At 43.7% G+C, this 47,091-nt stretch carries 37 protein-coding genes, 1 rRNA gene and 3 pseudogenes; 21 read left to right on the forward strand and 20 right to left on the reverse strand.

The window, feature by feature from the left end; genetic code table 11:
• Positions 1 to 43: 43 nt before the first annotated feature.
• The 3 genes from sufD to sufB all read right to left on the reverse strand — a co-directional run bounded on the left by sufD (position 44) and on the right by sufB (position 3,888).
• Positions 44 to 1,378, reverse strand: a complete 1,335-nt coding sequence (gene sufD / locus QUA50_RS12370; RefSeq protein WP_333264611.1) for a Fe-S cluster assembly protein SufD — start codon at positions 1,376 to 1,378, stop codon at positions 44 to 46.
• A complete protein-coding gene (gene sufC / locus QUA50_RS12375) occupies positions 1,375 to 2,166 on the reverse strand; it encodes a Fe-S cluster assembly ATPase SufC (protein ID WP_333264610.1) in 792 nt (263 codons plus the stop codon). The genes sufD and sufC overlap by 4 nt, the downstream gene beginning before the upstream one ends.
• A 282-nt stretch (positions 2,167 to 2,448) precedes the next feature.
• Positions 2,449 to 3,888, reverse strand: coding sequence for a Fe-S cluster assembly protein SufB (gene sufB, locus QUA50_RS12380; RefSeq protein ID WP_333264609.1), 1,440 nt, complete (start codon positions 3,886 to 3,888; stop codon positions 2,449 to 2,451).
• A 187-nt stretch (positions 3,889 to 4,075) separates the two neighbouring features.
• Between sufB and sufR the strand changes: the two genes are divergently transcribed.
• From sufR to rrf, 3 genes are all read left to right on the forward strand, one after another.
• Positions 4,076 to 4,783: an iron-sulfur cluster biosynthesis transcriptional regulator SufR gene (sufR, locus tag QUA50_RS12385; protein ID WP_333264608.1), complete on the forward strand. Its 708-nt coding sequence runs from the start codon at positions 4,076 to 4,078 to the stop codon at positions 4,781 to 4,783.
• A gap of 107 nt (positions 4,784 to 4,890) precedes the next feature.
• Positions 4,891 to 5,298 (forward strand): hypothetical protein, encoded by a 408-nt coding sequence (locus tag QUA50_RS12390; protein WP_333264607.1) that lies wholly within the window; start codon positions 4,891 to 4,893, stop codon positions 5,296 to 5,298.
• 208 nt (positions 5,299 to 5,506) lie between these two features.
• Positions 5,507 to 5,623, forward strand: a 5S ribosomal RNA gene (rrf, locus tag QUA50_RS12395).
• Positions 5,624 to 5,804: 181 nt separating this feature from the next.
• Here rrf and QUA50_RS12400 read toward each other — a convergent pair.
• Positions 5,805 to 6,884: pseudogene (locus QUA50_RS12400) on the reverse strand (IS630 family transposase).
• Positions 6,885 to 7,563: 679 nt separating this feature from the next.
• Positions 7,564 to 8,598, reverse strand: coding sequence for a glycosyltransferase family 2 protein (locus QUA50_RS12405; RefSeq protein ID WP_333264606.1), 1,035 nt, complete (start codon positions 8,596 to 8,598; stop codon positions 7,564 to 7,566).
• Positions 8,599 to 10,785: 2,187 nt separating this feature from the next.
• Between QUA50_RS12405 and QUA50_RS12410 the strand changes: the two genes are divergently transcribed.
• Positions 10,786 to 11,931, forward strand: a complete 1,146-nt coding sequence (locus QUA50_RS12410) for a hypothetical protein (RefSeq protein WP_333264640.1) — start codon at positions 10,786 to 10,788, stop codon at positions 11,929 to 11,931.
• Between the two features lie 153 nt (positions 11,932 to 12,084).
• Here QUA50_RS12410 and QUA50_RS12415 read toward each other — a convergent pair whose 3' ends face one another.
• Positions 12,085 to 13,269, reverse strand: a complete 1,185-nt coding sequence (locus QUA50_RS12415) for an aspartate aminotransferase (RefSeq protein WP_333264605.1) — start codon at positions 13,267 to 13,269, stop codon at positions 12,085 to 12,087.
• Positions 13,270 to 13,368: 99 nt separating this feature from the next.
• Positions 13,369 to 14,514 (reverse strand): iron-containing alcohol dehydrogenase family protein, encoded by a 1,146-nt coding sequence (locus QUA50_RS12420; RefSeq protein ID WP_333264604.1) that lies wholly within the window; start codon positions 14,512 to 14,514, stop codon positions 13,369 to 13,371.
• A gap of 203 nt (positions 14,515 to 14,717) precedes the next feature.
• Between QUA50_RS12420 and QUA50_RS12425 the strand changes: the two genes are divergently transcribed.
• Positions 14,718 to 15,161, forward strand: coding sequence for a DUF29 domain-containing protein (locus QUA50_RS12425; RefSeq protein WP_333264603.1), 444 nt, complete (start codon positions 14,718 to 14,720; stop codon positions 15,159 to 15,161).
• On the opposite strand, the gene QUA50_RS12430 is transcribed toward QUA50_RS12425, so the two are convergent.
• Together QUA50_RS12430 and QUA50_RS12435 are read right to left on the reverse strand one after the other, a co-directional pair.
• Positions 15,098 to 15,496, reverse strand: a complete 399-nt coding sequence (locus tag QUA50_RS12430) for a hypothetical protein (protein ID WP_333264602.1) — start codon at positions 15,494 to 15,496, stop codon at positions 15,098 to 15,100. The genes QUA50_RS12425 and QUA50_RS12430 overlap by 64 nt on opposite strands.
• A 104-nt stretch (positions 15,497 to 15,600) precedes the next feature.
• A complete protein-coding gene (locus tag QUA50_RS12435) occupies positions 15,601 to 17,718 on the reverse strand; it encodes a serine/threonine protein kinase (protein ID WP_333264601.1) in 2,118 nt (705 codons plus the stop codon).
• 275 nt (positions 17,719 to 17,993) lie between these two features.
• Here QUA50_RS12435 and QUA50_RS12440 point away from each other — a divergent pair, with 275 nt between their 5' ends.
• Both QUA50_RS12440 and QUA50_RS12445 read left to right on the forward strand, forming a co-directional pair.
• Positions 17,994 to 19,418: an aspartate ammonia-lyase gene (locus QUA50_RS12440; RefSeq protein WP_333264600.1), complete on the forward strand. Its 1,425-nt coding sequence runs from the start codon at positions 17,994 to 17,996 to the stop codon at positions 19,416 to 19,418.
• A gap of 173 nt (positions 19,419 to 19,591) precedes the next feature.
• Complete coding sequence (locus tag QUA50_RS12445; protein ID WP_333264599.1) at positions 19,592 to 19,918, forward strand: hypothetical protein; 327 nt, start codon at positions 19,592 to 19,594, stop codon at positions 19,916 to 19,918.
• A gap of 574 nt (positions 19,919 to 20,492) precedes the next feature.
• Here QUA50_RS12445 and QUA50_RS12450 read toward each other — a convergent pair.
• The 3 genes and pseudogenes from QUA50_RS12450 to QUA50_RS12455 form a co-directional block, all read right to left on the reverse strand.
• Positions 20,493 to 20,687, reverse strand: a pseudogene (locus tag QUA50_RS12450) (transposase); the annotation flags it as partial.
• Between the two features lie 172 nt (positions 20,688 to 20,859).
• Positions 20,860 to 20,940 carry a transposase gene (locus tag QUA50_RS29270; protein WP_445243161.1) on the reverse strand — a complete coding sequence of 27 codons (81 nt, stop codon included), beginning with the start codon at positions 20,938 to 20,940 and terminating at the stop codon, positions 20,860 to 20,862.
• Positions 20,941 to 20,981: 41 nt separating this feature from the next.
• Complete coding sequence (locus QUA50_RS12455) at positions 20,982 to 21,170, reverse strand: hypothetical protein (RefSeq protein WP_333264598.1); 189 nt, start codon at positions 21,168 to 21,170, stop codon at positions 20,982 to 20,984.
• Positions 21,171 to 22,056: 886 nt separating this feature from the next.
• Here QUA50_RS12455 and QUA50_RS12460 point away from each other — a divergent pair.
• Positions 22,057 to 22,362: a glycosyltransferase gene (locus QUA50_RS12460; RefSeq protein ID WP_333298699.1), complete on the forward strand. Its 306-nt coding sequence runs from the start codon at positions 22,057 to 22,059 to the stop codon at positions 22,360 to 22,362.
• Positions 22,363 to 22,546: 184 nt separating this feature from the next.
• Positions 22,547 to 22,723 (forward strand): hypothetical protein, encoded by a 177-nt coding sequence (locus QUA50_RS12465; RefSeq protein WP_333264596.1) that lies wholly within the window; start codon positions 22,547 to 22,549, stop codon positions 22,721 to 22,723.
• Between the two features lie 170 nt (positions 22,724 to 22,893).
• Here QUA50_RS12465 and QUA50_RS12470 read toward each other — a convergent pair whose 3' ends face one another.
• The 3 genes from QUA50_RS12470 to QUA50_RS12480 form a co-directional block, all read right to left on the reverse strand.
• Positions 22,894 to 23,247, reverse strand: a complete 354-nt coding sequence (locus tag QUA50_RS12470; RefSeq protein WP_006635781.1) for a DUF1257 domain-containing protein — start codon at positions 23,245 to 23,247, stop codon at positions 22,894 to 22,896.
• 130 nt (positions 23,248 to 23,377) lie between these two features.
• Positions 23,378 to 24,898, reverse strand: coding sequence for a stress-responsive protein Ycf46 (gene ycf46, locus QUA50_RS12475; protein ID WP_333174564.1), 1,521 nt, complete (start codon positions 24,896 to 24,898; stop codon positions 23,378 to 23,380).
• A gap of 107 nt (positions 24,899 to 25,005) precedes the next feature.
• On the reverse strand, positions 25,006 to 25,356 hold the full coding sequence (locus QUA50_RS12480) for a hypothetical protein (RefSeq protein ID WP_333264595.1): 351 nt from the start codon (positions 25,354 to 25,356) through the stop codon (positions 25,006 to 25,008).
• Positions 25,357 to 26,426: 1,070 nt separating this feature from the next.
• Here QUA50_RS12480 and QUA50_RS12485 point away from each other — a divergent pair.
• Both QUA50_RS12485 and QUA50_RS12490 read left to right on the forward strand, forming a co-directional pair.
• The gene (locus QUA50_RS12485; RefSeq protein ID WP_333299376.1) at positions 26,427 to 26,714 is read left to right on the forward strand and encodes a helix-turn-helix domain-containing protein; all 288 of its coding nucleotides are present in this window, start codon (positions 26,427 to 26,429) and stop codon (positions 26,712 to 26,714) included.
• 771 nt (positions 26,715 to 27,485) lie between these two features.
• The gene (locus tag QUA50_RS12490; RefSeq protein WP_333264594.1) at positions 27,486 to 27,983 is read left to right on the forward strand and encodes a hypothetical protein; all 498 of its coding nucleotides are present in this window, start codon (positions 27,486 to 27,488) and stop codon (positions 27,981 to 27,983) included.
• 68 nt (positions 27,984 to 28,051) lie between these two features.
• On the opposite strand, the gene QUA50_RS12495 is transcribed toward QUA50_RS12490, so the two are convergent.
• The 3 genes from QUA50_RS12495 to QUA50_RS12505 all read right to left on the reverse strand — a co-directional run bounded on the left by QUA50_RS12495 (position 28,052) and on the right by QUA50_RS12505 (position 32,684).
• Positions 28,052 to 28,417 (reverse strand): response regulator transcription factor, encoded by a 366-nt coding sequence (locus QUA50_RS12495; RefSeq protein ID WP_039886668.1) that lies wholly within the window; start codon positions 28,415 to 28,417, stop codon positions 28,052 to 28,054.
• A gap of 322 nt (positions 28,418 to 28,739) precedes the next feature.
• Positions 28,740 to 31,076, reverse strand: coding sequence for a polysaccharide biosynthesis tyrosine autokinase (locus QUA50_RS12500; RefSeq protein WP_333264593.1), 2,337 nt, complete (start codon positions 31,074 to 31,076; stop codon positions 28,740 to 28,742).
• A 135-nt stretch (positions 31,077 to 31,211) separates the two neighbouring features.
• Positions 31,212 to 32,684 carry a polysaccharide biosynthesis/export family protein gene (locus QUA50_RS12505; RefSeq protein ID WP_333298697.1) on the reverse strand — a complete coding sequence of 491 codons (1,473 nt, stop codon included), beginning with the start codon at positions 32,682 to 32,684 and terminating at the stop codon, positions 31,212 to 31,214.
• 204 nt (positions 32,685 to 32,888) lie between these two features.
• On the opposite strand from QUA50_RS12505, the gene QUA50_RS12510 reads away from it, so the two are divergent.
• The 5 genes from QUA50_RS12510 to QUA50_RS12530 all read left to right on the forward strand — a co-directional run bounded on the left by QUA50_RS12510 (position 32,889) and on the right by QUA50_RS12530 (position 39,372).
• Positions 32,889 to 34,310: an O-antigen ligase family protein gene (locus tag QUA50_RS12510; protein WP_333264591.1), complete on the forward strand. Its 1,422-nt coding sequence runs from the start codon at positions 32,889 to 32,891 to the stop codon at positions 34,308 to 34,310.
• 253 nt (positions 34,311 to 34,563) lie between these two features.
• Positions 34,564 to 35,901: a flippase gene (locus QUA50_RS12515; protein WP_333264590.1), complete on the forward strand. Its 1,338-nt coding sequence runs from the start codon at positions 34,564 to 34,566 to the stop codon at positions 35,899 to 35,901.
• Positions 35,898 to 37,115 carry a hypothetical protein gene (locus QUA50_RS12520; RefSeq protein ID WP_333264589.1) on the forward strand — a complete coding sequence of 406 codons (1,218 nt, stop codon included), beginning with the start codon at positions 35,898 to 35,900 and terminating at the stop codon, positions 37,113 to 37,115. Before QUA50_RS12515 ends, QUA50_RS12520 begins: the two co-directional genes overlap by 4 nt.
• A 19-nt stretch (positions 37,116 to 37,134) precedes the next feature.
• A complete protein-coding gene (locus tag QUA50_RS12525; protein ID WP_333264588.1) occupies positions 37,135 to 38,076 on the forward strand; it encodes a glycosyltransferase family 2 protein in 942 nt (313 codons plus the stop codon).
• A gap of 24 nt (positions 38,077 to 38,100) precedes the next feature.
• Positions 38,101 to 39,372 carry a glycosyltransferase family 4 protein gene (locus QUA50_RS12530; RefSeq protein WP_333264587.1) on the forward strand — a complete coding sequence of 424 codons (1,272 nt, stop codon included), beginning with the start codon at positions 38,101 to 38,103 and terminating at the stop codon, positions 39,370 to 39,372.
• On the opposite strand, the gene QUA50_RS12535 is transcribed toward QUA50_RS12530, so the two are convergent.
• The gene (locus QUA50_RS12535) at positions 39,369 to 40,127 is read right to left on the reverse strand and encodes an FkbM family methyltransferase (RefSeq protein WP_333264586.1); all 759 of its coding nucleotides are present in this window, start codon (positions 40,125 to 40,127) and stop codon (positions 39,369 to 39,371) included. The two genes, QUA50_RS12530 and QUA50_RS12535, sit on opposite strands and share 4 nt — an antisense overlap.
• Before the next feature lie 44 nt (positions 40,128 to 40,171).
• Here QUA50_RS12535 and QUA50_RS12540 point away from each other — a divergent pair, with 44 nt between their 5' ends.
• The 5 genes from QUA50_RS12540 to QUA50_RS12560 all read left to right on the forward strand — a co-directional run bounded on the left by QUA50_RS12540 (position 40,172) and on the right by QUA50_RS12560 (position 45,687).
• Positions 40,172 to 41,053, forward strand: coding sequence for a glycosyltransferase family 2 protein (locus QUA50_RS12540; RefSeq protein WP_333264585.1), 882 nt, complete (start codon positions 40,172 to 40,174; stop codon positions 41,051 to 41,053).
• Between the two features lie 23 nt (positions 41,054 to 41,076).
• A complete protein-coding gene (locus QUA50_RS12545; RefSeq protein WP_333264584.1) occupies positions 41,077 to 42,312 on the forward strand; it encodes a glycosyltransferase family 4 protein in 1,236 nt (411 codons plus the stop codon).
• Positions 42,313 to 42,391: 79 nt separating this feature from the next.
• Positions 42,392 to 43,621 (forward strand): glycosyltransferase, encoded by a 1,230-nt coding sequence (locus QUA50_RS12550; RefSeq protein WP_333264583.1) that lies wholly within the window; start codon positions 42,392 to 42,394, stop codon positions 43,619 to 43,621.
• Positions 43,622 to 43,680: 59 nt separating this feature from the next.
• A complete protein-coding gene (locus QUA50_RS12555) occupies positions 43,681 to 44,763 on the forward strand; it encodes an NAD-dependent epimerase/dehydratase family protein (RefSeq protein WP_333264582.1) in 1,083 nt (360 codons plus the stop codon).
• Between the two features lie 78 nt (positions 44,764 to 44,841).
• Positions 44,842 to 45,687: a WecB/TagA/CpsF family glycosyltransferase gene (locus tag QUA50_RS12560; protein ID WP_333264581.1), complete on the forward strand. Its 846-nt coding sequence runs from the start codon at positions 44,842 to 44,844 to the stop codon at positions 45,685 to 45,687.
• A gap of 501 nt (positions 45,688 to 46,188) precedes the next feature.
• On the opposite strand, the pseudogene QUA50_RS12565 reads toward QUA50_RS12560, so the two are convergent.
• A pseudogene (locus tag QUA50_RS12565) lies at positions 46,189 to 47,016 on the reverse strand (transposase); the annotation flags it as partial.
• Positions 47,017 to 47,091 lie beyond the last annotated feature (75 nt).

Here is a 47,091-nt window from a genome sequence, read left to right on the forward strand (position 1 = left end):
ATTGATGTTTGTGGAACAGGCTTCTAGCCTGTTGCTGATTCCTTTATCCTTGAATAGCCACACAGGTAGAAAGCATTTTTGCCACACCTGCAATTGGCAACAGATTGAGCATTTCCGCCGCAAAAGCATCTATCAGTAAATAGCGGCTTCTTTCTAAATCCAAACCGCGACTTTGCAAGTAGAAAAGTTCATCATCTTCTAATTGGCTGACAGTTGCACCGTGGGAACATTTAACGTTGTCGGCGACAATTTCTAACTGCGGTTTGGTATCTACGCGAGCTCTCGGCGACAGCAACAAGTTTCGGCTCAACTGTCCGGCATCTGTCAATTGTGCGGCTTTGCGAACGAAAACTTTGCCGTTAAATACAGCACGTGCTTTGTTGCCAACAATGCACTTGTGAAGTTGGCGACTTGTACCGTGAGGGTGATTGAAATCGATTACACTGTGAGTGTCAGATAACTGTTCCCCAAAGGCTACGCTTAAACCATTTAGAGTTGTTTCAGTGGCTTCGCCGCGCTGAAATACTTCTAAATTGTGCCGCGATATTTTGCCTCCCAAGCTGATAGCATGACAAGTATAACGGCTATTGCGAGATTGTTCGATCGCACTTTTGCCGATATGAACAACCTCCCCACCTTCCCGCTGCAGCCGAACGTGATTCACAGTGGCATTTTCGCCGACAACAACATCCGTTACAGCATTCGTAAATGCAGCGACATTACCGATAGTTGCGTAATCCTCAACCACCGTGACATTGCTTCCAGGCTCAGCTATGACCGAGCAGTGCGGCTGGGACATCGTGCCAGATGCACCGGGCGCTGTCAGGAACAGCAAGTGAATCGGAAGTTCAAGAGACATATTGGCCGGCACGAACACCACCGCAGAATCGACCAAACCCGCCATATTCAGCGCGGTAAACACCTCGGTTTGCTGTCTGTGCTTGCTCAAAACATCGCTGATGCGCCCTTGATATTTTTCGGGTACATTAGATAGATTACCTGCGTAAAAGTCGATCGGCAAATTCGGCAAATTCACCGTTGATAAATGCGGCGCGTAAAAACCATTGACAAAGACCAATCTTAATGGTAAATCCGCCTTATCTTTCACCGGCATCGTAATATCAGACAGCTTAATTTCTGGCTGATTGCTTTCCGGTAAATGCGACGGAATTTGCAACAGCGGCGACAAATCAGTAAAACGCCATTCTTCATCCTTCACAGTCGGAAAATGAGAAGAAAGTACGTATTGAGCCGCAATGTCGCGCAAATCATCCAACCCGTAAACAGAACTTTTGAGATGAGCAGCGCCCAACTTTTCGCACTGATTCACCAAACCAGCCAAAAACATTTCTCTAGTAGCAACTTGCGTATTCATCATCGCGCGCCTACTCCTGCTGCTTCCTCTTCCACAACCCAGTCATAACCGCGCTCTTCCAATTCCAGGGCCAACTCTTTCGGGCCAGTCAAGATAATTCGGCCGGCTTCCATGACGTGAATAAAATCAGGAATAATGTAATTCAGCAACCGCTGATAGTGAGTAATCACCAACATCGAATTTTCAGCAGTTGACAACTGATTCACACCGCCGGCGACAATCTTGAGAGCATCGATATCCAAACCAGAATCAGTTTCGTCCAAAATAGCTAATTTCGGTTCCAACAGCGCCATTTGCAAAATTTCATTCCGCTTTTTCTCGCCACCGGAAAAACCCTCATTAACGCTGCGCCCTAAAAAAGAATCATTCATCTTGACAATATCCAGCTTGTCCTCGATTAAATCTTGGAAATCAAAAGCATCCAATTCTTCCAAGCCCCGATGTTTGCGGTGAGAATTGTAAGCCACGCGCAAAAAATCCAGATTGCTAACGCCGGGAATTTCTAAAGGATATTGGAAAGCTAGGAACACGCCAGCTAAAGAGCGTTCTTCCGGCGCTAATGCCAGCAAATTTTGACCCATAAAAGTAACTTCTCCGCCCGTTACCGTATAAGCAGGATGGCCGGCTAATATCTTGGATAAAGTGCTTTTTCCCGAACCGTTCGGGCCCATAATCGCGTGAATTTCACCCGATTTAATTTCTAGGTTCAAACCCTTCAGGATTTGGGTATCTTCCACATTTGCAGTTAAATCGCGGACGGATAGCACCACTTGACTATTTTCTACAATCATCTATTTTTGTCCTTTTCCTCAATGCACTTTACAGTTTTTTTTCTCGTTCCTAGCCTGTACCCATTGGTGACAATTTAACGTTAAACCGATAGTCCGCCAGGGAATGAATTCCCTGTCTCAGAGCTTAAGTCCTCGCTATGAGGACTGAGAAGAAAACTTTTAAACTCATTAGTCCTCTTGAGAGGACTTTAGCTATTAGCCAGGGAATTCATTCCCTGGCGGACGGTGGGATTAAGTTGTCCCCGATGAACTCGGCCTGGAAGGGTTTCTCGCCCACAAAAATTATCCGACACTTCCTTCCAGTTTCAGACTCAACAACTTGTCAGCTTCCGCCGCAAATTCCATCGGTAACTGATTGAAAACATCTTTACAGAAACCGCTAATCATCATCGAAATAGCATTTTCTGCGGAAATTCCCCGCTGTGCGAAGAAGAACAATTGCTCTTCCCCTATCTTAGAAGTAGAAGCTTCGTGTTCCACTTTAGCAGTGTGGTTCTGCACTTGAATGTAAGGGAAAGTATTGGCTTGAGCGTTGTCGCCAATCAGCATCGAATCGCACTGAGAGTAATTGCGAGAGCCTTTAGCGTTCGGCCCCATTTTCACCAAGCCGCGATAGCTGTTGGATGAATTTCCGGCAGAAATTCCCTTAGAAATAATCGTGCTGCGAGTATTTTTACCAATGTGGATCATTTTTGTGCCGGTGTCAGCTTGCTGTTTGTTATTTGTCAGCGCTACTGAGTAGAATTCGCCCACCGAGTTGTCGCCGACTAAGACGCAACTGGGATATTTCCAAGTAATCGCGGAACCGGTTTCTACTTGTGTCCAAGAAATCTTAGAATTGACTCCTTGACACAAACCCCGTTTCGTCACGAAGTTGTAAATGCCGCCTTTGCCGTTGGCGTCGCCGGCGTACCAGTTTTGCACTGTGGAGTATTTGATATCGGCATTGTCCATTGTTACCAATTCCACTACGGCGGCGTGCAGTTGATTGGTGTCAAACATCGGCGCGGTGCAGCCTTCTAGGTAAGACACAGAACTGTTTTCTTCTGCAACAATTAGGGTGCGCTCGAACTGGCCGGAATCTCCGTTGTTGATGCGGAAATAGGTGGACAATTCCATCGGGCATTTGACGCCTTTGGGAATGTAAACAAAGGAACCGTCGCTGAATACGGCGGAGTTGAGGGCTGCGAAAAAGTTGTCGCCGACTGGTACGACGCTGCCGAGATATTTTTCTATTAGTTCGGGATAATCTTTGACGGCTTCTGAGATGGAACAGAAAATAACGCCATCTTTGGCTAACTTTTCTCTAAATGTTGTGGCAATTGAAACGCTGTCGAAAACTGCATCGACGGCGACATTTCCGAGCCGTTTTTGTTCGGAGAGGGGAATGCCGAGTTTCTCGAAGGTTTCTAGGAGTGTCGGGTCTACTTCGTCCAAACTGTTGAGCTTTTTGGGCTTTTGTTTGGGCGCGGAATAGTAGATAATTTTTTGGTAGTCGATCGCGGGATAGTTGACGTGGGGCCAGGTGGGCTCGGTCATTGTCAGCCACTTGCGGTATGCTTTGAGGCGGAATTGCAGCATGAATTCCGGTTCGTTTTTCTTGGATGAAATCAGGCGGACTACATCTTCGCTTAAGCCGCGGGGGATGGTGTCTGACTCGATGTCGGTGACGAAACCGTATTTATACGGCTGGTTGACTAGGGTTGTGACTGTAGAGCTCATTAATTTTGCGCTTTCGAGTGTTCTGGATATGTCTCTCAAAGATGGCAGACGCGGAACTGTCGGGGGCCCGGCGAGTTCTGGGGGCTGCTGCAAGGAAGTTAAACAACAGATTTGTTGCTTTAGTATATTTTAAGCTACATTAACAACAGTGATATTGTCAAAGTCAAATTAATAATTTTTTGTGAAGATGATGGAGACTACTCAGCAGACTTCCACGAAACAAGACATCCTGCAATATTTGCTCAAGGGGGGGCAGGGGACGGCTATTGAGTTGGCGGAGTCTTTGGATATCAGTCCGCAGGCGATTCGCCGTCACTTGAAGGATTTGGAAGGGGAGGGGCTGATTCAGTATCAGTCGGTTCAGGCTGGGATGGGGCGGCCGCAGCACATTTATGAGCTTACCAGTTTGGGGCGCGATCGATTCCCGAATCGTTACGGTGATTTTGCTGTCTCTTTCTTGGATACTTTGGCGGAAACCGTCGGCCGCGAGCAAGTGATTACTATCCTGCGAAAACAGTGGCAGCGCAAGGCGACGGAGTATCGGCGGCTGGTGGGTGCGGGTTCGCTGCAAGAGAGGGTGACTAAGTTAATGGAACTCCGCAGGGCTGAAGGTTATATGGCTGAGTGTTATCCTGTAGAATCTGTAGAGGTTGGGATGTGCGATCGCGCCCGATCGGGCGATCGATTTGTGTTGATGGAACACAACTGCGCGATTTCTAATGTTGCTGAAACTTTTCCGAGTGTCTGCGGTAATGAGTTGGAAATGTTTGCGGCGGTTTTGCCGGATTGTATTGTGGAGCGAACTCACTGGATTATTGATGGGGAACACCGCTGCGGTTATTTGATTGCCAGAAGGAAGGAAGAAGTTCGGCAACAGGCAATGTACGGGATTTAAGGGATGTCACGCATGGAAGTTCGACAACGGATGAGTGTAAGGGATGTCGCGGATGTCAGGGATTACCAATTACCGATTACCGATTAGCAATTACCAATTTTTAATATATGGAACCGCTAGCAGATTTTTTAAAGCCCGAAGAGTGTGCCGAAGTTGATATGGCGCTGCTGTCGTCGAAGGAAAAGTTTTCGGCGCGGGTGGCAATTTATGCTTTGAGGGTGCTCAACCAAATTGCTGGGGAGACTGGGAAGCCGGTGGCCCAGGTGACAAATGGACAGGTGATGGATTGGATTAAGAATGATGAGAGTATTAAAGGGTCGATCGAACTTGATGCTAGTTTTGAAAACTTTTTTACGAATTTGGTAATTGCGTCTTTGCGGCCGTTGAGGCAAATTGCGACAGAAGCTGAAAGCCCGATCGAACAATTAACAGTTAAGCAGGTCGTGGCGTGGTTTGTGAAGGACGGGAAGATTCGCAGAGAACAGGGTGTCGATGCGGCGTTTTTGGATTTGTGAGCTAAAGGTCGATCGACCCCACTGGCAAATAATACGTCAAACTCGGCGATTGGGGGCAGTTTCGGGCGAGGGAAAAAAAGTTTTGACTTTGGGGTTGACAGACTAGGGAAAACTTGATAAGGTAATTAAGTCGAGCGAAAGAGATGCAGCGCATCAAGCTTAAGATAAAGCTAAACGCAGACACAGGATTAAAAGTTTTCAAAGCTTTCCTGGTGCTTATGATGTAATGGAACCACTCCGATCCATCCCGAACTCGGTTGTTAAACGTTGCTATGGCGAAGATACTCGGCGGGTCACTGCCCGGTAAAATAGCTCAGTGCCAGGTTAATCATAAATTAAAGCTCTTTTCCCGCAACAAAGGAAAAGGGCTTTAGTTTTTTGGTGAGTTATTAGTCATTCTCTTTATGGCTTGGCGCTTGAAACCGCTACTAAACAAACGAAGTCCGCCTCCGCGGACTAAAGAATAAAGAGGTTATTAAATCAGAACTTGGTAAGCTGTTGCACATTTAAACTGTGATACAAGCATTACCCTTATTTTTGATTTTGCGACCCCATTTAATTATTAATTGCCCTTCATTTAAGAGGCGGTGCAATAAATAATCTAGCTCTTCAATAGATGTAAAAAGTCGATTGGCAATATATTCTTTTGCCGAATGCCATACTAATTCAATTAAGTTATAGTCGGGGCTGTATTCGGGGAGGAATTCTGAATAAAGGTTAGGCATTTCTGTTTCAATTATTTTTAGGTACTCTTGTTTCTTGTGAAAACTAGCATTATCCAGAATAATCACTATTTTAGCTTTTTTTTCAGCAAATTATGAGGCTTGATTACCTGCTGATACCCATTCATTAATTAGCTATTCATAAAACAGTTTGAGCAATTGATTAAAATTATATGAATTGCCTTTCTTTAGGAACTCTATCCATATTTTTTTAGCAAATTTTCTCACTCCTCCCATTACATTAACTCTGCCTTTCATTCGGTCTCCTCTGACCTTTTTTCGGCTGCGTTTTTTACACCAGTTCTTTCTTCTGGTGACTTTTAAACTAAATCCACTCTCGTCCCAAAACCATACCTGTAATCGTTCTGGCGTTGATTTTTCTATTTTTAAATATTCGGCTATCTTTATTTTAAATGCTGTTTTTTTTTCAGGATTTCTCTTGGACTCTAGGCTATACTTAGCCCAGATGTAAACATACTTTTTTTTCTTTAATATCCTCCGAACTTGTCCTCCAATTAATTTTATTCCTGTGGATTGCTCTAAGTATGTTGCTAATCTCTGCGCTGTCCATTGTCCAAAATCATATCCTAATTCTTGAGGGTATTTTTTAATGATTTCTAATAATATCTCTATATATTTATCTGTGGCATTTTTATGATTTCCCTTCATTCTCTCATCTATTAGACTTTCTAAATTGTCGGGGTCTCCCTTCATACACCAATAAGATACTTTATTGACTGAACAACCCAAAAAATCAGCGATTTTAGATTGTATTTTTCCGTCATTGAGCAATAATAAAATCAGAATTATGTCTCTAATATTTGCTTTTTCTTCCTCTCTTAAGGCTTTTTGTAGTTTCTCTATTTGTTAGGGATTGAGATAGTTTTTAGCTGGCATTTTTGTATAAATTGACTAAACTCATTTTTTATTATACCCTATTTAAAGGCACAACAGCTTAGCAGCTTATCAAGGCTTCTTTTGCCTCGTTCGATAGTTGTTTTAAGTGGGAAAGTTTCTCTATTCCTTTATCTAATGTCTATCTCGTCTTCTTGTCAAGGGGGTTGAGCAACTACCTTTTAACTTTGAGAGGGGAGTTTTATTTCTTTCGTGGGTAACAAGAGTTACATCGGTCAGTTTGCTAATTGCTGGGAAAATTTTCTAAGCTGTTGCACATTTAAACTGTGAACTAAAATTTGATAAAGTTCTTGTGGGGAGTAGGGGTTGGGCTTATAGCCCGCACAAAAAATACGATTTAGATGCAGAACAGCTTACCCTAACAAAGGTACAGATTCCGCATCGGGGTTGTACTGCTCTACAATTAATAAAATTTTTAATTTTTGGTTGTTCATTGGTTGGATACCTTTGTTTATAAATCGATCTTTGTAAGTTTAGTTTTGAAGAAATTACTCGATCGGTTGCAGGTTTTTTGAGGTTCCGGTGTCGGGTGTAGAGGTTGGGGAGAAAACCCGCCTCTACACAGGACTCGGAATTACAGGGGAGAAGTACGTTCCAGAAAAAACCTGTTAAGTTGATGGTGGCTAACCTACTTAGTAGACTTAGCACTAATTCTAACTTGCTCCATTGATGGGCTTGATCTCTTGTATTCGATCAAGTTGCTGCGCTGTCCTAGCAAGCGACGCTGATGAAACTGAATCTGACCTTGCAATTGGGGAAATCTCCCGATCGCACAAGATATAGCATAAAGACCAGAATCCTTGGCTGACAAATTCCGCTGCAGCATCCGGCGGTAAATTCGGTAGGTAAGTATCGGGTAGCCGGCGAGCAACCACAGGCTCCACCCGTGGGTGAACCAGGCTGTGCCCAATGCTAGCACAGGCAGAACGAATCCCCAGAACCATATGCTGGTGGTCTCTTTGACCCAGTGGCGATCGGGGGTGTTTCCGTGCAGCCAGGAACCCTCGGCGTAGGCGTGACCGGCTCTTTGAGAACGTTTCCACCACTGGGTAAAACTTGTCATTTGGGCGTCGTGCAGGGTCATTTCTGCATCTAAGCGCTCGATTTTCCAGCCGTTTTGACGCAGCCGCACGCAGAGTTCCGGTTCTTCGCCAGCAATGAGTGCAGGGTTGAAACCGCCGACTTGCTCGAACGCCGCGACGCGCATCATTGAGTCGCCGCCGCAGGCTTTGGCTTCGCCGACAGGCGTGTCCCACTCGATGTCGCAGAGTCGGTTGTATGCTGTGGCGTTGGGAAATCTTTCGCGCCGGCGCCCGCACACCACGGCTACGTCGGGTTTGGCTGTGAGTTCTTGCTGGGCGAGTTCGATCCATCCGTCAACCAATTCGCAGTCGCCGTCTACAAATTGGACAAATTCGATGTCTGGTGATAGTTTCAGCAAGCGAGCAAAGCCTTCGTTTCTGGCGCGTGCTGCAGTAAACGGTATAGATAAGTTTAGTTCTACTGTATCGGCTCCGATCGATCGGGCTAACTCTAGGCTACCGTCTGTCGATCCGGAATCGACATACACGACGCGGGCAACTTTGTCTGTGACCGATACTAGGCACTGGCGCAGGCGCGGCCCTTCATTGCGTCCGATCGCCACTAATCCAACTTGTTTCAAGTCTTACCTCTTAAATTCCACTCGCGAGCTGTTATTTTAATATTTTAGCGACACTCAAGGTAAGTTCACAATATCTTTATATTGTAACTTCTATGGAGCTACGCTTTTCGGTGTTAGACTGCCTCTAGCTTATTCAATTCTTCTGGAGTCAACACCATCGGCAAAACTAATCAGAAAAGCAAGCTAATAGCCTCGCCAGAAAGTTATCAAAGTTGACTAATCCATAAGTTTGCCGCTTCATCAACTTGTTGATTCGGTTGTTAATTCCGGCTTTACAGAGCCTAGTATTTCAAACAATTCATAGTTTTTATAAAAATTAAATATAAAATCTAAAAATTAGAGGACGTAAAAGCAATTATATATTCACTTACAGGTATTGGTGTGATTATTGAATAAGTTTAAATTTTACACAAATCGTCATAAAAATTATACTTAAAATATGGTAAGTTCATCTAACTTTTTTACAAAAAAGTGAGCTTTTGCATTACTAAATAACTAAAAAAACATTCGGAAAATTATTAAATTCAACCCCTGTGAAGCAGATCAAATCAACACTTTAAGAGTTTATAAGTTTTAAAAATCCGAATAAATTTCACAAGAGATGGGTGTTATATTTTGAGCGTTAGCTGGCAAAGTTTAAAATTTGAAATCAATCATTATCCATTCCCGCTCGATAGCGTTTAATTTTTAAACTTTGTGCCACAAGTTTTTTCTTGTTGCAGTATATTTATGGCTAGACTCCGATTGAAGTGCAAAATTTTCGGGATAGTTCTGTTTCCGAATCCAGCTTTTATATTCACACAATGTAACATCAAGCGTCCAATATAAGCTATTTTTAATGCCCCAGTGACTGCGGATTGCCCCAGCAATTGTCTCAGCATTACTGCTGAAACTACTCGTAAAAACGAGCTTATGTGGTGGTTTTATTCTACAACTTTTGTTCACTAACTATCATGACAACTGTTTTTAATTTCGTCCATAATGCTTGATTGTGCAGGGCTGGTAACTCGGATACATCCACAGTATAGACTTGTTTTTTTCCACTCGATGATGTCCTGCTTCTACTTGTTCACGTTCATAATAATCATACTTTTTTCCTAAATAATCTGCTTATCGAGCTACTTCAAACCACTCTTTCACGGCTTGGTATAGAAGTTGTTGATAGCCTTTGAAAGCTAAAATAATATCTTTTTGTTTCTTAAAAATCAGAGATATTATATTTTTTTGATAACAGCAGACCATCTATAGTTATTACACTTCCGGCAATTTATAACCTTTCTATTAATTCCGGAATCGCTGTCATTCGCTTTTATATTTTAGATTTACTCACGGATAAATTCGCGGGCTTGAGGATTTGAAATTTTAGATATTGGATTGATTCCACGGATAAATCACGTGGCGGATACCATCAATAAATTATCGGTCATTTCCTTATATTTTTTATCTTTTTTTTTGTAAAACCAATTGATGAGATGAAGGCTAGGTTGTAAGTATATATATCGCTTTTTGCTGGTCATTTAGGTCATAATATTGTTTCATTGTTTCGCCATCAATGAAGGGCGATCGCGTTTAGTTCTAATTCCCCGACTCTGGCATTTACCCAAGTCAAAAAACATTCTTGAAACTATTGTGGTTCAATTCTGAAAAATAGCCCACTAAATGTGTCATGAGATGGTATGCCATTCGGTAATTATAGAAAGCTTTTTAAGCATTGATATTTGGCATTAGCTAGGCTTCTATTGCCACCCATCCGTCTGCACCGCGTCTGGACAGCTAGAATCGCAATCGTCGATCTAATATCTTTAAGTAAGTGTTCTTTACTTCTTTCTATTCTTGAATTTTTAGATTGGGAAAAATGCTATATAAAAAGGGTATTTAAAAGATTCATTGAAGGTGGCAATGAATCTGTTTGTTTTTGTTGGGAAGTTACAGCTTTACTAAAACCTCTTGCCATTGATAGCACCAATAAGCTACAATCAACTACATAAAAATTTAGTCGGATTTAATTGTAGCATATTTTGGGTGAAAGTTAAGATGCGTTTACCCTGTCTCAAAAACCCGCCCCGACGGGGATATTATGGTTAATCGATCGGACATGATATCATTGGCTGCGGACTGAAGACTGAAGACTAATAACTAAACCTGAAATCTAAAATCTAAAATCTAAAATTGAGTAGGTGGGCTGGCATGGCTGGAGGTATTTATCTGATTCAGGACGACGACAGGCTGGTAGAAATGATGGAACAGCCCTACGACTCGGAAGACCAGTTACAAGACTTGCTAGTAACTTATCCCAATTTGATCGCGGGAGACCAGATCGATCGGGCGACGGCGCGCAGGTGGCTGTTAATTTCGCGGGAAGCAGCAGTGGCCAGCGATGAGGAAACAGCGGTGCAGTGGTCGCTGGATCATTTGTTTCTCGACCAAAATGCCGTTCCTACTTTGGTGGATGTCCGGCGAACTCCTAATGCCGAACTGCGGCAAAAAGTTTTGGGTCAGTCGATCGACTATGCTGCTAATGCGTTGGTTTACTGGCCTGTCGATTCCATTATTGCTCTGTTTGAAGCTAATTGTCGCGATCGGGGTCGCGATCCCGAACAGATTTTTGAAGAGTTTCTCGGCGCAAATGCTAATGAAGAAAGATTTTGGCAAAAGGTTAAAACTAATTTGCAAGCGGGTAAAGTTCGCTTAGTGTTTGTAGCTGACGAAATTTCCGCTGAAATGCGCCGAGTTGTGGAATTTCTCAACGAACAAATGGACCCGGTTGAAGTTTTGGCCCTGGAAATTAAGCAGTATGTCAGTGAAGACGGTTTGAAAACGCTCGTTCCCAGAGTCATCGGTCAGACAGCGGAAGCACAGCAGAAAAAATCCAGCGCAACGCGCGAAAGAAGGCGCTGGGATGAATCTTCATTTTTTGCGGAAATCAAAGCTAGACGGGGCGCGGACGAGGCGCAAATGGCAAAAGCAATTTACCTTTGGGCAAAAAGTCAAGAACCCGAAGTTCAAATCCACTGGGGAACGGGGGACGCTTACGGCGGTTTCGCGGCTCAATTGCTTCAAAGGGGAAGAAAACCCTATCAGTTATTCACTGTAGATATTGCTGGCAGAATGGAGATTTCTGCTGATAATTACGGTTCTCAGCCGCCGTTTAATGCGGAACATAATTGGCTGGAATTGAGAAGTAAGCTGAGTGCGATCGGTCTGTCGCTACCTATAGAACCGGGCGAGAGAAGGTCGCCGAGTCTGGCTTTGTTTACTTTGCAAGATGAATCTGCACTGAAGCAAGTTATGGAAACTTTTGATTGGGCGATCGAGCAAATTCAAATGTTATAGTCAGCAGTCAGCAGTCAGCAGTCATTAGTCATTAGTCCTTGCTAGTTAATAATTGGTTGCGATCGCCAACAAATAACAAATAACCAATAACAACTAACAACCCACAAATAACCAATAACAACTAACAACTAACAACTGACTAATGACTAATGACTATTGATATCGAATGTTTGCTTGTTTCAAGCGCCGCAATGCTTCTCCCAGGCGATCGCAATCTGCAATTAAACTAATTCTCACATATCCTTCGCCGCCCGGCCCAAAAGCATTGCCGGGAGTCACCACAACACCCGTTTGCTGCAAAACATTCAGGGCAAAATCAGTCGAACTCATGCCCGGAGTGCAGGGAACCCAAAGATACATTGCAGCCAGAGGTTTAGGAATATTCCACCCTAATTCTGCCAATCCTTCCACCATGAAATCCCGGCGAGTCCTGTAACGATTCTGCACTTCGTCCAAGTAACTATCCGGCAATTGCAGTGCTGTTTCTGCTGCTGTTTGCAAAGCGGAAAATATACCGTAATCTAGGTTAGTTTTTAATGTCCGCAAACCCTGAATAATTTTGCTATTTCCTACTACAAAACCGACTCGCCAGCCGGCCATATTGTAGGTTTTGGACATCGTGTGAAATTCGACACCGATTTCTTTCCCGCCGGGAATTTCTAATAAACTTGTCGGTTGATAGCCGTCAAAGGCTAATTCCGCATAACACAAATCGTGAACCAGCAAAATTTGATGTTTGTGTGCGAAAGCAACAATATCTTTGTAAAATTCGCGGGGTGCAGTTGCTCCAGTCGGATTGCTGGGATAATTAAAGTAGAGTATTTTGGCTTGTTCGGCTACGCTGTCGGGAATGTCGGCTAAGTCAATTACCCAGTCGTTTTCTGGTTTGAGAATGATGTTGTGAACTTTTGCACCGGCGATTATTGGCCCGCGAAATAAGACGGGATAAGCAGGACTTGGTACTAATATTAAGTCGCCGGGATTTATGTAGGCGATCGCAAAATGTGCTAAACCTTCTTTAGAACCTAACAGAGGCAATGCTTCGCTTTCTGAATCGAGTTCAACGTTGTAGCGGCGGCTGTACCATTTAGTAATAGTACGGCGGAAACTGGCAGTTCCTTCAAAGGGTGGATAGCCGTGATTGGCAGTATTTTGGATGGCTGCGACAGCGGCTTCTACTACTGGTTGAGGAGTGGCACCGTCGGGGTTTCCCATTCCTAAGTCTATTAAATCGAGTCCTTGTTCGCGGGCGCGGGCTTTGAGTTCGTCGAGACGGGCAAATACGTAGGGCGGTAGTTTTTGCAACCTGTCAGCAGGGCTAATCCAATCCAAGGTCATTTATTTTGTGTCAGTTGTCAGTTTTCCTGGTTTGTAGTAAGGACTTTCGTCCTTGCTAGCACAGCCTTTTGGGGACTTTAGTCCTTACTACAAACTGTTTTAATTCTTAATCTTTAATTCTCCCACAGGTGCGGTGGTAGAAACCATCGCTGCCATTAATTGTTGGGGAACAACTTTAAAAGGCAGTCGGTGGATGTCGGAATTGGGATTGCAGGCTATGTCGGCGGCGCGCTGCAATTCTGCTATGGTAATGTCTCCGAGTCCCAGACTATCTAAAGTTTGGGGTAATCCTATCTCGGCGTAGAATTTTAGCAGTTGCTGTCTGGCGCTAGCGGCGAGTTGATTGTTTTGCAGCATTTCTTCCAGCCGCAGTTGCACTAAAATGCCGTAGGCGACTTTTTCGCCGTGCAATGTGCCGTGACTTGCTAATAGATGAGTTAGGCCGTTGTGGACGGCGTGGGCGGCGACGGTGCGGCATTGGGCGCCGCCAATTCCGCCGATTACTCCTGCTAGCAATACGGCTGCATCTGTGACTTCTTGCCAGGTTTCGCTACCGGGTTCTTTGAGGGCGGCGGCTGATTTTTGGAATAATATATCGCGCAGTATTCTAGCTTGTTGGACGGCGGAAATTATCAGGGTTTGTTCGGAGTGTCCGCTGCTGACTGATGCTTCGTACCATTTGGCGATCGCATCTCCAATTCCTGCTACTAATGTCCGCTGCGGTGCGGTTTGAATTAAGCCGTAGTCGAGTATTAATAAGTCGGGACATCTGGCTAATGTGACATCGTATTGGAATGCACCTTGTTCTGAATAAATGTTAGAAAGGGCTGTCCAAGCCGCACAGGTGGCTGCTGATGTCGGTATTGTGACGATCGCAATTTTGCACTGATGGGCGACGAGTTTGGCTGCGTCTAAGGCTTTGCCGCCGCCGACACCGATGATGAAATCGGCTTCATGGGTTTGGGCTGCTTCGCGCAGGGTTTCGAGGCTGGTTTCGCTGCAATCCTTGCCGTATGCTGTTTCGGCGGATTTTAACTGCTGCTGTTCGAGGATTGGTTGCAGGTAGGGTTGGGCGGCGGCGAGGGAGTTGCTGCCGCCGACGATTAGCGGCCGCTTTCCGAAACGGGCGATCGCATCTCCGGCTTGTGCGATCGCCGATCGACCTCGCAATACACAGGCGGGAGCAATTGTCAAGGAATAAATTGCAGTTGGGGTGGCGGTTTTAGTGCTTTGGGTTTGAGTCATCGAACCACTGGATAAGTGACGAGAAGGTTGACGCTTTGCAGGATTGCTGGATTTTCTAGGATAACTCTAACCCATGTTGGGCGACATGGTAACTTTTGTAAAGTTTTTATTAAGTATTGTGCGGGTTGGGGGATGGGAGAACCCAGTTGAGGGGCGATCGCTATGATAAATTTAGGAATATAGGCAATTTAAAGGATAGGGCAATGCTGACTAAACAAGATTGGGACTGGTTAGCAGTGTGTTCTCATTATCAAACGGCTGTCACAGTCCAGACACTTCTCAAAGAAGGAAAATCTATGGAAGCAACGGCAGGTTTAGAATCTTTAATTGAAGCAATGGGAAGAACCGAAAAACGAGCATTAAAAAGCCAGTTAATTCGTTTAATGCTTCATATTATTAAATGGAAAAATCAACCTGAAAAACGAACAGCTAGCTGGGCTATTAGCATTCGTTCGGCGCGGCGAGAGATTGAAGAAAGTCAAGAAGAAATGCCTAGTTTAAATCGTGATTTTATTGAGTCTATCTGGGATAAATGTTTTCAAGTTGCGCTGAAAGATGCCGAGGATGAAATGGGTAAAAAATGTCAATTAACCTCACTTGCTTGGTCTGAAGTTTTTGAGGATGAATATAGTTTTGAGAGTTTTTGAATTTTGTTATCCTCCCAGTCTTCGCCATCGAGTGCCGAAAACTCGGTTAATTCAGGATAATTAATAAAATCTTCGGCTGTAGCAGGTATAAATGGTGCTAGTATTTTATGGCGTTCTGCTATTGGCAAACTAGCAATCTCTCTAATTGATAGCTTGAGAGTAGGTTCGGTTATTGACGAACTCTTAGACTCAGAACTTTCGCTAGATAACTGCTTTTTCTGTTCCGCTTTTTGCACGAGAAATTGTGCAAACTCGAGCACTTCTTGTTGTTTCTCCGTTGGCAACAGTCGCAGATTTTCTAACACTGCTTGCTCAAAATTAATTGTTTCTGACATCTCAATTACCTTCCCTAAGTGTTTATCGGTTTATTCTCACGCCGTCAAGTTTTGTAGTTCCCTGTTTGCCAATCCCGCCATAATTTTCATCTTGCCCTCTTACTTCACCCATCACACCGCCAAATCTTGATACTCCCATCATTACTGCCACTAACCAAAGTGTTTCCATCCGGGCTAAAACTGACCGAATTAACCTTGTTTGAATGCCCTGTGAGAGTGCGATTTTCCTGTCCGGTTTTCAGATTCCAAAGCTTGATAGTATTGTCATTACTTCCACTTGCAATAATTGGTCCCTCCGGGCTGATGGCAAGGGAAAAAACCCCGTGTGAATGCCCTGTTAGAGTGCAAATTTCCTGTGTGGTCTTCAGATTCCAAAGTTTGATAGTCTTGTCTCCACTACCACTAGCAAGAATTTGTCCATCCGGGCTGAAGGCGACAGAATAAACTGACTCTGAATGCCCAGTAAAAGTGCAAATTTCCTGTCTGGTTTTCAGACTCCACAGTTTTATAGTTTTGTCCCAACTGCCACTAGCAATATTTTCTCCATCCGGGCTGATAGCGACAGACATAACCAGGTTTGAATGTCCAGTGAGAGTGCGGATTTCCTGTTTGGTTTTCAGATTCCACAGTCGGATAGTATGGTCACCACTGCCGCTAACAAGAGTTTCTCCGTCTGGACTAAAAGCAAGAGACCGAATTAAACCTGAGTGACCCTTGAGAGTGCTAATCTCTTGTCCAGTTTCCAGATTCCACAGCTTAATTTGTTGGTCAGAACTTCCACTAGCTAAAATTTTTCCATGAGGGCTAATGGCAACGCAATAAACCGCACCTGAATCCGCAGAAAAAGTACGAATCAGCTCTCCTGTATGGAGATTCCAAAGTTTGCTACAATTTCCACTGCTGTTACTAGCAAAAGTCTTGCCATCTGGACTAATAACTACGCAATCAACAGATGACATAGCTACGCCATTAAGAGTTTTTACACATTTGAAGGAGTAAGCTTTTCTAATGGTTTTTTCTTGTATTTGTTGTTGGCGTTGAGCTTCAGCTTTGGCAGCTTCTTCTATTTGTTGTTGGCGTTGAGCTTCAGCTTTGGCAGCGTCTTGAGATTGACGTTCAGTCTCTACTTGCTCCATCAGCTTTTTCAACTCCTGTTCATACAGTTCTCGCTGTCGCCCCTGAATATCCTGAAGAATATCAAAATAAGGTTTCACCCATTCTTCTGCCAACCCATTTTGAGCCAATTCATCCTTTAACTTAAATAATAAAGGTTCATAGCCAGGGTCAATATTGAGATAATACAAATCTGCTAAAAATCCCGCCAGCAATTTGTGAATCGCTACAATCAACTGCCGAATCATGCGGAGGGCTTTTTTCTCACTTACCCCAGATGCTAAAAGTCCATCTTTTGCCTCTTCCCAGTCAAAAACTTTGGTAGAAAACAGGGATACTTCCTGATTATTCAGGAATCCCCAAAAGCCGACTCGAAAAGTTACGGCATAGTCGCTGATATCGCTATATAAAATTGTAGTAGGAACCGGAGATAAAATTCGCTGCAAGCGTTCCACATCAATATCACCAATCGACTCAGTGAAATAGTCGCTATAAAACTTAACTGGGCGTAAGACATCCTGTTGAGGATAATGCTGTCTGAGAAAATCTCCCACACTTCTCATCTCAATTGGCAAATCTTCACAGAAGGTTTCCGGGCATCGCTTGCTAATTTTGGGCGGTGATAGTAAGATTAAGAGGCGATGTTGCTGCTGAAGTAAAATCTGTTTAGTTTCCTCTCGATTCAACTTAGAGAACCAAGTATCTTTATCCCAAATCGTTTGAATTTCAGCCAGCTTGACCTGAATATCTTTTGCTTGCAATTCCCGCATCAAATCCCGCTGCAAGGCTGCCAGCTTCACTCTATCCTGCTGTTCCTGTTCCTGCAACTCAATGCGACGCGCTGTTTGTGCTATTGTTAGCTTTAACAATTCCCGATCTCTGGTATCTTTCGCCTTCGCGTATTCCAGCATTTCTTGAGAATAACGCTGTTTTGCTCGCTCTATCTCAGTCGAATCAGATGAGTTATTGGAAGCGGGAATCAGAATATCTCGGTACTTTTGAGAGTTATTGCCGAAGGCTTCTCCTAGTTTGTAGCCGATATTTCTGGCGATGGGTGAAAGCACTGCTGAGATGTAGGGAGCGATAGCGGCGATGATTGTTGGAAGCATAAATCTGGGTGAGGATGCGGTTATTAATAGTGTAGCAGGATGTTAGGAGGTATAATTCGGATGGTTGCCAGATATTCTGCACTTGTTGCTTTTTAGATTTAATTTCATCATTGATAGTCCTAGAGGCAGAAACCGGGTTTTTACGGAAATACTGCATTTGACGCTTGAATACTCGTGAAAAACCCGGTTTCTTTGATATTTATCCGTCCCCGACTAATTAAACTACCTCTAAACGTGCGATAATCTAAAATCTAAAATCTAAAATCTAAAATCGAATGACTGAACAGCCAACCGCCACCTATCGCACCGAAAGCGACTCGATGGGAGACAAACAAATCCCATCTAATGTCTATTATGGCATCCAAACTCTAAGGGCTCTTGAAAATTTCCCGATTAGCGGCATTAAGCCTTTATCAACATACGTTGATGCTTGCATTTTAATTAAAAAAGCAACGGCGATCGCCAATGGCGAACTCGGCTGCATTCCCCAAGACATTAGTCAAGCAATTATCCAAGCAGCAGATGAAATCCTAGCTGGCAAATTGCGCGACCAATTTGTAGTTGATGTCTACCAAGCCGGGGCTGGAACTTCTCATCACATGAATGTTAATGAAGTTCTTTCAAATCGCGCTTTGGAAATTATGGGCGAGGAAAAAGGCAACTACAAGCGCGTCAGTCCTAACGATCATGTAAACTACGGTCAATCGACAAATGATGTGATTCCGACGGCGATTCGGCTCGGCGGATTGTTGGCATTAGAAAAAACTCTGTTTCCGGCTTTGTCGGAGGCCGTAGTCGCCCTAGAAAACAAAGCCGAAGAATTTAAAGATATTGTTAAATCCGGCCGCACTCACCTACAAGATGCCGTACCGGTTCGACTCGGCGACACCTTCGGCGCTTGGGCGCAAATTCTGAAAGAACATACCTTGAGAATTGACAGGGCATCCGATGATTTGACATCCCTGGGATTGGGGGGAAGTGCGGCAGGAACAGGGTTAAACACTCACCCTGAATACTGTCAAAAAGTTGCTGAAATTCTCTCCGAATTAATCGACCAACCCCTGAAACCAGCAAAGCATTTAATGGCTGCTATGCAGAGTATGGCACCATTTGTAAATGTCTCCGGTGCACTGCGAAATCTCGCTCAGGATTGCGTTAAAATATCCCATGACTTGCGTTTGATGGACTCAGGCCCGAAAACGGGTTTGAAAGAAATTCAACTGCCTCCTGTGCAACCTGGTTCGTCAATTATGCCGGGAAAATACAATCCTGTGATGGCAGAAATGACATCGATGGTTTGTTTTCAAGTTATGGGTTACGATAGCGCGATCGCCCTTGCCGCCCAAGCAGGACAATTAGAATTGAACGTGATGATGCCCCTGATTGCCTACAATCTCATTCACAGCATCGAAATTTTGGGCAATACCATCAGCGCTTTGACTGCACAATGCCTCGCCAAAATTGAAGCTAAGGGCGATCGGTGTCTCGCTTACGCAGAAGGCAGTCTTGCCCTCGTTACGGCCCTCAACACTCACATCGGCTATCTCAACGCCGCCGCCGTCGCCAAAGAATCTCTAGAAACGGGCAAATCTTTGCGGCAAATTGTGCTAGAACGGGGTTTAATGAATGCAGAAGACTTGGCAAAAGTTCTAGATTTAGAGAAAATGAGTGCGAGGCCAACATCTTCTGCTAACGTATAGGCGATCGCAGGAATCAGCTAGAAACTAGAAGGCTGAACTCGATTTAATTCTGCCTTCTGCCTTCTGAGTTCTGCTTAATTGCTGTCACAGGTTAAAGTTAAACTATTCAGAATTCATTTTTTTACATTTAATTCTGAATTTTTTTTATAGTCTAAAGTTGGGGAGAAAGATTTATGCGCGCTGGTTCTTTTGCCAAATTAACTCAAGATAAAGAGAACACAACTCAAGTGACATTTCATTATGTGGAAGGTCAGGCTGAAACTTTTACTATTCCGATGCCTGCACAAGAACTGCAAGAAGAACTGCTGAATTTGTTAAATCAACCTTGGTTGACTTTCCATTTAGCCGATCAAACGGTTTTTATCTGCACAGCCAGGGTGGTAAAAGTAGAAGTAAAACCTGCTATCCCTGAACTGCAAGGCCAAGGAATATTCTCTAACTCACTGCGAGTTAGTACCATGCAGCGGGCTGCTGTTGGTAGATTGCCGATGAATAGTTAGGGTTCATTGGTATTGAGATGATTCTTGATAACGCAGGCGCATATCACCCTGGTTAGGGTGTTCCGTGCCTGCGTTACCTTGAGATTAAGCCCAAGTGCATTTAAATTGTCTAGTCAAATTTAATAAAAGTCTGGTGGGGAGTAGGGGTTGGGCACTCTTAGCCCGCCAAAAAAATACAATTTAGATGCCCAACAGCTTAGACATATTGTCAAATAATTTTATGATATAATGAAACATTTTGCTTGAGTTGATTGAATCTCAAATCGTAACTTATTTTCACTCTTGTCTTGCCACAGACAGGATAAGATGCTAGAAAGTTCTGTTGTTATTACACAATAAGTAAATCACGAAAAATCAATCTTATATAAATTTGAAATCTTGTCAATTTCAACGTTGATTTGGTATCAACCTTCAAACTCTCAAAGCAATAGTTAACGCCAAGGGTGAACTTTGCTGTATAAAATAATAAAGACAGAAGAGGACTTCGCACCATCCTCATACCATTTCTCTAAAATCATGCAACAGTAGTTAGTGCTGATTCAATGTAATCCCATCGGGTTATAGATGCTATTGTTCAAAGTGAAAATTTTTCAATAAAAGCGCGGACTTTTTCTTTTATTTCGTCTAAATTGTCATAAATTTCCCAGCTAAATTCTTGTTTTATATGTTGCCATACTCTCTGGATAGGATTCAATTCTGGACTGTATGGTGGTTGAAAAATTAGTAAAATGTTGTCGGGATTTTTGAGGCTGCTAATATGATGAAACCTACCATTATCTAATTAAACAACATTTAATACCAATTAACTATGAAGTTGCACTTAATATAGCTTCAAGGATATAGTCCAAACCACATAGAGAGCAAACTTCTTCATTCGTGAGAGTTTTAATAATTGTATTTACCTGTTATTTGAGTTTATCTAAACTCGAATAATTTTCCCACTAGAGGTTTTTTTTGGTCTGCTCCCACAATCTTTCAATTGGATTTAATTCAGGACTATAGGCAGGTAAATATATTGGCATTACATGGTCAGTAGCGACGTTTATTTCGAGTTAACTTGCGTTTACTGTTCCACTTCATCAGAATATTGTTCGATATCGTTAACCCACTTTTCTCCATCTAAGGCAACACCAAATGTACTCCGTCTTCGATATCTTTTTTTATGTCCTTGACGCCGACATACATATTTTCCTACCTGCTTTTTCTGAAGTTCAGTACCTTTAAATATTGCCAAACTATAGGCTAGTGTCATGAGCAGAATTATGTTAATCAGTCGATTTTATTTTAAGCTAGTTCCTTCCAGATCGTAGCCTCCTGTTTTACAATCTCTAAACATTTCTTCAATGCCCATCCGTTGCTTGTAAGCATCGATAGCTGCCGATAAGGAACCTAAATCTGTGAGAATAAACCATGCTTCATCGACCTTCCATGCTCCCTAGTTTCTTTTCCACTTACAAGCAACATCAAATCCCGTGGGAGGCCCGTGTTTTTCTCACTCTTTTACCTTGAAAATATAAAGAGGTTCCACAGCATGATTCCTAATTCATCTAATCGCTGCCAAACTAAATGCTCTGTTTCGATACAATGATTCCTCTTCAGTCTTAAGCAAAAAGACACACCCTTTTCCTTGAGCCAGTTTCCCAAGTCAACCGAACTTGCATTCACGGTCTCCTAAAACCATAACTTTATATTCTGAAAATAACGGTAAAACTTGCTGTAGATTTGTAGTCTGTTCCTCGAAGTGGCTGCTCCCCAATTTGGGCAACAATGACCAGTCTAATGGAAGCGATCTTCGCTCCCAGATTAAGCTAACCATGAAAAGATTAATAGACCCCCATTGACCGATCTCGATGGCGATTGACAAGGTTTGACCGACAGAGCAATAAGTAGTCAACCAGTAAGTAATTAATGGAAACCAAATTAATTCGATTGTTAAATTCGGTAAATCCAAAAATCTTTGTAATTTCCGTCGCCAACTTTCGGCTGTAATTAGACAGGGAAATACTCGGGAGAGCCGCTCTAATCTCACTTGTTTTTCTGATTGCGTCAAGGATGGCAAAATTGTCATCACCAAAAACTGAGATGGCGTCAGGTATTTTTGTAAGTGAGTCTGGTAGAATCTTAGTATCATTATTTTTTTGGATAGGCAAGCGTGTCACAACTCTGCTGCCTATCTTTTTTTACCACAAGTAGGTTTAATCCTGACTAGCTATGGGTTTGGGGTGGGTTGTCACCCCCCGATAGCTCAAACAGCTCGCTTAGGCATCGACAGCAGCGTTGTATTTAGTGGCTGGCTGTCTCAGGGGGAGTGCGCCCTCAAAATGCAACAAGCTCATGCAATGGTTTTCCCCAGTGTGCGGGAATGCGGCCCGGCAGTGGTGATGGAGGCAATGGCAGTGGGCTGGCCCGTCATAGCAACGAACTGGGGCGGCCCGGCAGATTAGGAATGAGAATTAAATAACTTACAATGCGTGATGGTTCTTGTGGGATGGGCGTCCCGCCCGTCCAGAAAGGGCGGGCTATAAGCCCAACCCCTACTCCCCACTTTCAAGAGTGTAAATTATTTAATTCGCGATCCTTATCTGAATTCCACTTGCGGTATTTTAGTAGAACCCGCTTCCAGAGAAGGTGTTTGTCAAGGGACTGACAGATGCGATGCTAAAGCTGGCTCATTCACCAGAATTGCCGCTGAGTATGGGTTGTGCGGGACGGGAACGAGTCCGGCAGCATTTTGATTGGGAACGCAAAGTCGATAGAATACTTGAAATTTATCAACAAAAGATCGACGATTGTCCGAAGCATTAGGAAGCAGACCATTAAAGCATAAAGCAGCAGCTTTCAACCTGAAAGCTGCTGCTTGGGGGTGCTAAAAAAGTATGTGGCAGTCTAAAGACCCCCCTCTACATCCTAGCGATCTAAAAACGGGTTAACCCGTTTGTTTGGTTAACCCGCGAGCTTGGAAACATGCAGATCAATTAGTTTTGCACTACCAGCTTAACGTTGGCATTTTGCAAACCGCGCTGCTTGACTGCGGCCAAGGTCTTGTTGACTGCGTACTTCTGGTTGATGGAGTTGATTAACTCAGTTTGATTGTGCTTTTTGGCGACGCCCCAGAGGTCGGCAATCAGGTCAAAAGAACCGTCGCTATTGCGAGACCAACCCAGGTCATATTCGCCTTCGAGAATCGCCACGATGTCGGAGCGAACGCGCTGACCGTTATAGCCACGAACATCAGCTTCTGACTTGACTGAAATGCCCAAGTCGCGCAGCGAAGCTTTCAGGATTTCGGCATCGGTGATTTTGGTACGCAGTGTGCTAAAGTGAGACATTGGATTTCCTCCTAATACAACTGAGAGAGAAACAACAACGGTCTGGATTTAACGGTGCCGCTTGGCGGCTCTTGAATCGAACTGCTAGCTGTTGCTAGCCTTTGCTCCTGTTTGGACCAGGAGAAAGCTTTTAGAATTCCATTCGCTGGTATTCAGCGACGGAAGACGCAGCGGGCCGTGCACGCTGTCTAGCCCAATCTCGCAGGGCGGTGACCTGTTCGGTCATTGTTTTAGACAGTGGCATTGTGGATTTAATGGCCGCGATGATGTCTAGCTGCGTAAACTCTCGATCTTGAGCGAAGGCTTCGTACATGGCTGCTACTAGCGCTTGCTCAATCTCTGCACCTGAAAAGCCGTCGGAAACATTGGAAAGTTGCTCTAAATCGAAGCGAGTAATTTCCCGACGCCGCTTTGACAGGTGAATCTTAAATATATCTTGGCGTTCTTCTTTGGTAGGCAGATCGACAAAGAAGAGTTCGTCGAATCGGCCTTTCCTCAAGAATTCTCCCGGCAACCGCTCGATTCGGTTGGCTGTTGCCATTACGAAGACTGGGGAAGTCTTTTCTTGCATCCAAGTGAGGAAGGAACCGAAAATCCGGCTGGAGGTGCCTCCGTCTGAGTCAGCCGAACCAGTGCCTCCTGCAAAGGCTTTGTCTAGTTCGTCGATGAAGAGGATGGCTGGAGAGATGGATTCTGCGGTTTTGAGGGCATTGCGGAGGTTGGCTTCCGATCGACCCACCATCGAGCCGTCGTAGACTCTACCCATATCTAGCCTCAGCAGGGGCAGTCCCCAGAGGCGGGAGGTGGTCTTGGCAATCAGCGATTTTCCGCATCCCGGTACGCCGAGAATTAACATCCCTTTCGGTTGGGGCAGGCCGTATTCTCTCGCCCTTTCTGTAAAGGCGTTGGAACGCTGTCTCAGCCACCGCTTCAGCTCTTCTAAACCGCCGACTGCATCCAGGGTTTCGTCTTCTTCAATGAACTCTAGAATGCCGTTGCGCCGAATTAATTGCTTTTTCTCCGAAAGAACTATGTCTACTTCTTCTTCTGTGAGGCGCCCAGTCGAAACTTGGGCTTTGCGATAAACTTTTTCAGCTTCGTCCTTAGTCAATCCCAAGGCTGCTTTTAAAAGTTTTTCTCGCCCTTCTGTGGTAATGCGTCGCGATTTCGTTTGCTCCAACTGACCAGACAATACTTGGTTTAGTTCTTTCATGTCTGGCAACGCGAAGTCTAATACCACTACTTCCTTTTCTAGCTCGATCGGAATTTGCTGCAAAGGAGACATCAGTATAATTGTCTTTTGCGTTCCTTTGAAGTTGGCGATCGCATCTCGCAACCACCTCGTTACCGGAGGAGAATCTATAAAAGGATGCAAATCTTTGAAAATGTAGATGCTAGCGTTACTGTTGGGTTCTCGCTGCCTGATCACCCATTCAATTGCTGCCTCTGGCGAGACGGTGTTGTGTTGGGTGGTGGTGCGGGGTTGACCGTACTCCACAATGCCGTGAGTTACAGTCCAGATAAATACTCGTCGCTGTGGTTTGGCTTGAGCTATTGTCGAAATTGCTTGCTCACACCGCTCTTCCTCGGATGTCACGAGGTAGATCAGAGGATATTGAGCTTGGATTAGAATACTGATCTCTTCTTGCATAGTCCTCGACCCACTAGAGACGGTGCTATCTTTGCTGAATCTCCATGCTGCCCTTGGCCCTCTTACTGAAAATTTCAGTTTTAGCTTTTTGGGGAAGCAAGGCATTCTTAGCAGGGAACCAATTCTTCCTCTCCCGGTTTGGCCGTGCTGGCGCTGACGCCCGACACCTGCTTGACTGGAAGATCCTGCTCAGCCAATACGCTCGGCTGACTTGTTACGGATGCCAGTTCTCCATCTCGCATTACTAACGAACCCGTGCATTCTGGACAGTTGTATACCCGATGGGTTTGTCCGTAGGAGGCTTCTACTTCGTCAACCAGTTCGGGATTTCCTAGGTAGAAGACAATTGCCCTTTCTGCAATTGATGACATCGGTTCAGTTTCGACTGCGGCTCGGATTTTGAGCTGGCGATGCAGTTCTGGTGGAAGATACAATGTAACTTTTTGCTTTTCTTGCATAGGACAGTGAATTGACTTACCCGGGTATGTATATCAGATTAGTCGCTTAATTCTTTGCTGTCAAGCCTCTATGCTGCTTTAGCGTCATTTTTTAATATTTCGTTACATTTTCGATAAATCTGGGGCCGTTAACAACGAAAAAACTAGGGATGTAGCTGATGAGGCCGAGGTGCAGCGGCAGGTATGGGTAGCGTCAAGGACGATCGACCAACTATAAATATGAAGAATATATATATAGGAGTAGGGCCAACAAATTCTTTGAGTCGCCATCTGGCGTAAGGTGCGCCATCAGCGCCCAGCCCGCTCATGAGTGCGCCGTCATTACTGACAAGTTAAGCTAAAACCCACATTCCGCAGATGTGATGATCTTACTGGTATTTTTCAAAAATCAAAACCATCAAACTTTTTTTAGTCTAACTGTTTTTACTTGAATTTATATTTTTTATGAAAATTAGTAGACAATACCTAAAGTTGAATACCATTTTTTTTTAATAAATTGCGGTTCTTCCTTACTTGGTATGCCAAACTAACAATTAAAGTGCCAAGTAAGCAAACATATATTTTTGTAATTTTTAAAATTACTCAAGCCATAGGCAGAACGTTTTCTTCAATTAAGGTTGTTGTTAATACCTTAAACAATACCACTTTTTGTCCTATTATCAAAGTAAGTAATTATCTCGTCAAACCAATTAGTGATAGTCTTAACAGTATCTGAAAAATATTGTTTAGTTCTTTTCTGGCAGATACCAAATTTCAACAATGCCATCAACCAATTTGTTTTTAGATTTCAAATATTTGTGGAATTTCTTTTTGTAATTTAAACATTTCTGCAAGAGCGGGACACAGTTTTTTAACATCCATTAATTAGATCCTTTGCTTTTTCTTAAAATTCTGTTCCTTCTTTAATAAGAAATATTTACTCTAGCAATTCTCAATCATTATCAAGACTATGATACAATTAATTATATGCAATACTTCATTGTGACAACAAAAACATGAATAACTTACAACTGCCACAAAAAGATAGGAAAAAAGAAATATATTCTTTATAATCTTTCATTAAAAGTGATATCGATGTCAGAGAACTCAAACGAGCAATAGCTGCAAGGATGGCTATCTCAGGTAATATCTACCATGAAATTAGTAAAATTTTGGGTGTAAGTAAGTTTTTTATTGGTTATTGGAAAAAGCAATTTAAAACTAAAGGCATCGACGGACTCAAACTAGGACAGAAAGGGTCAAAAGGGTATTTAACGGCTCGACCAAATACTGAAGTAATCGAGTGGCTAAAGAATAAAGAATCTGGTAATTTAGATGAACTGGTTACTTATTTAGAGCTAAAATTTGGTGTGATATAAATCCAAACAGAGTTACTATGAAGTTTTCGCTATGGCGAAAATTAGTTGAAAAAAAACTCAAAAAACTCATCCTAAATTTGAGTTGTAAAGCTTTTTCATTATTCATAATAGACGTTATCATCGGCTTCTATTGCTACCCATTTTTCTGTACCGGGTCTGGACATTTATAATCGCTATCAATCTAATATATTTGAGCAAAATTTATTTACTTTTTTCTATTCTTGGGTCGTTCAAGTTGGCAAATTTTTCTAAAAGACTGGCATTTAAAATATTCCTTGAAGGCAATGAATATGTTGTTTTTTGGTGGCAGGGCCTTAACCCTGGGGTAAACCCAGGGTTAAGGCTGTAAATTTCCCTCAATTTTTTGTTGCTTGAAAATCTTTTGAAAAGAGCTTTTACGGCTGACAAATATTTGTGCTTTTTTTCTGCTCTGCAGCTTATGCTCGCTTATTAGCTGGTACTATGAAAGGATCGCAAATTTAGTGAGTATGCTTTCATTGGTATATTATTTTTAGTCGAGTCTATTGTACCTCATAACATCTGGAAGTGGTGTAATGCTGATTTTACCGGACACGACTTGATTAACTGGACTTGATATGGACGGAAATCGCTCAACTCAGAAATAGAAAAAATTTTCTATTTCAAAGTCTTTAAATTCTGCTTGTGGGGTTTTGTTTCTAGCTCGCCTAAAATATGCAACTTATATGGCGATTAGGTAATTGGTTTGTGTTAATATGCTAAAATATCAAACAACCACGCGGTAATAATTAGGTGGACAAACTTCAGACAGATATAGAAGCAATTTACTCTAAAATTGAGGAATTGCGCCTGGAACGCCAGCAGCTTAGTATTGCCAATGTTGTCCCATCGGGTAATTCGCCCCAAGCGATCGCCGATGCTTATCGGCGTCACGCCCTGGAAACAGCACAAGTGTCGGCAGAAGTCAAGGGTATAGATGACGCGATCGCGGCTCTGTCTGCTCAACTGAGTCAGAAACAACAGCAGTCGGTAAAGTTGCAAAGAATCACTCCGATCGAGGAGCAAGTTGAAGAAGGAAGATTACTAGCTCAGGGACACGCGGAACGGATTAATGAACTGGCGGCGGAACTGGCGGCGGAAGTGAAGGGACTCAAAGCCATCGCCGACCAAATTAGTCCCAGCTACTGGCAAGTTTATTACAAGCCTTTTATTACTGGTTTTAAGAGTATTTCTGTTCCCTACGTGCGATCGGACGGGGATGTTTGGACTATTGTCAATCGAGTAGTTTAGAGAGGCTGCGGGAGCAGAAATAATCAGCGCTGAAGACAATTTTTTTTTCCTGTCCCTACTCCTCCACGTCAACCTCGGAGCAGTTGCTTAATAGTCCCGACCAATTCTTGAGGGTGAAATGGCTTGGCGATGTAAGCGTCGGCTCCTTGTTTCATTCCCCAATAGCGATCGAACTCTTCGCTTTTGCTCGAACACATTACGACCGGCAAATTTTGGGTTTTAGGGTCGCTTTTGAGCCGGCGACAGACTTCGTAGCCGTTCATCCGGGGCATCACGATATCCAGAACGACTAAATCTGGGCGGTTAGCCTTAATTTGCTCTAGAGCTTCTACGCCATCACTCGCTACCGTGACGTTTAGTCCTCTACCTTTGAGCAAGTCGGCGATCATCTCCCGCAGAGTGACGCTATCATCAACAACCATAACTGTACTCATAGAATAATCCCTACCAAGTTTCTGGGTTGAAACGTTCTCATTAACGTTTACACTAACGTTCACCTTCAAAGGTGTCTTTTCCTGATTGAGATTGCGCTCTGCTAAATGTAGTTTACCCACTTTAGCTGATTTCTCAATCATTTTTTGAGTAATTACCGCAAAATTTAAAGATCCGCGCAATCTCGGTTGACACACGAGGCTATGTCAGTTAGTCTATCATTTTCTTTCTCAAATGGTACTATTATCAAAAAATCAGGGTATAGCTTGGTTGTGCGTTTCCCGTGGAGGATGGCGGCGCTCGGCCGCCTGCATCAACATTTGTCTAATTAGGATTTTTCGTACCTAAAGCCGATAGTTTTTGGTCGTAGAGCGTGTCTAAAACGACCGGGCGTTGGCGGTAGCTGTGACCGGTGTTTTTGCAGCCATTAGCAACGATTCCCAAGACGGAAGCTCCAGAAATTTTTAATTCTTCTAAAACTTTGCGAACTTGCGCTCGGTCTGTTTGCCCAATTTGGACGACCATAATCGTAGCGTCTGTGTGAGCTGCGATCAAGTGGGTGTCTGCCAAGCCTGCTAGTGGCGGGGTGTCATAAATTACTAAGTCAAAAAATGCTTGAAATTGCTCCATCAGATACTGCATTTTTTTGGAAGAAAGAAGCTTGATCGGATCGGGGGGAATTTGGCCTGCGGTGAGTACAAACAAATTTTCTTGGTTCGGCGCTCGTTGAATCGCGTCGTTGAGGCTGATATCTGTGGAGATGGCATCGCCCAGGCCACGCACGTTTGACAGTCCTAACTTAGCGTGCAGTTGGGGGCAACGCAAATCTGCATCTACTAACAATACTCGCTGTCCGACGGCTGCTGCTGTGGCTGCTAGGTGCAAAGCTACTGTAGATTTCCCATCTCCGGTTAAGGCTGAGCCGACTAAGAGCGATCGAATTGCCGTGCCTGCACTCAGCAAGTGAATGTTGGTGTATAGCGATCGAAATGCTTCTAAAAATTGATAGTCCAAGTCGCTCAAAATACTTGGTGCCCCGCTCATCGAACCAGTAGGTCTAGCTTCGACCTGTTCGACTACTTCCACTTTCGAGTTCGATCGAGCCGATGTTAGTTTCCTCTGTCTGGCTGGCGGTCTGCGCTTGACTTTTTTGGTAAACGGAATTACCCCGAGTATTGGCAATCTTGTGGCCATTCTCAGTGATTCTGGAGTGTGGAACACAGTATTTAGTACCTCTACGAGCAAGCCGACTGCTATGCCCAGCAGACTGCTTAAAATTACTGCCAGCACTAACTGTTTTCTGGTTTGTTTGACGGTAGCTGTTATAGGGTTGCCGAATTTGTCTCGCGGAATTTCCGGAGGATTTATCAGCACCCAGGGTATTTGCTCCTGAGCCGCATCAATTCGCAAGGCTTCTCGTTTGGCCAAGAAGTCCGACAAACTCTTAGTAACTACTTGCAGTTCCCGCTGTAAATTGTCGTATTGTCTGGTTGTAACTGAAAAGTTTCTAATTTTTTGGTTGAGAGCATTTTGCAAAGCGGTCATTTCACGATCGCGCGCTTCAATTTCTTTGATTTGGGTCTCTAAATTTCCCATCACCACTTCTTTTGCTTGTTGAGTGGCGGTTAAAATAAGTTCTTCCCGACTTTTTCGCAGCGCTAAAACTGGCAAACTGTCTTCTCTGTACTGAGCTAATTTCATTGACAATTCCGAGTCGATTCTCTGAATTTGACCTAAGAGTCCGCCGTAAGCTTGTCCTTGGGTAATCAGCAGCCCCTGGGGATTATTTTCGTTGAGTAGTTTTTCATAGCTTTGATAGAGGTTTCGCATCCCTTTTAGCTGTACTCTGATTTCTACTTGCTTGTTCCGAATGCTTTGAACTTGTTCTGACAGAGATCTTCCCTCTAGCTGAGGTTCAAACAAGTTGCTCTGCTGCCGCAGTCTTTGGACTTGCAATTGCAGAACTTCTACTCTTTCTCGGAGCTTGGGAAGCTCCGTATCTATAAATTTAATACCTTGATTAATGCCCATCAGCCGTTGCTGCAAGCTGTAGTCTAGATAAGCTTTAGAAATTTTGTCCAATACGCTGTTAATTTTTTTTCTGTCTGCATCTTTGTAGCGAACTTGTAAAATTTTTGTGCCTTGCTGTTTGCCATCTTTCGTGTAGCTGATGCGGTTGATGGACATTTTTGAGCTCAGTTCCGTATAGGTCATTTTGGGATACCACGCTCGCAATTCCTCAAGCACGGGCTGCATCAATTTGGGGCTACGCAAAATCCTAATTTGGGTTTCGTAGTCTACTAAGCTAATTCCTTCTATATTAATTCTTGCTAAGTCGGCAGCTTGGGTGTTGTTTAATTGTTTGGATAGCAAACCTTCAGCAGTGGCTGGTTCTACCAACAGGGAAAAGGAGCCTTCATACTCGACCGTTATGCTTTTAGAAGTGGCGACGATCGCTGTTCCTGCCAGGGCGCTCAAAGCAACGGTGGCTGCTGCCATGACCAAGAAGCGACGGCGCACGACGCCTAAGAGCCAGGACAAGTCTAGCTTTTCTTCTTCTCTCTCCTCAACAAAGTGATCTCTGTAGTTCTGAGCAGATAACTCCGGCAGTTTGCCATTCGATTTGGGTGTGAAGGGTTGGTAATCTTGTCTGCTATCCATATTCAGCCTGGGTATTTTTGAGGTTGATATTTTTGATGTTGATATTTTTGAAGCTGCCAGGTTGCGGCTGGGTAATCTTATTGTTTAGTTTATTCTAGCCTTTGCCAGGAATTATCCACCTCACCCGCAGCCTTCTTACCTGAATAAAAATCGGAGAACGTTTATAAAATTTAACACTCCCGTCGCAGGCCCGACAGGCCCAATTACAGCGTTCATGCGATCGACAAAATTGACGAGACCCCTGCGAGATACGATAATCATGTCGTTGTTGCGAAGTTGAGGATTGGTTTCTTCGTTAATTCCTTGAGTTAAATTGACTTCGATCGTCCGTTTAGTAGCTGTACCGTCGTTATTGAAGCGGACTAGCTCAACTTTATCCCTTCTAGCTCTGGTATTCTCGTAGCCAAAAAATCCTCTGGAAACTAAAGCTTGATTCAGTGTGGCATTAGCTGGGAGCCTCAAGGGATCGAGGGATGTTCTGAGTTCTCCTACTACATAAACGTTAATGCCGACAGGCGCAAAGTTAGTGCTAGCGAGTACGCCAGCTTCTGCTGGGTTAACTATGGTGGCTTTGGGCACAACGATCGTGTCTCCCTCCTGGAGGATCGTATCTTGAGCGCCGTCGCCGGACTCTAGGAACTGCCACAGGTTGACTGGGATAATTTGTTCACCTCTTCTGGTGACGCGCCGCACTTGGATTTGCCGGATGTCGGCATCCGATGTGATGCCACCAGCTAGCTGAATGGCCCGGATGACGGTGGGAAAACCTTCGCGGCTAAGGTCGTTGGTGGTATTGCCGCCGATCACGACGTAAGCCCCGGGGCGGATGACTTGACCAACGATGGAGATCGATCGAGGTTTTTCTGGGGGTGGCGAAAAGTTGGCTGTCGCAAATTGACGAGCTTCTGCTTGGTTGAAGTTGGCAACTGTGGGAATCACGATTGTGTCTCTGTCTTGCAAAATGATGTCTTGAGAGATGTCTCCTTCCTCCAAGAATTTCCACAGGTTGACATTGAGCACTTGATCGGGGCCGTCTCGTTGGGGACGGCGGACGCGGATGTTGCGGATGTCGGCCACACCCGTGACGCCTTCTGCGAGTCTAATCGCTTGGGTGACAGTGGGGTACTGGACACTCGGCGAGGCTCCCGGGCCAGGAGTTAGGGTAATGGTGAAGTTTCCGGGCCTGGTGACTTCTCCGATGACGCCGACGTTGAGGGGGCGAGCAGCGACGAGGCTGACTGTGACTATGGGGTCTTTGAGGACGCGGCGGTAGGCGTTGCGGATGATGTTGGTGGCTTCTACTAAGGTGCGGCCGCGGATGGAGACCAAGCCGATCAGGGGCAGGTTGACTGAACCGTCGGAAAGGACTTCGTAGCCGCGGCTGAGTTCTGGTACTTCGAGTATTTCTACTTGGATGCGATCGCCACCGCCGAGTTTGTAGCTTTCGGGCGCTCTCCTAACGGGCCCAACGGTCTGGGCTTGGTCTGCCCCTAGCGGGATGGGAAGTTGTGCCGGGGTGATCCTGGCATCAGCGAGGACACTCGAAGCAAACAAGACCAGACCCACAACCGACGGGGCTATCTGTCTTGGAAAAGGGGTGTTAACCATAAGCCACCTAATTGTATTGACTATGATTTATATAAGTGTAGCCTTTTTAGTGCTGGGCAAAAAGCTCATTATTTTAAGCGAGCGCCGAAAAAAGGATGCTGTATTTTTGCTCGATCGCTAATTTCTGTGTTAGCGTGGTTGCGGGTTAACGGCTATATTTATATCTATATAGTTTGATCTTGTTTTTGATCTAGGAAAGCAATTATGACTCAACCAGTGTCTAAAGCAAATCTGCTGAAAGAGCTGATTTTAGGTAGTTCTTCATTGACATGGATGCTAATTGCTATACTCGTGATAGCAACTATACTATTATTTCAATTTGCTAGCTATAAAAAAATTGGTTTGGCTTTAGAAACAAGCTTTGCTGGTCTCTATATTTTTATTTCTCCGTTTCTAACACAACCTCCTTTTAATTACTTGCATTTTATTAATTTGAAAGATACATCGGGTGGTATCTTAAAACTAATACCTTATTTTTTTTACCCCTGGGTGGTATTAATTTTAGTCTCAAGGTTGAAAATATTTAAAAATAAATTTATAGAAACTTTTACCAAAGTTTTGACAATGAATTCTTTCTTTTTACTTTATATATTACTTCCATTAATGTCTACATTATGGTCTCTAGTTCCTGAACAAACGCTAAGATCGGGTCTAGCTTTTTCAGGATTTACTGCTTTTGGTTTTTATATTGCAGCGCAATATAAATGGGAGGATTTATCTCGTTTTTGGCGGTGGGGATACACGGCAATCGGTTTGGCAAGTTTTGTAATGAAACCCCCTGGCTCAGGAGATTTTGTCGGCTTAACCCAATCGAAAAATTCTTTGGGGGGAGTCTTAGCTCTCTGTACGGCATTTTGGTATTTGCATTATTCTCAAGGAGCTAAAACTCCGAAAGATCGCTGGATTGCTTTGGGAATGATGTTTTTTTCGTTTTACCTAGTAAGGGCTAATAAATCTGGTTCGGCTCTAGTGATTACTATCATATTAATAATTGCAGTTTCGTCACTAAATTTTCTAAAAGAATTAAGTTTTCAGTGGGCATTTACTGCGATTATATGTTTTTTGGTAATCAGCATAATTATGACTGTTTTCGTAGTAGACAACCTAGAGGACATTATTGTAGGTGGATTAGGCAAAGACTTGACTTTAACTGGGCGGACAGAATTCTGGCCGCAGTTAATTGCTGCGGTAAATCAGCGCCCTTGGTTTGGCTACGGATACGATGGATTTTTTCAACAAGATAAGTTAGGAGCGGGTACTCCGGCTTATTTTATTTATACTCCTAATGGATTTCAACCGAAAAATCCTCACAATGGCGCGATCGGTATCTTGTTAGCCTTCGGTTGGCCCGGATTAATCTTAATGATGACTTCCTTGCTGCTCAATTTAGCTTACGCAGTTCGGTATTTGAGTCGTAGCACCCTGGAAGAAGCCGGAATACCGATTTGTTTTCTAGTGTCTATTATTATAAGCAACATCACAGAAGGTTATATTATAGATATAGCAAATCCTTGGCTGAGTTACGTAATGTTGACGGTTCGACTTGCGATAGATAATGCTAACAATAGTTCCAACAGTAGCACCCGTAACCCTCCAAGGCGTTCTTTAGCTCACACTGTCCATTGAAGTAACCATTGGGCAGATAGTGGGTCAAGTTGGGGAGCATCTCGTATTTGTAAAAACACTTCTTCTGACTCCTTCCTTCTTTCTCTTTCCTTCTGCCTCCTACCTCCAAACTCCAATTTCTAGGTTGGCTGCTTTCATTGAGATGCTCCCTCAAGTTGTGATATGTTGTTGTAGGATCAACCAGTCTAATTTTGCGAGATTGCCGACCCTGCCAGAACCGCGTTTGTGTTTTGTAAAGATTTAAAATATTCTGATGCTAGATAAGTTAACTGCGGTCAGTCAAAGGCTCGGCCCTAGTCTGCGCCAGGTACTCAGCAACATAGCTTGGCTGTTCACTGACCAAATCTTGCAGATGGGTCTAGGTCTGTTTGTAGGCCTTTGGGTGGCTCGCTATCTTGGTCCTACACAATATGGATTGCTCAACTACGCGCTAGCCTTTGTGTCGCTGTTTAGTTCGGTGGCAACGATGGGGTTGGGTACTCTGGTAGTGAGGAATATCGCTCGCGACCCAGAATGCAAAAATGAGACCCTGGGAACTGCCTTCGGACTGCAATTTACTGGTGGCTGCATCACTTTGTTGTTAAGTGTCACGGGGATTGCGCTACTCAAGCCCAACGACACTCTGACTCGGTGGCTGGTAGGTATCATCGCAGCAGGAACTATCTTTAATGCTTTTGAGGCTATCAATTTTTGGTTTCAGTCTCAAATCCAGTCAAAATATACAGTGCTGGCCAAAAATTCGGTATGTTTTTTAGTTGCTGCTGTCAGAATTGGATTAGTGACTATTAAAGCCCCCCTGCTTGCCTTCGCTTGGGTTCGATTGGGAGAGGTGGCATTGGTAGGAATCGCTTATGTATATTTTTATAAGCTTACGGGGAATAAAATTAAGGATTGGCACTTCAGTTGGGAAAGGTGTAAGGAACTGCTATCGGAGAGTTGGCCGATAATATTGTCGGGATTGGCAGTTTATGTGTACTCAAAAACTGATCAGATAATGCTCGGTGCGATGAATAAAAATGCAGAACTTGGCTATTATGCTGCCGCTGTTAAAATTTCCGAAATTTGCGATTTCTTGCCGATGATCATATCCGGTTCTATTTTTCCCAAATTAGCGAATTTGAAAAAGACAAATTATGAAGAATATCTAAATAAATTTCAAATTTACTCGGATATTATGATATTTTTATGGTTGGGAGTTGCCATACCGATATCATTACTTTCTCCCTGGATAGTGCATCTACTTTACGGTGAAAAATATGCACAGTCAGCAGCAGTGCTGGCAATCTATGTTTGGGCGCAATTTGGCAGTAACTTTGGAGTAGCAAGGAGCACATATTTAAACATAGAAGGTCAGTTGCGCTACGGTCTTTATTTGACAGTAGTCGGATCTACTTTAAATGTAGGGTTGAACTTTTTGCTGATTCCTAAGTATGGAGCTTTTGGAGCAACTGCGGCTACTCTGATAACTTATTTTTACGTGATTATATTAGTCAATTTCTTAATTAAGGAATTGCGCCCATTCGCAAATTTTATATGGCGTTCGCTTAACTTATACAAGGCAGCTTGTAGAATCCGAGGATTAGTAAAGTGATTCAAATTAAACCTAAAATCGAACAGCGATCGAATTGCCCCTATTGCGGAACAGAACTTAATCCCAAAAATGTTCTGTGGCAAGGGATACATATTGTTCTGGACTGTAAGTGCGCGGGATGTGGCAGCGAAATAATCGACGAGTTGAAAGTAGGTCATGGAGTCAGAAACTCTGTCCAAGTTGATACAGTCAAAGGTGAAGTTTTTGCAAAAGTTGCTAACATAAAAGAATGGCTAGGCAAACCATTACTCAATTCACTCCAAAATCCTCAATCACAAAAACTTGAGATTGTAAAAGAGATTTTTAAACCAAGCAAGCGGGTAATTATCTTAAATTGTATCGATCATCTTTATGGTCATTCTCTGCTGAAGTTGTTAAATGCACAAAGGCACTTAGAATTCAACTCGGAATGCGGGTTAGTTGTGATAGTTCCTAAGTTTCTCAGGTGGATGGTTCCTGATGAAGTTGCAGAAGTCTGGACAGTACCTATTTCTTTAAAAAATGGTCAAACTTACTATCCCAGTTTCGCCGAGTTTGTAGAGGAAGAAACGAAACGCTTTGATGAAATTTATGTCAGCGAAGCCCATTCTCATCCTAGCCAGTTTGACATCACGCGGTTTACCAGAGTTCCCAAACACCAATTTGAGGAGCCAGAAACAAGAATTACGTTTATTTGGCGGGAAGATCGTTTATTAGTTAACGGTTTGCTGTTCCGAATTCTGAAAAAGCTAAATCAACGAGAAAGGGCATTGCCCTTGCAAAATATAAAAATTCAGCAGTTATTTCAGAAAATTAGATTGCAAGTACCAGAAGCAAAATTTGCAGTAGCTGGTTTGGGGACAAAAACTAAGTTTCCCGAATGGATTGAAGATCGCAGAGTGAATATTTTTAATGAAAAAATTGAAAAAGAAATTTGTCAACTGTATTCACAAAGCCGCTTAGTAATTGGTCTTCACGGCTCTAATATGCTGCTACCTTCGGCTCATGCGGGTATGACAATTGATTTAATAGATGAGCGTTGGGGGAACTTTGCCCAAGATATTTTATACCAAGAACGTGACCCGAGAATGGCTAGTTTTCGCTATAGATTTTTGCCTTATCAGACTAGCAATGATACACTGGCCTACATAGCGGCTGTGATGCTTCAGAAGTGGTTTAATTTTAAATCGCAGATGACTGCTGAGCTTGTTAATTCAGATGTTGAAGACTACTAGAAAAAGTAAAGTCGCATAAATGTTCAACTACCAAATCCAAACACCCGTCGCTTTTATCATCTTCAAACGTCCAGATACAACGGCTAAAGTATTTGAGGCAATTCGTCAGGCAAAACCTCCCAAATTGCTAGTAATTGCTGACGGCCCACGTCCAGATAGGCCTGGAGAAGATCGAGAATGTGCTGCCACCAGAGCTATTATTGACCAAGTAGATTGGGACTGCGAAGTTTTGAAGAATTACGCAGACGTAAATCTCGGTTGTCGCCTGCGGGTTTCTAGCGGTATGAATTGGGTGTTTGATACAGTTGAAGAGGCAATTATTCTTGAGGATGACTGTCTCCCTCATCCTACTTTTTTCCGCTTCGCTGAAGAATTGCTGGAGCGTTACCGAGACGATCGGCGGATTATGTCAATCTCTGGTCAAAATGTTCAGTTTGGGCGAAAAAGAACTGATTATAGTTACTACTTTTCTCGCTATAACCACTGCTGGAGCTGGGCGAGTTGGAGGCGAGCTTGGCAGCATTATGATTTAGATATGAAGTTGTGGCCAGAAATTCGGGATGGTAATTTTTTGATGGATGTACTGGGAGACTCCCATGCTGTAAAAGTTTGGACAAATACTTTTCAGCTTTGTTATGAAAAAAAATTACAGAGTTGGGCTTTTCAGTGGACATTTGCTAGTTTTATTCAAAATGGTATGAATATTCTTGCAAATGTCAATTTAGCTTCTAATATCGGACATGGTGTAGGGGGAACTAATACGGAGGATGTCAACAGTCCTTATAGTAATATGCCTGTAGAAGCTATAACATTTCCGATGAAACACCCAGCCTTTGCCATTCGGGATGTGCAAGCAGATAATTTTACTGAAAACACTTTATATGATTACGATCCGCCATTGCTAAGGAAGGTGCAAAAAAAAGTCAATAAACTTTTGAAAATATCAGGCAAAGTCAGTTAGAAATCTAGAGAATAGGCAGGGTAAATGAAGGTTGTAGTTATAAATAGTTCTGATACAGAAGGGGGGGCGGCCCGCGCCGCTTATCGGCTGCACCAAGGTTTGCAGGGGATTGGTGTGTCTTCGCAGATGCTGGTGAAACATAAGAGTAGTGGCGATCGCAATGTACTTTTATCACAGAATAGTTTGGCCAATAAGTTTGACAAGATTATTTCAAGTGTATCTAACTTGCCACTGAGACTTTATCCTCAGAGAAATCAGGCGATATTTTCTACAGAATGGCTGCCAGATTACCTAGCGGATAAAGTAGATAAACTTGAGCCTGATATTATTAATCTTCACTGGGTTTGTGGGGGTTATTTGCAAGTAGAAAGTGTTCCGAAGTTTAAGGAACCCTTAGTTTGGACGCTGCATGATATGTGGCCTTTTACAGGTGGATGTCATTATAGTGAAGATTGCGATCGCTACACTCAATCTTGTGGTAGTTGTCCGCAACTTCACAGTAATAAAGATAAAGATTCGGATCTGTCGCGGTGGGTGTGGCAGCGGAAAGCTAAAGCTTGGGATAAGCTTAACCTAACTTTGGTTAGCCCTAGTGTTTGGTTAGCGAAATGCGCTCATTCTAGTTCTTTATTCAAAGATTTTCGAGTCGAAATAATTCCTAATGGCATTAATACTCAAAAGTACAAACCCATAAATCGTCACTGGGCGCGAGAACTCCTGAATTTACCTCAAGATAAACAAATTGTACTCTTTGGAGGTGCAAGTGGAACAGGCGATCGCTGGAAAGGATTTAACTTGCTCGTACCCGCTTTACAAAGCCTCAGTAAATCCGGCTGGAAAGATCGGATAGAGTTGCTGGTTTTTGGCTCTTCTCAACCGGAAAATCCCATTGAACTTGGTTTTAAAACTAACTATTTGGGGAGACTCGCAGATGATATTTCCCTAGCAACGGTTTATGCAGCGGCAGATATTTTTGTCGCCCCTTCCGTGATAGATAACTTGCCAAATACAGTGATGGAAGCTCTTGCTTGTGGCATCCCCTGTGCCGCATTTAATATTGGGGGACTGCCCGATCTGATCGAACACTGCTCCAATGGCTATTTAGCTAAACCTTATGAAACAGAAGACTTAGCAAGAGGTATTGCATGGGTACTCGAAGATCCGAATCGGTACCAAAAACTCTGCGCCAGGGCCCGTCAAAAAGTTGAACAAGAATTTACCTTAGACATACAAGCTAGGCGCTATTTGTCTCTTTTTTCCGAACTCGCCAGCGCTTCAAACAGCACCGCCCCTTAAACCAACCGTTTCCGCTGCTGTGGCGTAGCAAAAAAATTCGACTTTCTAAATTGTCCGTTTTCTTTAACAAACACCATGTCTACTTGAGCTAAAGCTCCGTCGAGGGGACGAATGTAACCCCCAAAAATATCGTAGGTGGCGAATCCGCGCTCTTTCATATAACTGACGATATCGTAGAATTGTGGCCCGCCGACAAAGAATTCAAACAGGGATACTTCCAGAATGATTATTTCTGTATCCTCCAGCACCTGCCGAGAGCCGTCTAAAACATTAAGCTCAGCGCCCTGCACGTCTACTTTCAATAAATAAGGCCCTTTTAAGTTTCTTTCGCGGCACACCTCATCAAGGACAACCAGAGGAATTTCTCTGGGAACACCGTCGGCAACACTACCTTCTGACTCCTTGAGAGTAGAAGAGCCGTAAAGTTGAGGGTGAACATTAATCGTAATATTTCCCGCTTGAGCGCCGGCACCAGCCATGATATACTGAGCTTTGTATTTTTGACAAATTTCTTTTAAATTTTTCTCGTATTCGATCAATGGCTCTACCAGCAAAAAATTGGTTTGGGGAAATTTTTCGTACAATTCAAAAGTCCCGTAGGCAACCCCGACATCTATAACGGTTTCGGGTTTAAAACCCAAATTGATAAACTGATCGAGTACGCCGTACATTGATGTTCTCATGCCTTGACGGGGGATATCGAATCCCAAAGGCTTAAGAATTTTATACGCTATTTTTTTGAGTAATTGCCTCATATTTTTTTCCAGACTACAATATTGAATGAAACTATTATAGATTGATGAAACCACACAGCACTATAGCAACAATCATAACTTGCCATAACCGCAAGCAAAAGACTTTAGCTAGTCTCGCGGCGCTATTCAATCAGGTGCTGCCGGCAGATGTCTTGCTGGTGGCGTACTTAGTGGACGATGCCAGCACTGACGGTACGGCGGAAGCTGTGCAGGAGACTTATCCGCAAGTTAAATTGCTGCGGGGAGATGGGAACCTGTTTTGGAATGGAGGAATGCGGCAAGGATTGGCTGAAGCCATAAAGCAAAATTATGATTACTACGTCTGGCTCAATGATGACACTGTACTGGAACCGGAAGCCTTGAACACAATGCTGGTAACGTCCCGCTGCTTAGCTGAGCAAGGCAACACGCGAGCTATTGTAGTGGGTTCTACTCGTGACTCGGAAACTGGGGCGCTGACTTATGGAGGCTGGTTTCGGACTAGCTGGTGGCATCCTTTGCACTTTCGCCTGGTGGAACCGAGCGAGGAAGCTCAGCCTTGCCATACTATGAACGGTAACTGCGTTTTGATGCCGCGAGCAGTAGTTGAAGTAGTGGGAAACCTAGACCCCGCATTCATCCACAGCATGGGAGATATTGACTACGGTTTGCGAGCGGTGCAACAAAATTGTACACTTTGGGTGGTTCCTGGATACGTGGGCACCTGCTCGACCAACCCCCCTGATGGTAACTGTTGGGAAGACCCGAATATGAGTTTGGTCGATCGATTTAAAAAGGTACTGCAACCCAAGGGTTTTGGGCCAAAAGAGTCGAAAGTGCTGGTACAGCGGCATACGAATATCTTGTGGCCGATATATTGGCTGTTACCTTATTTGAGGTTGATTTTGATCTCGCTTCGCCGAGGATCTGTAGGCTATCGCGGCTGATAGTATTTTTGCAAGCACAGGGAATGGGGAAGGTTTTGGCGATACCGCCGGCTTTCTTGTCGTCGCTACAACTAAAGGTGAACAGCATGGATGAACTCCGCATTGCTTGGCTTGTCCCGGAAGTGGGTTTGGGAGCCTACTGGCAGCCTGTTTTGAGAGAATTTACGAAAGTGTTTAACAACACTGTGTTTTACACCGGCGGTGTCTGGCCGGGATTCGATCCGACAATCCCTGGAGCGTCGGCAATTCAGCTAGTAGGAAAAACGAGTTTTGTCGAAACGACAAAGATAAATACAGGCTACGATCGCGGGTTTATTGTAGTCTCACCAGCCATTATTGGCTATCTGCTTGAATTTCGACCTCATGTCGTATTTCCCCAGGCTTTCTCTTTGTGGACTGTAATTGTGGCTTTGTTAAAACCACTGATGGGATGGAAAATTGCGATTATTTATGATGGTAGTTCCCCCAATACTGATTTTCGAGATTCCAGTTTTCGGACATTTGTTCGCAGGATACTTGTGCGGTTTGCTGATGCTTTTGTTTCTAATAGTAATGCGGGTGAGAAATATCTGATAGAAGCGCTAAATGTACCGAAGGATAAAATTTTTACCAGAACTTATCTTGTCCCAGATGCGGGAGCTTTAATGAAACGGCTGGAGGGCAATGAGTCGAAGAATTTGGAGTTAAAACGCCCAATTTTTCTGTATGTAGGGCGGATAACCTCAAGAAAGGGAATTAAGACGCTTTTAGAAGCTTGCGCTCTTCTTAAAAGTCAAGGTTATGTTGATTATTCGCTGTTGATTGTTGGCAAAGGAGATCAGCGGGAAGAACTGGAAACATTTATTAAAGAGTGCGATTTTGAAGAGCAAGTAACGTGGGCAGGCTGGGTGGAATATGGAAATTTAGGTGCTTATTTTCAGCAAGCTGATATTTTTGTGTTTCCTACTTTTGAGGATGTGTGGGGTATGGTTGTACCGGAAGCGATGGTGTTGGGAAAACCAGTATTGTGTTCAAATGGTGCAGCTTCCTGTGAGTTAATTATGTCAGGCGAGAACGGTTATATTTTCGACCCTAGCAGTGCTCGAGAGTTAGCGGGTAAAATGCAAATATTTATAGATCGTCCTGATTTGATTGAGTCGATGGGAGAGCGTTCGCGACAGATAATTTCTCAAAAAACGCCAGAAACAGCAGCTAAGGCTTACGTCGAAGTTACATCTTTTTTGATGGAGAATAGGTTAAGCAAGTTCGGCAAGGGATGAGTGTAAAAATTTTAATGGAGAGATGGAAGAGGGAAGAGTGAAAATTTAGCAATTACCAATTAGCAATTACCAATTAGCCATGAAAGTTTTATTATCTGCCTTTGCCTGCGAACCGAATCTCGGCTCCGAAGAGGGAGTAGGATGGAATACTGTTATCCAATCTGCTAAACATCACGAAAGTTGGGTATTTACTCGCACGTTTTGTCGATCGTACATTGAAGCAGAACTAGAGCGGAACCCAGTACCAAACCTGCACTTTGTTTATTTTGATCCGTTTGGGTGGAGCGAAGATTGGAAGGGGAAACAAGGATTGCTGCAACTTCACTACTATCTGTGGCAAATCTGGGCTTATTTTATCGCTCGGAAGCTCGATCGCGAAATTGGTTTTGACATAGTACATCACGTAACTTATGTCAAACATTGGTCTCCTAGTTTCTTGGCGCTATTGCCGCATCCTTTTATTTGGGGGCCTGTGGGGGGTGCAGAGGCAGCACCAAAGCCTTTTTGGCAAGATTTTAGTCGCCGGGGGAAAATTTACGAAACGTTGCGAGCATTGGCTCAAAGCGTAGGAGAACGCGATCCGTTTGTGGGTCTGACGGCGCGCCGCAGTGCCGTGGCGCTGGCAACTACGGAAGAAACCGCAGCCAGACTGCGATTTCTAAAAGCAAAAAATGTGAAGATTTTCTCGCAAGTCGGTTTATCGCAGCAGGAAATTCAAGAACTAGAGAAATTTTGTCCCCCGCCGGAGCAACCAATTAGATTCATCAGTGTTGGTCGTCTCTTACACTGGAAAGGGGTGCACTTAGGACTCCGTGCATTTGCGGAGGCGAAGCTGGAACAATCGGAATATTGGATTGTGGGAGACGGGCCGGAAAGGCAGCGTTTGGAAGCTTTGGCAACAGAATTGGGACTGGCAAATAAAGTATTTTTTTGGGGAACTTTATCTCGTACTGAAACTCTTTCTAAAATGGGGGAGTCTCACGTTCTCCTCCATCCGAGTTTGCATGACTCTGGTGGTTTTGTGTGCACGGAAATGATGGGGGTTGGTCGTCCGACGATTTGTTTGGATTTGGGGGGCCCGGCTACTCAAGTGACGGATCGAACGGGGATTAAAGTGGCTGCTACTGACCCCGATCGCACTGTGCAAGGTCTAGCAGAAGCTATAGTGTGTTTAGCCCAAGATCGTGAATTGCGAGATCGCTTGGGTCGATCGGGTCAAACGCGCGTCAGGGAAATCTATGATTGGAATATCAAAGGTAAATTCTTTGCCCAATTGTGCGAAGATGTATTCGATGGAAAATCACGATAACTTCTGATTTGTTCGATCGGGCAAAATAAAGAAAACTATATTTTTTCAGGCGGTGAAACGTGGGCGTTGCAATCATTACTGGCTCGGCGGGTTTAATTGGCTCTGAGGCGTGTCAGTTCTTTGCCAAACAAGGCTTAGATATAGTTGGGATCGACAATAATATGCGCCAGTTCTTTTTTGGTGCTGATGGTTCTACAAACTGGAACCGCCAACTGCTCGAAAAGTCTTTGGGAACCAAGTATTATCACTTAGATGTGGACATTCGCGACTATGAAGCGATTACCAATATCTTTCAGCGGTACGGCGAGTCGATCGAATTAGTAATTCACACAGCAGCCCAGCCCAGTCATGATTGGGCTTCCCGTGCTCCGAAAATAGACTTTACCGTCAATGCCAACGGCACTCTCAATCTTTTGGAAGTAACTCGCTTGTACTGTCCTAAAGCTGTTTTTATTTTCACTTCTACAAACAAAGTATACGGCGATACGCCTAACAGTTTGCCTTTAATTGAATTAGAACACAGGTGGGAAATTGAACCTGGCCATACTTACGAAAGCGGCATTCGGGAAGATATGTCAATAGATCAGTGCCTGCACAGTTTGTTTGGTGCTTCTAAGGTAGCTGCTGACATTTTAGTTCAAGAATACGGTAGATATTTTAATATGAACACCGCTTGTTTTCGCGGCGGGTGTTTGACTGGTCCAAATCACTCAGGAGCTCAATTGCACGGCTTCCTCGCCTACTTGATGAAGTGTGCTGTCACGGGAACTCCTTACACTGTGTTTGGCTACAAAGGCAAGCAAGTCCGCGATAACATTCACAGCGCGGATTTAATTTCGGCATTTTATGAATTTTATAAAGCTCCCAGAAGCGCCCAAGTTTATAATACAGGAGGAGGCCGATACAGCAATTGTTCAATGTTAGAAGCTATCCAGATGTGCGAGGCAATTGCGGAACGCAAATTTAATTGGACTTATGCTGAAGGGAATCGCATTGGCGATCACATTTGGTGGATTAGCGACAATTCCAAATTTTCCAGTCACTATCCCAACTGGAAAATGAAATATAACGTTAAACAAATCCTACAGGAGATTTATGAATGTAACCGCGAGCGTTGGCTGAAAGAGGATTGCCATGATTGAGCGGGGCAAAAAAAATGTGCTGGGAATTTCGGTAAACGATTGAAGAATACAAGGTTAAACATATCTTAGGGGAGATTTATGAGTGTAACTGCGAGCGTTGACTTAAAGAGGTGCTCCATGATTGATAAAGGCAAAAAGAATGTACTGGGCATATTAGTAAATGCCGTTAATTATGAAGCGGCTGTTAGCAAAATTATTGCAGCAGCCAGCGCCGGAAAACCAATGTCAGTTTCTGCTCTAGCGGTTCACGGGGTAATGACTGGGGTTCTAGACAGCACTCATCGTTATCGGATTAATCACATTGACTTAGTATTGCCAGACGGACAGCCGGTCAGGTGGGCGTTAAATTGGCTCTACCATACGGAATTGCCCGATCGAGTTTGCGGGCCGAATGCGATGTTACAAATCTGCGAACGTGCGGCAGAAGAAGGATTACCTATCTATTTGTACGGATCTCAAGCTTCTGTACTGGAAGCTTTATCTCGCAATCTCTGCCAGCGTTTTCCCAAGTTAATTATTGCTGGAACTCAGCCTTCTAAATTTAGGCACGTTTCGCCCCAAGAGAAACAAGAAATTGCACAGCAAATTCGCAACAGCGGTGCAGCAATTACCTTTGTCGGCTTGGGGTGTCCCCGGCAAGAAGTCTGGGCTTACGAATACCGGGACGACTTATCAATGCCGTTGATTGCTGTAGGTGCTGCTTACGATTTTCATGCGGGTAATTTGGCTAAATCTCCTGAATTTTTATCTAAAATAGGTTTGGAATGGCTGTTTCGGATGATGAAGGAACCTCGGCGCCTTTGGCAGCGGTATGTTTTTTTGAATCCACTTTATATCTGGTTGTTTTTGCTACAAGCTTTGAAAATCAAACAGTTCGACCCCACAGACGCCACGCCGCCTGTAGAAGAAGTATTATATGGTTGAAATTTAAACGTTTCTGGTGAATTATGGGCGATCGCAAGTAAAAGCTAAAAAAGCAAACATATCGTAACTAATCGTTTTGAGGTGCAAGTGCGATCGCCTATTCAAGAAAACTTCTATCAAATCCGCTGACATCGGAATTATAGTGGGAGGTTAAGAGTTCGGTATCCAAATCGCGAGTTCTTAACATCCCACTGAGACGATCTGAATATATTAGACCTCTTGGAAAAAATATCTACGCTGTCTGGGGGGGGTAACAACCAGCCTGAAACCCATACTTTGTAAGGATTGAGCCAATCCGCTGCTCAAAAAAGATAGGGAGCATAATTGTTACACGCTTGCCTATCTAAAAAATAATGATACCGAAATTCTACCTCATTCATTTAAAAAAACAACTAAGTTCAGCTCAATTTAAACTGATTGAAATCTTGCTACCCTTGATACAATCAGAAAAACAAGTGAGATTAGAACGGCTCTCGCGGGTATTTCCCCATTGGTAACAAGTTAAGCCTGTATGGCAGTTGTCAAGGAGATTTCAGAAGAGGTATCAAAGAAAAATTGATTCAGGCCTCGCTGTCGATCGGGGAAAGATGCAACAATTAACTTAACATTGGGCTTTCGTTGAGATTTAACAATACCTAAATCTTGGTTTTCCGACGCGGCGAAATACTCGATCAGGTCAGTTGCCTTACCTTTTTGATGAGCTACATAAAAATGGTTAAGACCCGGTAAATCATTTCTAATGAAATCGCATCTATTGGTAAAGAGAGTTGGTAAGCAACGGCATCACCTAAATCAACCAAGAGTGCATAAAATATCCAAGTCCCCCACATTTAAAGCTGGATGCCGTTGAGAGAACCTGTCCACAAATAACTTAATCCCAAGAGCCTTTTTACGGTATTAAAAGCATCTTCCATCCTCCAGGGCTTGCGATATAAATCTGCGACGACTTAGGGAGCTAACACTTGAGGTTCAAGCACGCTTGTCAAATAAGAATGCCAAATTTTACCCGAACGAGCTTCACTCAAAAGTAAGGTAATAAATGGAGTTTTTGAATTTCATGAGCCTAGCCCTATCCGACAATCTCGGAGTTCGTAACTGTTGGTAAATACTTGCTCAACTTTAATTGATGCTCCTTTTTTCAAACGAGTAATGAGCGTGGATATCTCGTTCAATTAATCTGAGCCAAAAGCTAAAAGGAGAAAATCATCTATCCAGTAAGAGTAAGGTTTGAGTTGGCACTAATTGCAGAATATTTTCTTCAAGCTTAACATCAGAAGCTTTGGAGTTTTCCAAAAACCAAATCTCGACGGGAAGCCCGGTCATTAAACTGGCGGGGTGACAAGCCCGCCGGAAAGTCAGACAGGGCTGATATTTGACCGACTTGTGTTAAAAAAAGATAGGTCA

It is taken from the genome of Microcoleus sp. M2_D5 (assembly GCF_036701935.1).
Classification (GTDB): Bacteria; Cyanobacteriota; Cyanobacteriia; order Cyanobacteriales; family Microcoleaceae; genus Microcoleus.

Bases quoted from the DNA above. Each gene is read 5' to 3' on its own strand.
- QUA50_RS12430 (WP_333264602.1), bottom strand. From the start codon at position 15,496: ATGTCAGAAACAATTAATTTTGAGCAAGCAGTGTTAGAAAATCTGCGA.
- QUA50_RS12445 (WP_333264599.1), top strand. From the start codon at position 19,592: ATGCGCGCTGGTTCTTTTGCCAAATTAACTCAAGATAAAGAGAACACA.
- sufC (WP_333264610.1), bottom strand. From the start codon at position 2,166: ATGATTGTAGAAAATAGTCAAGTGGTGCTATCCGTCCGCGATTTAACT.
- QUA50_RS12560 (WP_333264581.1), top strand. From the start codon at position 44,842: ATGAGTGTAACTGCGAGCGTTGACTTAAAGAGGTGCTCCATGATTGAT.
- QUA50_RS12470 (WP_006635781.1), bottom strand. From the start codon at position 23,247: ATGTCTCACTTTAGCACACTGCGTACCAAAATCACCGATGCCGAAATC.
- QUA50_RS12425 (WP_333264603.1), top strand. From the start codon at position 14,718: ATGCTGACTAAACAAGATTGGGACTGGTTAGCAGTGTGTTCTCATTAT.
- QUA50_RS12480 (WP_333264595.1), bottom strand. From the start codon at position 25,356: ATGCAAGAAAAGCAAAAAGTTACATTGTATCTTCCACCAGAACTGCAT.
- QUA50_RS29270 (WP_445243161.1), bottom strand. From the start codon at position 20,940: ATGCCAATATATTTACCTGCCTATAGTCCTGAATTAAATCCAATTGAA.
- QUA50_RS12505 (WP_333298697.1), bottom strand. From the start codon at position 32,684: ATGGTTAACACCCCTTTTCCAAGACAGATAGCCCCGTCGGTTGTGGGT.
- QUA50_RS12440 (WP_333264600.1), top strand. From the start codon at position 17,994: ATGACTGAACAGCCAACCGCCACCTATCGCACCGAAAGCGACTCGATG.
- QUA50_RS12530 (WP_333264587.1), top strand. From the start codon at position 38,101: ATGAAGGTTGTAGTTATAAATAGTTCTGATACAGAAGGGGGGGCGGCC.
- QUA50_RS12390 (WP_333264607.1), top strand. From the start codon at position 4,891: ATGGAACCGCTAGCAGATTTTTTAAAGCCCGAAGAGTGTGCCGAAGTT.
- QUA50_RS12495 (WP_039886668.1), bottom strand. From the start codon at position 28,417: ATGAGTACAGTTATGGTTGTTGATGATAGCGTCACTCTGCGGGAGATG.
- ycf46 (WP_333174564.1), bottom strand. From the start codon at position 24,898: ATGCAAGAAGAGATCAGTATTCTAATCCAAGCTCAATATCCTCTGATC.
- QUA50_RS12415 (WP_333264605.1), bottom strand. From the start codon at position 13,269: ATGACCTTGGATTGGATTAGCCCTGCTGACAGGTTGCAAAAACTACCG.
- QUA50_RS12500 (WP_333264593.1), bottom strand. From the start codon at position 31,076: ATGGATAGCAGACAAGATTACCAACCCTTCACACCCAAATCGAATGGC.
- QUA50_RS12535 (WP_333264586.1), bottom strand. From the start codon at position 40,127: ATGAGGCAATTACTCAAAAAAATAGCGTATAAAATTCTTAAGCCTTTG.
- QUA50_RS12510 (WP_333264591.1), top strand. From the start codon at position 32,889: ATGACTCAACCAGTGTCTAAAGCAAATCTGCTGAAAGAGCTGATTTTA.
- QUA50_RS12540 (WP_333264585.1), top strand. From the start codon at position 40,172: ATGAAACCACACAGCACTATAGCAACAATCATAACTTGCCATAACCGC.
- QUA50_RS12435 (WP_333264601.1), bottom strand. From the start codon at position 17,718: ATGCTTCCAACAATCATCGCCGCTATCGCTCCCTACATCTCAGCAGTG.
- QUA50_RS12420 (WP_333264604.1), bottom strand. From the start codon at position 14,514: ATGACTCAAACCCAAAGCACTAAAACCGCCACCCCAACTGCAATTTAT.
- sufD (WP_333264611.1), bottom strand. From the start codon at position 1,378: ATGATGAATACGCAAGTTGCTACTAGAGAAATGTTTTTGGCTGGTTTG.
- QUA50_RS12455 (WP_333264598.1), bottom strand. From the start codon at position 21,170: ATGACACTAGCCTATAGTTTGGCAATATTTAAAGGTACTGAACTTCAG.
- QUA50_RS12545 (WP_333264584.1), top strand. From the start codon at position 41,077: ATGGGGAAGGTTTTGGCGATACCGCCGGCTTTCTTGTCGTCGCTACAA.
- QUA50_RS12550 (WP_333264583.1), top strand. From the start codon at position 42,392: ATGAAAGTTTTATTATCTGCCTTTGCCTGCGAACCGAATCTCGGCTCC.
- sufB (WP_333264609.1), bottom strand. From the start codon at position 3,888: ATGAGCTCTACAGTCACAACCCTAGTCAACCAGCCGTATAAATACGGT.
- QUA50_RS12525 (WP_333264588.1), top strand. From the start codon at position 37,135: ATGTTCAACTACCAAATCCAAACACCCGTCGCTTTTATCATCTTCAAA.
- QUA50_RS12410 (WP_333264640.1), top strand. From the start codon at position 10,786: ATGGCTGGAGGTATTTATCTGATTCAGGACGACGACAGGCTGGTAGAA.
- QUA50_RS12515 (WP_333264590.1), top strand. From the start codon at position 34,564: ATGCTAGATAAGTTAACTGCGGTCAGTCAAAGGCTCGGCCCTAGTCTG.
- sufR (WP_333264608.1), top strand. From the start codon at position 4,076: ATGATGGAGACTACTCAGCAGACTTCCACGAAACAAGACATCCTGCAA.